We start from the raw sequence: 57,671 nt of genomic DNA on the forward strand, positions 1-57,671 counted from the left end.
GTTACCATCCTTTTTTATTGCCATCTGTCCGGGCCTGAATCGACGTGACGTTTTTATTACCCCTCGCGTGGTTTAAACGATTTCAGAACCGAGCGGATTTGAACTAACACAACGACAGCAAAGCAAGTTGCGAGCACCATTGAAACCGGACGTTCAACGAAGGCCATTGGATTCCCATCCGATTTAATCAGTGATGAAAGTAGATTTTTCTCTAGCATCGGCCCCAGAATCATTCCCAAGATAATCGGAGAGATCGGATACTGTGCCCGTTGTAGTAAATAGCCGACGACGCCCATACCCAACATCACCACAATTGAAGAGAGCGAGTTATTAATGGCAAAAGAACCAACGGTGCTAAAAATAATAATAATCGGATATAGAATCGCTTTATCAATAAATATCACCCGCTTGATAAAGTTAACCACAATGGTCGCTAATGGGAGCAGCATCAAGTTCGCAATGAAGAACAGTATAAATACCGCATAAAGTTTCTCAGGATGGAATAAGAACAAGGTTGGCCCGGGGTTCATATCCTTCATATACAAGACACCGATAATAATCGCGGCTGCGGAATCGCCCGGAATCCCAAAGACCAAAGATGGAATCCAGCTACCGGCTAAGCTCGCATTATTACTCGATGAGGCATCAATGATTGCTTCTTCAGATCCTTTACCGTACTTCTCTGGGTTTTTGGAAAACTTTTGTGACAGTGCATAAGCGATCCATGCAGCAATATCGGCACCAGCCCCCGGCAACGCGCCGATCAGCGTTCCCAAGATACTGCTACGACCGATATTCAACTTATAACGCCACATCGTTTTCGGTATGCCCTTAAACAGATTAAAACTCGACTGAGTCGGGATCACATCTTGTTTCTTACTGGTAATCCGACCGGCGTAATATTCAATCGCGCCGGAAATGGCAAACAGACCGATCATCGCAGGGATGAAACTGATGCCCTGCAACATACTCACCTGCCCGAACGTAAAGCGTGGCACACCGGTAATCTGATCGTAACCGACACAGGCGAGAAGCAAACCAAGGCATAACGTCATCATGCCTTTGACGGGTTGATTACCCACCACTAATGTTGCACAAGTCAGCCCCAACAGTGAGAGCCACGTATATTCATAAGAGCTAAATTTTAATGCGAACCGGGCTAAGGCCGGTGCTGCGAACATCAGGATAAATGCACCGATGACACCACCGATAACCGAACTGGTCAGGCCAATACCGAGCACTCGATTTAATTTACCCTGCTTCACCAGTTCATTTGAATCCGCGACATAAGCGGCTGAGGCCGGCGTCCCGGGAATTCTCAGCAATGCTCCCGGAATATCGCCTGCATAGATTGATGAGGCCCCGATAGAAATCATCAGTGCCAGTGCCGGGATCGGATCCATGAAAAAAGTAAATGGCACCATCAGCGCCACAGCCATAGTCGCGGTCAGCCCCGGAATTGATCCAACGATAAGACCGAACAACCCGGCAGCAATCACCGCGAGAATCGCGCTCATATCGATATACTGAAATGCTTCGACTAAAACAGACATATTCACTCCTATGACCAGAAACCTTCAGGCAATGCGACCATCAGGATATGCCCGAAAACATAATAAATAATTCCTGCCGACAACACAGAAAAGACTATATTCATTAATATTTTCTGAGGGTTACGTAAACTCATCAGGCCAAACAACAACCCTGTCGCACAAATCAGAAAACCCAGATAAGAAATTAAAAAGGTAAATAACCCAAGCGATACGATAACCAGCAGCAACGCGCGGATTTCTAAAGCAGTCAACCGCAATGGTTCTGGTCGCTGGCGAAGATGAATTACGGCATCCAGTACGGTAAACAGCAATAAAAAAGCACTGAGAATGGTTGGCATATATCCCGCGCCATAAGAGCCGATACCACCATATTGCTGGATACTGGTAATGAGTATAAGCAGTGAAAAAATCCCAAGAATAAATTGGGAAAGAGGTAATGAACGCATAAGATACCTACGTTTTTCTGAGAGCCTATATTGATTACACATCACAACAGGCTAAATTTCCGGGCGGAAACCGAAGCCTCCGCCCCTAGGTTATTTCAACTGATTGGGTTACTTCAGCTTATTGATGAGTTTTCCGTATTTCTCATCTTCTGATTTCATAAAGTTCCCCAAATCGTTACCGTACAATGGGTACACTTCAAACCCTTGCTTGGTCGCAAAGTTCTGGAGTTTCCCTTCTTTAAATACGGTTTTCATCGTGGCAATGAGCTTTTCCTGAACATCGTGAGGAATACCGGCCGGAGCCACTAAAGCATTCCACGTCGAAAAACTGTATTTATACGGTGTGGCCTGCTGGAAGACCGGGATATCTTTGTACAATCCGGTATTCGTTTCAGCCATGGTGGCTAAGTTTTTGACCATGCCGGCTTCAACCATACTTTTCGCTTCTCCCGGAGAAGAGGTCGTAAAGTCAATCCCGCCGGATACCAGTTCCATCAAAGCAGAACTTGAACCTTCGGAAGGCACATAGGTCACGGAGTCGGTCGGAACGCCCATAGCATCGAGCATCCCAATCAGATTCAAATGCCAACCTGAATTCAGCCCGCTCCCGGATGCTTTCAATTTGCCCGGATGTTGCTTGATGTAATCCGTCAATTGATTCACATCTTTAAACTGGGAGTTGGTTGCCACCTGAATCCCCCCCAAGTTCACAGCCAGTCGCGTGATCGGTGTATAGTTCTGATAGTTCAGGTCGGTCATTCCCTGATGGTGCATCATGGCGATTTCAACGGTTGCCACACCTAGGGTGTAGCCGTCAGGCTTCGCCTTTGCCATTGCATCATGTCCGACAACACCGGCACCACCAGTGCGGTTCACAACGTTGACATTGACACCTAATTGCTCTTGCAATCCTTCCGCAACCAAACGGGCAACCGTATCGGTGTTACCACCGGCACCCCATGGAACGATAATTTTAATGGGTTTATCCGGCCACGCTGCCATGGCACTGGTTGAAGCCAATAGAGCAGCAGTAATCAGACTGAGTTGTAGGGGATGTTTCATGTTGGCGCTCCTGTAATATTATTTATTGGTCCACGTAAAGGTTCAGGTAAAAGTCGTTCTGTCAGACGACTTAATCGAATGTTTTCATCGTTGTCCGATATGCTTGTGCTGATGCCGCGATTTGATCAAGGATGACACCTAAGCCCCAATATTTCTCTAACACGTCATCATCCGTCACTCGGCTGTGTACTGAGCTGAATGTGCCGAGGCGCTGATGGAAGACTTTGGCATTTTTCGGATAACCCAGCGTTTCTGTCACGGCACTCAATGAAAGGAACCACGATAGCTGCTGCGCGAATTCAGGGGCTTGAGCTGCATGGTGATAAAGCCAGTGATACAGATCCGGATGGAAATTGGTAAAGACACCACTGAAACCTTTCGAACCATGCTGCATCGCTTCATAAGCAATCGCGGCGTTGGCATTAATAATTGCCAGCGGTGACGATTTGGTTAACTGCACCCGACGTTTTACCGTTTCCAGATCACAGCTCACATCTTTGAGCACCACAAAGCGGCCGGAATCCGCACAGAATTGAATTTCTTCATCGGTGAGTAACCGTCGATAAGGCGCGGGACATTCGTATAATCCCAATGGCATGTCCGCAGGAATGGCATCCATCAAAGTATTCAGATGATTCAGGAAGGCCTGAGTCCCTTGATTGTCCGGATCGAGACGATTGGTCACCAAAACCAAAGCATCGATACCCGTTGCAGCCATCGCTGTCAGCTCAGTGATTTGATCATCAATTTCAGGTGAAATATGGCCGGAAGAAATCACCGGAACACGTCCGTTGGTGTAATCCACCACAAACTGAGATAACGCCACACGTTCTTCAAGAGACAAAAACAGCATTTCACTTGACTGACAGACGGCAAAAAGCGCATCGGCACCATTGGCAATGTACCAGTCAATTAACTTTTCTAACCCTTGGTAATCAATTTCATTTTGGTCGGTAAATGGTGTCAACATTACCGGTACAATGCCTTCAATCTTTTTCATCTTCTATGTCCTAAAAACATTCTGTCCTAAAAACATTAAGTCGGTTCGCTAAATTGCGACAACTGCTACTTGCTGTTGAAGCATACGGGCTTCAACTAACGCATTATTCGGCATATTTGCAGCGCCTTCTCTCTCTACGGACAGGGAGGCAAAAGCAGTCGCATAATATGCTGCCTGAGTCAGGCTCTTTCCCTTCGCCATTGCGGCAGCCAATGCACCGTTAAATGCATCACCGGCCCCGGTCGTATCGACGACAACGGCACTGTAAGACGGGATATGGGAGCACTGTTGGCCATCAAAAAGCACCACACCTTGCTTACCCATCGTAATAATAATGTTCTGTACGCCCCGCTCATGAATAATTTGGGCCGCCTGTTTCGCGGATTCAACATCGGTAATTTCCACCCCGGATATTTGCGAAGCTTCCGTCTCATTTGGCGTAATAATGTCCGTATTCGCAAAAAACCGATCAACTTGGGGTAGATAAGGAGCAGGATTGAGAATCACCGTAACATTCAACCCTTTTGCCAGCTTCATCACCCCGTCAATGGCGTCAAAATTATTTTCTAACTGAACTAACAGCACTTTTGATTCGGTCAGATACGGAATCAGTTCCGCGACTTCTTCATCAGTGACCAGCAGATTTGCTCCCGGGCAAATCGCAATGAAGTTTTCACCGGCATCATTAACATAAATCACCGCACTTCCCGTCGCAGCCTGATCGGTCTCATAAATTGAAAAAGACTCCATCCCACAGGCATCAAAATGATTCTTGGCAAACTGACTGAACTGATCTTTGCCAACCTTGGTCGCAAAATGAACCCTGGCGCCTGCCGCATGTGCCGCAATGGCCTGATTTGCGCCTTTGCCACCCGGCCCGAATGTCGTATTTTTAGCAACCAGCGTTTCTCCGTTTTTAGGAAAGCGGTCAACCCGGGCAACGATATCGACGTTAAATGCCCCAAAAACGCAGACTTTACCGACCATATCTGCTGATAAATCTCGCTGAGGATTCACTGCACGATTGCGGTGATGGGTACGCATCAAATGGCTAATATCCAAACTTTTATCTTGTTGCAGCTCGTTTTGCAGCAGATGTTTTTTCAACGATGCGCCGCCATGATGCCTAATCAGTAACCCATCCTGCTGAAGCTTAGATAAATCCGTCCGAATCGTTTCTTTCGTTACCCCAAGATGTAAGGACAAAAATTCCACTGTCGCCTGCCCTTGTTGGCGCAACAGTTGAATAATCCTTTCTTGGCGTAGTTCTTTGTACATACACTGCCCCTCGTATTTAAAATTATTCTAGAAACATCGGAAATAAATGGTGGGATAGGATTCAAACAAAAAACAAGTAAACAAAAATAAACAAAAATATCGCGTCCCCAATTGTTTAAATGTGATCATTATCAATATAGGCATTTAAAGAATAGAGGGAAAATTACGAAAAAACGTACTGATTCAATCGCCAAACAGGAAATCAGCAATATAGAAATACGGAAAGATGAAAGATATGACCGATGAACCTAAACCGTCGATATGGCTGAATTGCCCGATACATCGTTCATTCGGCCTTTAATCATGCTGAATTTGATCACGACCAAGCGCTTTGGCTCGATAAAGGAGTCGATCAGCTCGTTGTACAATGGTTTCCGGATTATCATGCGATGCCATTTCCGTCACTCCGATACTCAAAGTGAGTTTTAAGCCACTATATTTTTCTGACAGGTCACTTCGTCTCAGGCCATCCATCAACCGGTTTAAAGCAATGAGAACCCCTGCCATATTGGTATCAGGGAAAAGCACCATAAACTCTTCTCCCCCCCAGCGACCATAAAAATCACCTTTACGCCCCATCACAGAGACCAGCTCACCGAAACACGCCAGAACTTCATCTCCCACATGATGACCAAACCGATCGTTAATCGATTTGAAGTGATCAAAATCCATGATCGCAACCGTCAGATTTTTGCCATATTTCAGTGCGAATGTAACTTGATCCTGTAACGCACTTTCAATACAACTCCGACTGGCAAGCCCGGTCAGAGAATCGGTATTTGCGAGCACTTCCATCTGGTCATGCGCTATTTCTAACACTTTGAAATCATGCTCCCGGGCAACTTCATGCCCGACCCACTCGGCCAGCAAGCGTAAAATCTCGATATCTTGACGAATAAAATTCCTTGTCGGGCAGATACTGGAAAAGTTCAGGGTGCCGTAGCGCTCCCCATCGACAAAAACCGGGGCACCAAAGTAAGCTTCAAGGCCGAAGTTTTCAAAACAAGGATGGGTGACGAGCTGGCTCTCTGACACATGCGAGAAGCCCTGTACATCATCAGCCTGATAAACAAGACTGCAATACGTGATGCCCAGATCAAATGTCATCCCCGGCTCTAAAACTTCGTCCGGATGAACCACTTGCTGAATCACATATTGTTCACCGGATATTTTACTGAAAATACCGATGGGTAAGCCAAAATGGGCCGTGCCCAACTCTAAGATCGCCTGAATTCGCTCTTGAAAGGTTAACTGTCTGGATGAGGTGATCGTATGCAATCGGTTGAGCGTTTCTTCAGCAGCAAGTCGCGCAGAATCATCCTGAATGATTGCCACAAAAAAGATTGGTTTGCCTTGGGCATTTTTGATCAGCCCCCCGGACGTCTGCCCCTGAAAAGACTCACCGGCAGCATCAACATAACGGACAACATAAGGCTCATTGGTATCGCTGGCATGGGTGTTGAAACGTTCCTGCCCCAGCCGGGTAAAGTCATCTTTATCCGCATAGAGCAGTACCGTGCTCTGATTATAAATCTCTTCATTTGAGTACCGGAACAATGCTCTGGCGGCAGCATTCATACAAACAACTTTCCGTTCGAGAGTTGCAACCACCACGGCCATATCGATATGCTCGAAAACATGTGCAAGCGTCTGGGTATCTAATCCTGATAATATTTCGTTAGCCATGTCTGCGCATCACCTCATCGGGGGACTGAAAAATAACATCCTCTCAACAAGTATTGTTGATATAAGAAAAATGTCTATGACCACCATGACAAGCGCCACCTCATCCTCCGCAAAGCTCAGAGAATGAGGCCTGACTCCGGTCAATTATCAAGATGATGCCGAACTCGTTTCCATGGCTCGCCCGGCATGCCACCAGCGTAATGCATCAATCACCACAAAAAACAGCAAGCTCATGCCCATCACTGGCATCGCCAACCCCAGCAAAACTGCAATGATAACCGTGAGAGTACGGTATAACACCGACATCGCCAGCCAAGTTTGCAACAACGTCTGGACAGGAGCACCGGCAGCAGGACGTCGTTTCCACCACATGCGATATCCCCAAACCACCATCATACATAACGTCAGACCAAACGCAGCCAGCAGCAGTTGATTCGGTAAACCAAACAAAACGCCCATATGGACATCAATCCCCCAGCGGATCAGTTTTGCAATCAACGGAAAATGAGCAAAATCAGCCCGACTGGTAACAATCATCCGCTGCGCATCGACGGCGACACTATCCACCTGTGTCGGCCAGGCGTGGTCAATTTCACGCACCAGCCATGCTTTAGTCGGTGTTCTCGCCGGTACAATTTCCAGCTTCGCCGCATCAATACCGGCCTGCCTTGCCGCCAGCAGGACACCATCGAATTGCGCATCAAGCGTATGATTCACATCTGTGGTATCTTGTGGTTTGGCATGATGCTCAGCATGGTCGTGATGCCCGCCGGACATCGCGCTTTCGTGTCCGGGTAAATCTCTGGAGACCGAAGGGGTTACCCATCCAATCGTCTGACGCCACTGTGCAATATGACTGCCGGCCCACTTTGACCATGTCAAGCCGGTTGCCGAGATAAAAAACAATCCTAAAGCAATCACTAATCCCGCCTGAATATGACGACGACGGTGTCTGACATAAATATTACGCTTGTTCTCACGCTGCTTTTGCCTATGCCGGGTCGTCCACCATAAAATCAAACCGCCTGACGCTGCAATCCACAACCATGATGCCGCCAGTTCACTGTAGACTCTTCCCCACTGCCCCAACATCATATTCTGGTGTAAATAATCCAGTTTGATGCGCAATGGCAAAATACCACTGGTGCCATAACTGGCCAGCTGGCCACGGACCGCTAGTGTCACCGGGTCAACAAACACGGTTTGTGACTCATAGCCATGCAAAGCTGGATCAATAAACATCACACGTGTGGTATACCCCTCCCCGGTCGAGGGACGAACAGCTTTCAGTTGTAAATCTTGGGGCAAACTTTCCCGCGCAGCGCGGATCTGTTCTGCCAGCGTATGAAATTCACCCCGATTTGGAGTCGTGAGCTCATGATGATATAACCGCTGCTCAATTTGGGGCGTCAATACATAGAACGTCCCCGTCAAAGCAGCAATAAAAATAAAAGGACCGACGAAAATCCCCACATAAAAGTGAAGTCGCGTAATAAAAGCCAGCAACTGAGTTGCCGGTGATTTTGAAGACTGAACGTTCATTTTAGTTCTCTTTGCCGGGATTCAGCACCGCCAAAACTCCGGTGATTTCTTAGATATCATTAAATCTCCCTAAACCATTCAGGTTCAGGGCATCAACTGTTTTGATTGACCAATGAGAACAACGCGGTTGGCGGGGCACGGGGAAGTTGGTTTTTACACCATTCGGAGCGTAATAGGAAAGGTTGAACCGTCACCCGAAGCCACATCAATACAGAACGGTGAGACGCTAATTGCAGTGATGTGTGCGTGAGACCACTCATATGCAACAATAGAGAACAGTAGCCACACCATGCATGGTGTAATGCATGAACATCCTGATGGGCCACCTTCGTCGGGTGCATCGCGGAATGTTCAGCCATCTGTCCATGATAACGATGTACTGACTCGGGCATCGCCATTGTTTTATCAATAACAATGGATCGAATAACAACGGGCTGAGCAATCACCATCGTTTGGGAGACTAACGGTGCCATGTAGATCATCAACATGGCAAATAATCCAAACCAAGCCACTGACCGTTGCCACTTGAGCGTCAGTCCTGAATGACTATCAGTATAAGAGCAACCCAATAAAATCACGACGTTTCATAAATGAGAATGAATCACAGTTCGGTATCTTAACACCCTTGTATGATCGACACCTCAAACTTTTTTGAACGGGTAGCAGTCGCGTCCTCACTGTTCGGTTTGTACTCCTGTGCCACCCTTGCAACCGTTGTCGGGGGATTGGTGGAAGTACCGGTGTGCTGTCCTTGGTCAGCTTACCATTCGAACCCGGCATTGGTTTGATTAAGCCGAGTTTGACAAAGACAAATTTGAATTAAGAGATGACTTGAACAAAAACATAAATTTGAATAAATATGAAACAGAGGCCACAATGTTAGAGTCTGTATTCTAAATTAAAGGTTTGTCCGCAACACGCTGCCATCATTGGGGGGAACGTTCAAAGAACGACAATCGATCAGCAGCGGTTGCGGACAATATTTTAACTCATATGCATTAAAACATCATGCTTAATAGCTCTTCTGAAGTCCGACGTCAAGTTTCAGGCAATTTTTACTGAGTCAAAAATCAATCCAACCCATGCAAAAATTACTGCGCCCACAAAGTGGGACTGCTAAAGTGGTCATCAAGTTCCCGACTGAACCAGCGACCATTAAGCACGTGCTGCAGCAAATAGACTTTACTTTCTTGACTAATCGTATGGTCATCTTCAATCATGGCTATCACATCTTTTACCGTGAAGGTCGGTTCACTACGATAGGCAATAGCTGCATTGTGGTTGGCATCCATCATATAAACGGTCTGCCCTTTATCTTCACGCTTCAGATTCCACGGGTTCCATCGCATCGTGTCAGAAAAACTCGTATGACCGGTTCGGATAAATGCCTCCAGATGACGCTTAAATAACACGCCTAAGGCTTTCGCGCCCGGAGAATCAAACGCCTTTCCTAAATATGGCTTACGAAAGTGATCATCCAACAGCGGCAGAAAAACCCCGTGAAATGCACCCAGATGTTTCATCTGGGATCCGACAACCGTCGGATCCGAACCATACTCAAATTCTCCCGCATAAATCGGTGCCCGGAAATGTGCCGCCATTTTTTGTGCAGACTCAGCAACATTAAATGACCGATACAACATGCCGCCATACCGATAGACAAATCCATATTCATTGACCATTTTCGGATCCGAAGCCCAATCTTCTTTCTGGCTGAAGTAAGGATCACCCAAAGCAAAGAAAGAGAACTCATCATGTCCCGTCAGCATCATGGTCGGGACTTCATTATAACGATGCGTTGCAAATCCCTCTTGCGGTAATACCGTGCCATCACGATAGAGATGCGGGAAGACACTCATCCGAATCCCCGCGTTTTGCATCAAACGGGCAATCCGATCCGCAGGAAGCTCCAGCAGATACTTTTTGACTGCCGGTGTCGGTTGCGCTAACCACGTTTCTGCTGACTGCTGATCCGGCTGAACCCCATCCTCGACCACCAACCGGGCAAACGCACGACGAAAAACTTTCTGACTTGCTTCAACCGGAGCTGTCGTCATCCCACCGCTAAACACAATCGCATGTTCGAATTTGCCGGCAAACAACGGCGAAATCAGCATCGCCATCACATCACGTCCGCCGGCTGAAAATCCGGAAACCGTGATATTGTCAGCCTGCCCGCCAAACTGACTGATATGATTGCGTATCCAGTCCAGTGCCCGTGCCTGATCAAGTAAGGTAAAGTTACCGGAAGCCTGAATCGCATCATCGGATTTCAGCACGTTCATGGGATTGAAACCAAGCGCTCCCAGACGGTAATTCAATGTCACAATGACAGCATTGATATCAACTGCCAACTGGCTCGGATCAAACTCATCAGCCCGGCCGCCCTGATTGTTGCCACCATGAATATAGAGCACAACCGGCAGTATTTTTTGCGAGTTCGGACGATAGATATTCAGGTTGAGACAGTCTTCATTGCCAATCACCTCTCCGGATGAGACCTGAGGACAAAGATTGCCTTGCTGATCGGCCTGAAAAGGTTCATCGCTCGCCTTTGGCGGCTGAGGCAGTTGCCAACGCAGCTCGCCAACCGGGGCCTGAGCATAAGGGACTCCCAGCCAACGGTTGGTGCCGGAATCTGAGTCCGTGACACCGGTGATAACGCCCTGCTTTAACGTCACTTGTTGTGTGTAAGCGAAGGCAGAAGTCCCGCCCAATGCCAATGAGAGAGAGAGTAAAAACGTTGTTAATTTACCAATAGATTGATTCATAGTATTCATTCTCATCCAGTGGTGATCACAGTCGATTGATTGCAAGCAGTTATGATGTTCAAATCAAAAAAACCGGCCGGCCTCAATCAGGAAGCTACGCCGGTTCTGCCTTCAGGAAGGAACTCTGAAGTGACAATCCATCAGACTCAACGACAATAATATAAATAGCAGATGTCGTCTATTTATCCGCTCATAATTTTGCACAAAGTGTTAAACATCTATAAAAATGTTTTTAAATCAATGAATAATGACAAATTCATCATCTATATGAATCATTTTGTCAGAATAGAAATCGAAGTTTATCTTTTACACACAAACAGACCCTTTCAGCCACTGTTGCCGTTGTGCTGCAGTCATAAATGTCCAGGCAATGAAACGACTGTTCTTCTGTCCTTGGCTCATTTCAACGATTTGGATCTCCTGCACACCGACCTTTTGCAGTTGTTTCTGCATCCAGCGCACATTCTCTTTTTTTGAAATCAAGGTGGTAAACCAGAGAACCTGCCCGGCAAATTCGCGGCTTTCCAGCGCCATATTTTTAATAAAAGCAGCTTCTCCTCCCGGACACCAGAGCTCGGCTTTTTGCCCGCCGAAATTGAGCGTCGGCTGAGAGGAGTGATGTTTACTGGCAGCATGGCCGCGCTTCATCCGGTTGGCATTCAGGTTATTCAACTTCCGCTGAGTGCCTTGTACCGCAGCTTGCAGTGACTGATGAAATGGCGGATTACAGGTGGTGATGTGATAACGCTCACCCGGCTGGATAATCCCTTTGAACAGACAGCGGCTGTCTGGCTGTAACCGACATTCAACCTTGCCCTGAAGTACAGGATTACTTGCAGCGATACGCTTGGCATTCTTGATGGAGACGGGGTCGATATCGCTGGCAGTATACTGCCAGCCATAGTCGCAGACACCGATAATCGGGTAGATACAGTTCGCACCGACACCGATATCGAGCGCCTTGACCTGAGCCAATACGAGATTCGGCTCATAGCTCAACAAGTCTGCGGCCCGGTGAATATAATCCGCCCGGCCGGGAATCGGCGGACAAAGGTATCCCGGCGGAATATCCCAGTCGGCCACTTGATAATACTGGCTCAACAACGCTTTATTCAGCTGTTTCACCGCCAGCGGATCAGCAAAATTGATCGTCTGTTCACCCTTTGGATTGCGCGTGACATGCTTTTTCAGTTCAGGTAATGCTTTGACCAGTTCGACAAAATTATAGCGCCCCTGATGCTTATTCCGCGGGTGTAGCCCTTTGGAAGCACCCACTTTCTTGACGCGAACATCAGATGATGGTTTCGTTGGCATCGGGGATTTGGCTTTCTTTGTCGGCTTGCTGTTTGGGCTCATGTGACTCATATTGGTTGGGAAAAACGCGTTATTGTCCCCTTTTTTCGCCCGTGTTTCCAGAATTGAACTATCGCCATATATCATGGGTAATGGTCACCCCCGGCAATGAAATAACCGGAGGGACAAGTCATGGAACCGAAACGTATTAAGTGTATGTTTTGATTCCAATCAACAGCAAATTACTGACAGTCACTTCTTGTGCTGTATCCGCCCATAGAAAACGACAGATGACTTTGCGTCTGTTGACCCAAAATAACCCTCGCGCCCATTGTTTCTGCGAATGGTTTCTGCGAATAGTTTGTGCGATAGCATGAATACGATGTAATTCATTTTCCGATTATTGATTAATCTTCGGGCAGCAACCGCTGATAAACTCTCACCTCTTCACTATTTAGCGGTGATTGGAGCGCTAAGTGTTGGAGCGCCTGATATTGTTCCGGCAAATAAACGCCGATACGATCTATCGTTAAACTCATATATGTGAATTGATCCGTTTCTTATATACAAAGATATAAAGGGAAGGAAGGATGAATAATGTCATCACTGATCCAACAACCATCCCTGTGACAATGACAATCCCCAATTCGTAACGAGACTGTTCAGCCGAACCGGTTGCAAGTAACAACGGCAAAGCCCCCAGCACCATTGTCAGGGTCGTCAGAATAATCGCCCTCAGCCGAGAAGCAGATGCACGGAGAATCACCAGATAAATATTAGAAAGTCCCCGTTCATGTAATGAGTTAGCAGCCTGCACAACCAGAATCCCTTGCTTACTGATCAATCCGACCAACGTCAGCATTCCTATTTGCGTAAATAAATCCAAAGGCAGGCCAAAAAATTTCAAAGCCGCTAATGAGCCCAATACAGAGAAAGGCACACTACCAAGCAGAACAATCAACGGATCCCAATGACTCGTCAGCTGTAGTGCCAATAAACAATAAATCCCCAGAATGGCAATCCCGAATGTAAAGAGTAGTTTCTGTCCTTCTTCCTCACTTTGCCGAGTTTCGCCAGACACATCGGATGTAACCCCCCGTGCTTTAAAGTCAGCGAGTAAATGTCGGGAGAACTGAGCCGCATCGGAAAGACCGACACCCGGCATCAGAACACCTTGCAAGGTTACAGACGCCTGCTTCTGGAATGTATTCAGCGTTTCAGGAACGACACGGAGTTCATCAGTCAGTAAACTCCCCAATCGAACCAATGTACCGTCTTTACTCCTCACCCGCAGATCCATCAGTGTCCGGATATCCGAGTCATCAGCACCTTTGAGAGAAACCATCACATCATAAGTACGTCCCTGATAGGTAAATGGCTGTAGTTTGGCATTGGCATAAGCCAGATTCAGGGTATAGCCGACATCCGATGCAGAGATCCCTGCTTTGAGCAATTGGTCCCGATCAAGGTGCATTCGAATTTGTGGTGCGTCATACCTCAGATCTTTCGTCACAAAAAGAAACATGCCGCTTTGACGCAAGCGTCTGAGCATTGCGTTACTGAGTGCATCCAATTTGGCGTAATCTTTTTCTTCATCTTTCAGAACAAACTGGAACGGTAACCCACCGCTGCCCGGAATCGACGACGGTAAAATAGCAACGGATTGTAAAGCCGGAATGGTTGTTAGCTTGTGTTGCAGTTCTGGTTGAATCTCTAATGCCGAGCGTTGTCTGTCTTGCCTGTCTTTCAATCGGGCAAACGATAGCAACTGATTATCTTTCGGCACACCAACGACATAATTGAAATTGTCAATCTCGGGAATTGAGCGGTAGATGCTTTCCAGCTTCGGAGTCTGCGCTTCAATATAATGGGCATCCATGGCACTTGTTCCCTGGGCGATCACCATCAGATTGCCCTGGTCTTCCTTCGGTGCCAGTTCATGAGGTAGGCTCCAGAATAAACTCACCACGCCGATCAATGAAAAAAACCATAGCCACAACGGTACACTGCCGAATTTCAAAATCGAAGCCAGTAAACGCTCATAGCGTTTTCTCACTTTCAAGAAAAATGACTCAACACGAATCACCATCGGTGCATGTTGATGATCTTGCGATAACATTCGTGAACACATAACCGGAGTCAGGCTCAAGGCGAAAATCCCTGAAATAATGACCGCCCCGGCCAAAGTCACCGCAAATTCAGAAAATAACTTACCAACGATGCCACCGATAAAAGCCAGTGGAATATAAGTAATCGCTAATGTCAGCGTCATCGTAATCAGAGACCATGCGATCTCCCGGACTCCCTTCAAAGTTGCTTGATAAGGCGATTCGCCAAGCCGTATTCGCTGAAGTGTTATATCCAGTACAACAATCGCATCATCGACAACCAACCCCGTCGCCAATACCATAGCAAGCAGCGTCAGCAAATTAATCGAAAATCCCAGCAAATAGATCAGCAGACACACACTGATCAACGATAAAGGAATAGCAATCACCGGAATTGTCACCGCTCGCAATGTGCCCGAGCCAAAGAAAATCGCCAGCGTCACAGCAACACAAGTCAGCAAAATAGTCAGAAATACTTCATACACGGCATCAGCAATGTATTGGCTACTATCAATAAGCAGATTTGCTTTCAAGTCATATGGAAAACTGTGAGAAAGTGCCGTGACCGCCTGTCGTACGGCATCACCTACGCGTAATGGATTGCTTTTCGACTGCCAGTATATGAAAACGGTCGTTGCTGGTTTGCCATTGTAGACAGACTTGATTTGAGGCTGATTCCCAGACAGTTCAATCTTGGCAATATCACTCAACCGAACCGAAGGCGCTCCCTCTTTGACCGAAATCGGCAAATTTTCAAAATCACGAACTGTCGATAAACCAGTATTCGGAATCAGTTGAAAACGCTGTTGTTCATGGTGCAACACACCTGCATTTAACTGGGAATTCTCCGCTTTCAGACTTTGGCTAATGTCCATAGCCGTCACACCATAGCGTTCCATCCGTTCAGGATCCAATTGCACCCGCATTGCATATTGGCTCCCCAGAATTTCAACGCGACCAACGCCTTTCAGAGATTCAAGCCTCGGTTTTAGCACCCGTTCAAGGTAATCTGAAACCTGAGCGGGTTTCATCGTCTCACTGGTAAATGTGAATGCCAGATCCGGTGCTCTATCCGGCTCTTTACGTAAAACTTGCGGTGGGTCCATATCAGCAGGAAAACGAGAGATGGCATTGACCCGCTCTAAGATATTGGTCAATGCTTTTTGTGGCTCACTACCAATATTCAAATGAACAATGACTTCACTTCTTCCTGCTTCGGATGTGCTGGTCACATAATTGACTTCGTCAATTCCCGAAATCGAAGAGAGAATTTCCGAAGTTACCCGTCCGTCCATTAATTCAGCCGACGCTCCGGGGTAGTAGGCAGTGATACGAATATCACTCACATCAACCTTCGGGTATAACCCCACGGGTAATTGTCCTAAGGCAAACAGACCAAAAATGAATAAAAGCGAACTCAGCGCAATCGCAATAATCGGGCGACGTAAACAAATATCCGTAATTCTCACTGAGATTCTCCAATTCGAACCGGTGCATTCGGATAAAGGCGGATCTGCCCCGTCGTCACCACAACATCTTTCTCTTTCAGCCCTTGTTTTATTTGGACGAGACCATCATAGCTATCGCCCGTAATCACCGAACGTAACTCTACATGGTTATTCTTAACCACAAATACGGACTGACCATAAGCACTGTAATTAATCGCCATGCGAGGAATCACAAGGCTCATTTTCGACTCACTTGACGGATAAGTGACACGAACACTGGCTCCATAGCGAAAGTTGCCGTTGTCAAGCACAGCTCTTAACGTCAGTGTTCTGCTTTCCGTATCGACTTCGGTTCCAATTAAAGAAATGGTTGCTTTCCCCACATAGCCACTCAGATTATCGCTGACCTGTACGACCATCCCCTGATGAAGAAAACGTACATCCTGTTCCGGAACACTGAATTCCACATACAAGTGGGCTGGGTCGTAGAAAGAAAACAGTTTCTGCCCCGAGAATACAGATTGCCCGACTTCCAAATCATGTAGGCTGACAAGCCCTGAAAATGGCGCATTGACCATCATTTTACGTAAGATATTACGAAGACCTTCAAGATCACTGACCGCTTTGGCAAAATCAACATGTGCTGATTGCTGATCCGCTTTCGAAACCGAATGGGTCGATGCAAGAGAGTCGGCTCTTGCCGCATTGAGCTGCGTTAATTTCAGATTGGCTTCTTTCTCTTTTAATTCAGCAAGTTCTGCTCTCGAATCCAGATGGAATAAAACCTCGCCGCTCACTACTTTCGAACCGGCGGGAGCAACTTGTGTAATCGTTCCGGACACTTCAGCCAACACATTGAGATAGTGTGCTGATTTTACCGTGGCCAAAACTTGTTTTTCACTGTTCCACGATGTGAGCCGAGCCCGAGTAACATCAACCAGTGCCGGAGGCGGCCCTTTATACATCATCGAAGGCTGTGTCGTCTCTTCATCAACCATGTCGCTTCGAGCAGTCGTCAAACTCAGACTGATACCGGCAAACATAACTGAAAGAATAACACCGAAAATAAATAGGACACGCCACATCTTCATACTGCATTTCCCTGAAGTTTTTCCTGATAGCGTTCACGAAGTTGGCGCTTATCAAATTTACCATTGGCGTTTTTCGGCAGATTTCTCATATGGAGGAACACTTGCGGAATTTGGTAATGCTCAAGAATGCCACCACAAAACCGTTTTAATTCAAACTCATTAATCGGCTGACCATCCTGCGTTGCATAAAAAGCGATGATATCGGATTCAGCTTCACCTTCCGATGTCCGAACAACGACAGCCGCTTCAAGAATGCCATCATGCAGATATAATGCTTTTTCTATCTCGCTAAAGATTACTTTTCGCTCACGAATAATTAACTGGCCGACAACACCTTCAGGGCAGGGCTGCCCATGTTCATCAATCACCATGATCTGCATATTCGGGATCGCAATCCCCACACTGTCAGGTTTACGTTCCAAATCTGCCGGTGGCAAGTAAGTACACCGTTTACATTCGGTTAAGCCATACATTGAGAAATATTCAGCTGCCGGAAACAGACGCTTTAGCATTTCAATATGTTGCCAACGTAATGCCATGCCAGTATTTGAAGCGAGCCGAACGCACCCCAGATCAAATAAACCACGTGAAGCATAGGTATCAAGTAATGCGTATAATGAAGAGAATCGAATATTCTTACTTAGGAGTAATAAAAGGCTTGATAAGAATAAATAGACACTACCTGTCACCGCTCCCCAAACTAAACTGTAGAGCCCCTGCTCCCACAAATTGGCGGCACAGTAGGTTACAGCAATATTAAGTAGGGTTCCTGAAATACCCAAGAAACTAGCCCACCGATTGAATCCGAGCCCAAAAAGGCACGACATTGTCAGAGATACAAAACCAATTATAATACCGACAGTCAGCATCAATAAAATAAAATTCTTGGCAAGATATTGCTGAGCAGGGATGACATGGAAAAATGTCTTAATGACGGCGTGCATTCCACACTCCAAAGGACGTTTATGTAAGCCGAGAATTGCGTCTTTTTGTACGGGAACCCGATCAAAATGGAGGTGACTCAAACCAGCTCCCTACAAAGCAGAAACAGGCAGCAGCTGTCGGTTAGCCCGAACATGATTCAGGATTTCCGGCGTTAATAAAATGATGGCAATACTGAAAGGTCCGGAATAAGAATGTTAATGTCGTCATTGAATCTAACCCAAGATCATCTCTCAAAGACGTTAATTCAGATAAACTATCGGCAGAATCAATATTGAAGTGATTTTTTAGAACTGACTTAATATTTTCAATGACGCTCTGTTCCATAATCATTTTTCCTATTCAATTTCAATTTTTACTGGGCTCTGGTTGAGTTTATACACCCCAACCATAATTAAAATCACAATGGTTGTTATTACTTAACATGTCTCTGTTCAAAAACACATATCAATAGAAAAGCATTGAAAACTGAGTTGGTACACTCAGATACAATCAATTTGGATAAAACACAATCAACTTGAATAAAACACATCAAAATTCTCATTTATGATAAAAATTAAAATAAATCAGAAGAATGTTTCCAAAATATACCGTTAAAGTCATTGGAGATAGAAAACCAATCGACACAGGATCGATTATAGACAGATAGCATGAACCAACTTTAATCAGTAAATAATATTTTTATATTTATTCAATTTTGGGTGATTCTACAAATAAGAAAAAAAATGTCAACAACTATGTTATTAAATATTTATTAATTGTTAAAATCAATAACAAACAAAGAAACTGTTAACGAGCGTAAAAACCATAAAAAATATGTTTAATTATCATAAACTTTTATTTACTTAAATGTTATTAATAGAAATGAAAGCATCTGGTAATATAGAAAAAACAATTATTATTAACTTTATTATAAATATAATGTGGATATACTGATATTCAGTTCTCATAATTATATCATGTGTCATATAAAATCATTGACTGACATAAACGAGTGAAAGTACAACATTTAATATATGATATGACATACTGTGATTCATAACGTCGCTGATGCAATCGACCGCTCTTTGTAAAAAATGAGTTTTTCGGTCAAGTCATACAATCTAGAGTACTCTCTCAACTATCATTCAAAAAAACATCCACTATAGTTTTCTGCAATCTTCCGTCACAGCGAATCTTACTGCTATGAGATGGGATACTGTAAAGCGGAATAAACAAACTATTCTTGTTGCTAATATTGATTCCCTGAACTAAATCGATATTGACTTTCGATGTCTCTTAACAGCAGGTGCTGTGAATCTCTTAAGCCGTTCTTAAGTTTACTGGCACATAATCAGCCGGGTTAAAGGCACAATTCATTAAGATGCAACAGGAGCATAAATAATGTCAAAAACAACGTTGATCCGTCTGGCTACTTTATTCGCGACAGCGACAGCTTCTTCTCTGGTTTTTGCTGACCCGCAGTGTACTCAACAGCCAGAATCATCCTGGATACCTTTTGAAACAGCCAAAGCACAGGTTGTTGAAATGGGATATCAGATTAAAAAATTTAAGAAAACCCACACCGGCTGTTATGAGCTCTACGGCTATGACTCCCACAAAAACCGAGTTGAGATTTACTACAACCCGGTTGATATGCGTGTCGTAAAAGAGGAAAAAGATGACTAAACAACCGTTCATTTGGGATATTGTCGTCCGAATCACGCACTGGACAACAGCAGCCCTGTTTTTATCCAATTACTTTCTGACAGAAGAAGGCAGTCAGTTACACCAGTGGGTTGGCTATACAGTCATCGCTGTCGTTGGTATTCGTCTGCTTTGGGGGCTGATAGTCCGTTCTCCGGCACGATTATCTGCGTTCAAGCCTTCGGTTCCTCAGGCATTGGAACACCTCAAAGAGGTACTGGTGACCAAAAAAGATGAGCATGTCGGTCATAATCCAGCCGGTGCGATTATGATCTGGCTAATGTGGTTGCTCATTCTGAGTACCGCCACAACGGGATGGTTATCTGAAACCGACTGGTTTTGGGGAGAAGATTGGATGATTGAGATCCATGAATTTTTTGCCAATGCCACGATGGGTGCGGTCACCATCCACGTGTGTGCCATCATCCTGATGAGTAAGCTGACACAATTTGCTTACGTCAGAACCATGTTGTGGCGCCACAAAGACTAGCAAACTATCATCGTATAAAGCCCCTCTATTTATAGGGGCTCTATTTATCTCGACAAGAACCCCGTCTGCATCACTCTGTCGCCAGCCATGAAACAACGATGATGTATTCACATCGCCAAGACCTCGCTTCAAGTTATCCTTATTTACAGTTATGATACGTTGACAGGAATATCACGATTGCCTGTCAACCCAGCTCACCTTCATCAAGGAGTCCTTGTGTCCACTGTATTTCATTTTCGCGCTTGTCTGTTCGATTTAGATGGTACTCTCATTGATTCAATCGCAGCCGTTCAGCGTGCCTGGACAGCATTTGCCACGCGTCAGGCACTTGATCCAGAACACATTCTGCATCATATTCACGGACGTCCTGCCAGCGAGTCAGTCGCCAAATTTATGGCGGGCCAATCTCATTCTGAGATAGAGAAAGAGATTGCTTGGTTAAAAGAGGCTGAATCACAAGATACCGCGGGGATCATCCCGATCACGGGAGCCATTGATTTTCTACATCAGTTGAACAATCTCCATGTACCATGGGCGATTGTCACTTCCGGTAATGAATCGGTAGCTCATGCCAGAATCAAAGCGGCCAATATACCCAAACCAGAAATCGTCATTACCGCCGATCAGATTACCCGTGGAAAACCGGATCCTGAACCTTACCAACTCGGTGCGCAGGCTCTCGGTTTGAAAGCAGAGGAATGTCTGGTGTTTGAAGATGCTGTTGCGGGAGTACAATCCGGGCTGGCAGCCGGATGTCCGGTCATCGGGTTACTCACACAGGTACAAGATGCACAAGTATTACTGGGCGTGAGCACCATTTCAGACTATACCCAACTGGCACTGGAACAAGATAGCGAAGGTTTTCGGCTACATCTGCCGTTGTAACAACTGCGAAAATCTAAGTCGATAAACGATTGATGGCAAGTCAATAGGACTTGCCATTATTTTATATCTAATTATTTGTTTTGATTAATTTTTATTGAGAAAACAGACTGTGAGCGAAACCTCAATCCAAAGATTTCTTAAACCGCATGGAGGCAACCACTAAGCCAAGCAGGGTAAATCCAATCATCCATAGTGTGTCGCGCCACAAATCGATCAGGTCTGCACCTCTGAGAACAATGCCCCGAATCATCCGCATAAAATGTGTCGCGGGTAAAACTTCGGCAATCCACTGCGCGAGCACAGGCATTCCCTCGTAAGGAAAGATGAACCCGGACAGCAAGATCGAAGGCAGTAAGATAAACACGGTCATCTGCATCGCCTGTAGTTGGGTTGTTGCAATCGTTGAAATCATCAATCCCAGCGTCAAACTGGCTGAAATAAATAATAACGTTCCCCACAGAATCTGACTGAATGCCCCGTGAATCGGCACATCAAAAATAACATGGCCCAATCCCAGAATAATACACACCTGAATCAGACCAATAAATATATAAGGAATAATTTTCGCGACCATCAATTCCATCGGGTGAACCGGTGTGGTGATCAATAGCTCCAGATTACCTCGTTCCCGCTCGCGAACAATCGCAGCACTGGTAAACAGAATCATGGTCATGGTGAGAATCACGCCGAGTAATCCGGGAACGATATTGACGGCCGAGCGTCGGCTCGGGTTGTAATAAAGTGCGACATTAAATGTCTGCGCTGGTGCCTGAGCACGATTATTCTGTAGGCCGAGCTCGCTCAATGACATATGCTGTAGTCCCATCACTGCCGAACTGATCATCGTATCGGAACCATCGACAATCCACTGACCCAACACCCGCCCCTGAACCCAACGCTGATCCAAATCTTTCGGCAGAATCATTGCCGCCCGGACAATCCCCCGGTGAATGGCTTGTTCCGCTTCTTTGGCTGTCGCATAGTGCTTGGTGATATCCACAACCTGAGTCACCCGCACCGCTTCAGTCAGCATTCTGCCGGTTACACTTTCACTTAGGTCCACCACCGCAACCGGAACATGACGAACATTGGTATTAATCGCAAAACCAAACAAAATCAATTGAATCAATGGGATCATCACAACCATGCCGAATGTAATCCGATCCCGAGAAAGTTGACGCAACTCTTTTACCATCACGGCTTTCATCCGGTATAAAGAATTCACTGCCGTTTATCCCCGGTAACACTGACAAATACGTCTTCCAGACAGGGGCGCACTACGGCAATTTCTGCATTCACCAATGTCGGCACCTGAGCTTTCAACCACTCGACCGGTGCTGCGACATCTTGTTGAATGAGCACGCGTAGTCGGATCCCTAATTGGGCGGCAGAACGGATTTGAGGCAGCGTCAGTAAATGTTCTTTCAATCCCCGGAGGTTCTCTGCCCGGACTTCCACCACACGCACACCCATGTCACGCATGAGTTGCTCCGGTTCACCGTCGGCGCGAATCCGGCCAGAATCCATAATCGCCAATCGATGACAACGTTCAGCTTCATCCATATAGTGGGATGTGACCAGAATGGTCGTCCCCAGCGCGGAGAGATCAAACAGTTGCTCCCAGAACTCTCGCCGGTTTTCCGGATCGACGGCTGACGTCGGTTCATCCAGAAATAGCAGTTCAGGGTGATGCATGGTTGCAGCGGCCAGAGATAAACGCTGTTTCTGCCCGCCACTCATCCCGCTGACCCGTTGCTTGCGACGCTGATCCAGCCCATAGGTCCGGAGCTGCTCAGTGAGACGCTGTCTGAGCTGCCGGTGACCCATACCGAAAATCTGCCCGATAAACTGCAAGTTTTCTTCGACAGTGAGGTCATCGTAGAGTGAGAATTTTTGTGTCATGTAACCGATTTTCAACCGCAGCCGTTCTGATTCCCGGGGAATATCCAGTCCCAGAACATTCACCTGCCCTGACGTAGGATGCAATAAACCAGTGAGAACCCGAATCGTGGTTGACTTGCCACAACCATTCGGTCCGAGAAAGCCATAAATCGAACCTTTCGGGATCCGTAACCGGACGTCCTCAATTGCAGTAAAATCGCCAAATCGCTTCACAACATTTTCCGCTTCAATTGCATACGTTGTCACGGTCTGAGCCCTTCGAGTTCAACCTGGGCCGGAATGCCGGAAGGCAGCGATTGCGCCGAATCATCCAAATCAATTTCAGCCAGATACATCAACCGAGAGCGTTCTTCCTCCGTTAAAGCGTAGTAAGGGGTAAAAGCGGGTTCATCCGATACGCGACGAACTTTTCCCCGAAAGACCTTTTCGACACCATCGACATGGACATTGACCATCAACCCGGCAGTCACCTGAGTTCGATATCGCGCTGGCACATAAACCCGGGCATAAGGCACCCGATCAGCTTCAATCACGGCAACCGCCTGATTGACCATCACCCGTTCTCCAAGTTGATAAGGCAGGCTATCCAGAACCCCGTCTCGTGTTGCGACAATCGTCAACTCATTCAGTTGGTGCTGTTGTAACATCACACCAGCGGTTGCGGCATCCAGTGCCGCTTTCGCCTGTTCGATATCTTCCAACCGGGAACCTGAGGTCAGTTTAGCAAATGCTTCTCTGGCAGCATTCAACTCAGCTTTGGCTGTATCTCGGTTAGCCAGCGCCCTATCTTTTTCCGACTGGCTGCTAAGTTTCTTTGCGACCAGCTCACGGGTACGCTGATAATTTTTTTCTGCTTCAATAAAACGTGCTTCAGCACGAACGACATCTGCTTGTGCAGTCGCAATGTCTTCCGGACGTTCTCCATTGGTGAGTTTCTGCAAATAGGCTTTTGCTTGCGCCTGTTCAGCGACGGCCAGTGCCAACTGCATCACCTGACGTTGCCGATCGAGTTGCACCAATACCTGCCCTTGGGTCACTGGCGCCCCTTCTCTCACCGGTAAGTCACGGATAATTTCGTTAGCCGTTGCAGTCAGAGTGACTCGATCACGTTCTAAAGTCCCCAAGGCAACGTTATCTTCATCAGTTTGACAAGCGGTAAGCAGAATCATCAGGATGGTATAGTAAATCAGTCGCTGCATTGATGCTTCTCCACAATTTAGATAAGCGTTTTGTCCGTCAGGTGAAAACTTTACAAGCCAGATGAGGGCTTCATCCGCTCAACCAATGCTGCTAAGGATGTTGGTTCGCCAATATAGTAGCCCTGAGCCATATGGCATCCTATCTGGTGTAACAGCTCCAATTGTTCTTTGGATTCTACACCTTCAGCTATGATCGACAAGTTGAGATGCTTTGCCATGGAAATCAACGTTGCAATCACATATCGATCCCGTTCTGAATTCACCAGCGCATGGGTAAATAGTTGATCAATTTTCAAACAACTGATCGGTAAATCTTTCAACCGTCTCAGACAAGAGTAACCAATCCCAAAATCATCAATAGCCACATGAATACCAAGATCTCTTAACTCAGTGATCTTCTGCCGGACATCGTCAAATATGTCACAGATTAATGCCGACTCGGTCAATTCTAAAACAAGCTGATGCGGGGAAAACTCATAGATCGATAATGCCCGCTGAATTTGATAAACAAAATCACTCATCCAAAAATGACGCGATGTGATATTCACCCCCAGCCGCTGATCCGATCGCAAAAAAGATTGCGCATCTTCAAGTGCCTGATATAACGCCCATAAACCGATTTCTTCGATATGACCGGTTTCTTCGGCAATCTGAATCAATTGAATGGTCGGGATCTGCTTTCCATTTAACTCCCAACGGATGAGCGCTTCGTATCCGATGATTTGTTCACTTTCCAGTGATAGCTGTGGCTGATACTCCATATAAAAAGTTTTATTTTGCAGTGCTGTTTTCAGATCAGATTCAAGCTGGTAACGGGCATATAACGTCTCAGCCATACCGGGTGTATAGAGCTCAATTTGTCCCCTTCTGGTGACTTTGGAATGATACATAGCGATATCAGAGGCTTTGAGTAAATCTGTTGTTGTATTACCGTCATAAGGATAAATCGCCACACCGGTACTAAAACGTAAAGACAGCTCATTTTCATCCAAACGATAAGATTCTTCTTGGATTGATTTAATTCGCTCCAGTATAGGCGCAAGCTCATCTTCATCTGCCAATTCGAGTAAAACTAGATATTCATCTCCGCCTAAACGCCCGACAATATCACTTTTACGGATCGAATGACGCAGCCGCTCACCGAATACTTGCAATAACAGATCGCCCTTCGCATGACCATAGGTATCATTGACCATTTTGAAATTATCCAGATCAATAAAGATAACGGCCACCCGACATCCCAACCGTTCGGCCCGGTGTAACATTTGTGTTAAACATTCCAGCGAATAGACTCGGTTTGGCAATTGGCTCACCTGATCGAAAAAAGCTTTATCCGACACTTCATGGAGAAGGTCGCGTAAATCCTGCATCCGACGATAAGCATAGAAAACCCCACCCAGACCAAACCATAAGACAATCAACGTAATCTCGTCCATTTCCCAATGTTCATGTTGGCGACTAAAAAAATAGAGCTGTTCAAACAGATCCACTTTGGTCATCAAAGAGATGAAAGACAATATCAGAGCAATAACACAGATATAGAAAAAGTCTCGTTTTGCACGTTGCCGAATTTCTTTTTCCAGACTGGTCTGCATGTATTTTTGTTTCATGGTGATTTATCATTTTGGAGGAGCACACCCACCTCAAGTGAATCCTGATACCCTTGAGAGACAAATTCGTTCAACACTGGTCAAACCAATGCCACCCTATGTAAAGCGTAGACCAGATTGCCACTTTATTGACAAGGTTATTGAGTAAAGAAAATACTATGCTATTCAAATATCCAGCAATAGTAGATAAAAATATCGTTGTCCTCCCATCAACAGGATCCCCCCCTAATAAGGCTTACCATATAAAATATTGATGAAATGGATTTCATGAAATTATTCCAGCCACCCTCTTTAATAAAAACCAAATAAAACACCATAATTAAAGTTTTAAAAAGGTTAAATTATTAATTCATCACCGACTAAATGGTAAATTCATCTAAAAGTTGCTAGGGTAACAGGATATTTGTAAAGTAGGCTGGGTGAATAAAGTCAGCTCGTCGAAGATCTCGAACCCTGTGTTTCTTTCATTCATTTGGGTATCTATATCATCGACATACGCTTTATAAATACGATCACGGATGTCATCACACAAAATCTGGAGTTTTACATGAATAAAAATAAGATTTCCCGAGCAATGGTACTGGGATTTGGCCTGACTTTGGCCGGCACAACATTACCATCCTATGCAGCACACGTTCCGGAAGGAACAAAACTTGCCCCAGTACAAGAATTGGTCCGGGGAAATGGATCAGAAATCGAAACACTGGATCCGCAGAAGGTGAATGGAGTTCCCGGTGCTAACGTTGACAGAGACTTGTTTGAAGGTTTGGTCAATGAAGATGGCTACGGTAATCTTGTCCCCGGTGTCGCCGACAAATGGGAAACCAAAGATAACAAAACATTTATCTTTCATCTGCGTAAAACCGCACGTTGGTCAAATGGTGACCCCGTCACAGCAGATGATTTCGTTTACGGATGGCAACGTCTTGTCGATCCGGCAATCGCTTCACCTTATGCTGAATATTTGCAGTTAGGCAATGTTGTCAATGCAGAAGATATCGTTGCCGGTAAGAAAGATAAATCGACGCTGGGTATTAAGGCGATCGATACACACACACTTGAAGTCCATCTCGATAAGCCCACCCCCTACTTTGTCAAAATGTTGGTTCACCAATCAACATTCCCGGCACCACGTAAGGTTATTGAACAATGGGGCAGTAAATGGACCCGCCCTGAACACTTTGTCGGCAATGGCGCCTACGTCCCTGAAAAGTGGGTCGTCAACGAGCGTTTAGTGCTCAAACGTAATCCGCTTTACTGGAATGACGCTGAAACCGTCATCAATAAAGTCACTTACCTGCCAATTGAAAGTCAAAACGCAGAAATGAACCGATTCCTCGCTGGTGAAATGGATTCTACCTACGAAATGCCGGTTGAACATTTTAAGCGACTCAAGAAAGAGCACCCGGAATCAGTTTCTGTCACCGGATATCTGTGTAACTACTACTACGATTTCAATATGCGGAAGAAGCCATTTGATGACGTTCGTGTCAGAAAGGCGCTCTCCTATGCAATTGACCGGGATATCATTACCAAGGCCATCATGGGGCAAGGACAGAAACCCGCTTACGCCTTTACACCAGATATTACTGCCGGTTTCACCCCACCGATGCCGGAATATGGTCAGTGGACGCAGAAAGAGCGCAATCAAAAAGCTCGTGAACTCTTAGCGGAAGTAGGTTATGACAAGAGTAACCCATTAACACTGACGCTGATTTACAACACGTCTGACAACCATAAAAAGGTTGCCACTGCGATTCAGTCGATGTGGAAGCAAACCTTGGGTGTGAATGTCAATCTGGAAAATCAGGAATGGAAAACATTCTTGGACAACCGTCGTCAGGGTAACTTCGAAGTCGCTCGCGACGCTTGGTGTGGTGATTATAACGAAGCATCCACCTTCCTCTCTCAAATGCTCTCCAATAACAGCGGTAACTATGCTCACTATCAAAGCAAAGCCTATGACGATGTCATGGAAAAAGCGATGCTGAGCACATCTGACGCTGAACGTGCCGACTACTATGCTCAGGCAGAGAAGTTGATTGCGCAGGATATGCCAGTTGCACCGACTTACCAATATGTGAAAGCGCACTTACTCGCGCCTTATGTCGGTGGCTATCCAATCCATAATGCGGGAGATATTACTTACACTCGGGATATGTATATCAAAGCCAAATAATTGATTCCGAGTCATCCATACAGGGCTGTATGACAGACGTCATACAGCCTTTCATTTCACAGTTGCAATTAAAAATACACAAGAGTGAGTTTATGCTTAAATTCATTGCTAAACGGATATTGGAAGCCATACCGACGCTACTGGTGCTGATCACAATATCGTTTTTTCTCATGCGCTTTGCGCCCGGCAGCCCGTTCTCTTCAGAGCGAGCTGTAGCACCCCAAGTCCTGGCAAATATCAATGCCGAGTATGGGCTGGATAAACCCATCATGGTTCAATACTTCACTTATCTGAAAAATATTTTGCATGGCGATTTTGGTCCGTCTTTTAAATATAAAGATTTCAGTGTCAATGAATTGGTTGGAAAAGCCTTGCCAGTTTCAGCAAAAATCGGGGTAACCGCCTTTGTCTTTACCATCATTCTCGGCGTGACGATTGGCACGATCGCAGCCCTGAAGCAAAACACTTGGCTGGACTATTCATTAATGGCAACAACCATGTTGGGTATCGTTATCCCCTCTTTCGTCTTTGCACCGATACTGATCTTTATCTTTGCCATTAATTTAGAGTGGTTACCGGCCGGGGGCTGGAATGACGGCTCGTTCCAATATATGGCACTGCCCGTTCTCGGTATGTCGTTGCTTTATATTGCAACGTTTGCCCGGATTACCCGAGGCTCAATGATTGAAACCCTCAACAGTAACTTTATCCGCACCGCGAAAGCCAAAGGCCTCAGCTATGGTTACATTGTTGTTCGTCATGCATTAAAGCCAGCGCTGTTACCGGTTGTTTCTTATATGGGCCCCGCTTTTGTCGGCATTATTACCGGTTCGGTGGTCATCGAAACAATCTTTGGCTTACCGGGAATCGGGAAGCTATTCGTGAACGCAGCCTTTAACCGGGATTATTCTCTGGTACTCGGGATTACTATCCTGATTGGATTCTTGTTTATTTTGTTCAACATGATCGTCGATATTCTCCTTGCTTATATCGATCCGAAGATCCGCTACTAGGAGACAAAGACATGATTGGAAATAAAGAGAACATCCAAGCGCTGGAACGATTTAGCGAGCAATTGGAAATTGAAGGAAGAAGCTTATGGCAAGACGCCAGAATGCGCTTTCTGCGCAACAAAGCAGCCATGGTCAGTCTGGTTATTCTGGTTTTAATTACCTTAGCGGTGCTGATTCTGCCTTATACGGCCACTTACAGTTTTGAGGATACCGATTGGTATGCGATGAACGCTGCCCCTTCGGCTGAACATGTGTTCGGCACGGATGCGCTGGGCCGGGATCTGTATGTCCGGACGTTGATTGGTGGTCAGATCTCGCTGGCAGTGGGGATTCTGGGTGCACTGGTTGCCGTGATTATCGGTACCCTCTATGGTGCAACTTCCGGGTATATCGGGGGGCGGGTAGACCGTGTGATGATGCGTCTGCTAGAAATTTTATACGCCATCCCATTTATGTTTTTCGTCATCGTTCTGGTGACCTTCTTTGGGCGTAACATCCTGCTCATCTTTGTGGCTATCGGTGCGATCTCATGGCTGGATATGGCACGGATTGTCCGGGGACAAACCCTGAGCTTACGCAGTAAAGAGTTTATTGAAGCCGCGCATGTTTGTGGTGTCAGCCAGTGGAATATTATCACTCGCCATATCGTTCCGAACGTGCTGGGCATTGTGGTCGTCTATTCGACGCTGCTCATCCCGACGATGATTCTGACTGAATCGTTCCTCTCTTTTCTTGGCCTGGGTGTTCAGGAGCCGCGGACAAGCTGGGGTGCCTTGCTGCAAGAAGGCGCAAATACGATGGATCTGGCAATCTGGCAGCTCGCGTTTCCTGCCGCATTTATGATTGTGACACTATTTTGTTTTAACTATGTTGGCGATGGATTGCGTGATGCACTCGATCCGAAAGACAGATAATCCGGGAGCACTGTATGAACTTACTTGATGTAAAAGATCTACGGGTTGAATTCTCGACACCGGATGGCACCGTAACGGCCGTCAACGATCTGAATTTTTCATTAACACAAGGCGAGACGCTGGGAATTGTCGGTGAATCCGGCTCCGGGAAATCTCAGACGGTGTTTGCCATGATGGGACTACTGGCGAAAAATGGTAAAGTTTCCGGCAGCGCCCGATTTGAAGGCAAAGAAATCCTGAATCTGCCAGAAAAGGCGCTCAACAAAATTCGCGCAGAGCAGATTGCCATGATATTTCAGGATCCGATGACTTCGCTGAATCCCTATATGAAAGTCAGCACACAGCTCATGGAAGTGCTGATGAAGCATAAAGGGATGGGAAAAGCAGAAGCATTTGAAGAATCAATTCGGATGCTGGACGCAGTTAAAATCCCGGAAGCGCGGAAACGTATCACCATGTACCCGCATGAGTTCTCCGGAGGAATGCGCCAACGGGTCATGATCGCCATGGCACTGCTGTGTCGTCCGAAACTGTTGATTGCAGATGAACCGACGACCGCGTTAGATGTGACGGTACAGGCGCAGATTATGGATCTGCTTAACGAACTGAAATCCGAGTTCAACACAGCCATTATCATGATTACCCACGATCTCGGTGTTGTCGCCGGTTCTTGTGAGAAAGTGTTGGTCATGTACGCGGGCAGAACCATGGAATACGGCAGCGTCAACGAGATTTTTTATCAGCCGAGTCACCCTTATGCAGAAGGGCTGCTTCGAGCCATTCCCCGTCTGGATACGGAAGGAGACGTCCTCCCCACCATTCCGGGCAACCCACCCAATCTACTCCGGCTTCCACCCGGCTGTCCTTATCAGGAACGATGCCATCGGGTCACAGAACGCTGTAAACATGAAACACCAGCCCTCACAACGTTTGGCAATCAACGTCAACGGGCCTGTTTTTCTGACTGGGAGACTTGGGAAAAATGAATCAGAAACCCTTACTACTTGATATCAAAGATCTGAAAGTTCATTTCCAGATCGCCTCAAAGTCGGCTTGGCCTTGGTCACCGCCCTCCACACTCAAAGCAGTTGATGGGGTGAATGCCCGCCTTTATGAAGGTGAAACACTGGGAGTGGTCGGTGAGTCCGGTTGCGGTAAATCAACTTTTGCCCGCGCAATTATCGGACTGGTAAATGCAACGGAAGGTGAAGTGCTCTGGCTCGGTCAAGATCTGACCCGGATGAAAGCCGTGCAAAGACGGGAAACCCGTAAAGATATTCAGATGATCTTTCAGGACCCATTGGCATCGCTCAATCCGCGGATGACGATTGGCGACATCATTGCCGAACCACTTCGGACATTTTATCCGGAACTCTCCTCTCTGGAAGTCAAAGATCGGGTCAAAGAGATGATGATGCGCGTCGGGTTACTGCCGAATGTCATTAACCGCTATCCGCATGAATTTTCCGGCGGGCAGTGTCAGCGGATTGGGATTGCCCGAGCCTTAATTCTACGGCCGAAAATGATCATCTGTGACGAGCCCGTTTCAGCCCTGGACGTCTCGATTCAGGCGCAAGTTGTTAACTTGCTCAAAGAGATCCAAAAAGAACTTGGGTTAAGTCTGGTATTTATTGCTCATGACTTATCAGTTGTGAAGCATATTTCTGACCGGGTCATGGTGATGTATCTGGGCAATGTGGTCGAGATTGGTGAAGCAGATAAGCTATTTGCAACCCCAAAGCATCCCTATACGACTGCTTTGATGACGGCGGTGCCGATTCCCGATCCAAATCTGGAACGGCAGAAAAAAATTCAGATGCTGGAAGGGGATCTCCCGTCACCAATCAATCCACCATCAGGCTGTGTGTTCCGCACCCGTTGCCCGAAAGCGCAACCGCAATGTGCTAAGAATAAACCCGTCCTGAGTGGCGACGAACACCATGCGGTAGCCTGCCCTATCGTGCTCTGATTCATCAACGAACACCTGAAGACGGAGAGTTCTCCATCATCGTCTTCAGGTTTCTGTTCACCCATAAAGATACCTCATCAAATCAGCACCACTGCCCTGCCAAATTCAGCAATTTTGTTCAAGTTTTCCTAAGTTGACTTTTCTATCATAAAATAAAAGTGATACGCAGCAAGTTAGGTATTCATATGCGAACAGGCAATCATTTCAAATTTGAAAACAGTACCGCGCTTCAAGGTGTCAAGATACTGACTGCCAGTATGAATGACTTCAGTTATGACAAACATGCGCATGAAGAATACTCTTTGGGTGTGACATTACAGGGCAGACAAGATTTCTTTTGCTGTCGCCGCTTCCATCAAAACCTTCCCGGTGGCGTCATGCTCTTCAATCCTGATGATGTTCATGATGGACACTCTGGCGGTGCAACGGATTTGTCATATGTGATGACTTATATCCACCCTCAGACATTTCATGAGCTTTTTCTCTCACTGGGTGTGAAGCCGAATCACATTGTCCGTGTGGAAGGTGTATTATTTGATGATCTGGTTCTCAAGCAACAGGTTCTGACCTTTGTCCGCATCGTCAACAGCGGTTGCCATTCGAAAATCGAACAGGAATTGGCTCTCTTTCGTTTAGCACATACGCTGGTCACAAAGTCGGGCGCATTACGTGAAGCAATACCGCAACGCCGTCAGGATATATTACTCAACCGGGCCAAATCATTCATTCACAGTCAGTACCAAAATGATTTAGTCATTGATGACATTGCTGCTGTCGCCAATATGTCAAAATACCATTTCATTCGCTTGTTTCGGGCACAGTTTGGAATTACACCTCATCAGTACGTACTCAACTGCCGTATCAACGGGGCACAAAAAGCGCTTGAGTCCGGTCTTCCAGCCTCGACGGTTGCGCAAATGTTTCGTTTTGCGGATGTCAGTCACATGAACCGCCGCTTCAAAAAACTCTATGGTATGACACCGAAACAGTATCAAACGCAACTCAGTCTGATGTCACAGCGCTAACCGACGATATCATCACCCTGATAACATAAAAAGGTCAGTAATCCTATGCTCGAAATATGGACTTATGCTTTGGGGATCATGTATTCCCCCGGCCCGGTGAATCTACTCAGCCTCAATGGCGGTATGCAGGGGCAAACACGCCGTCATTTTGGATTTTTCTGCGGTGTTGCCTGTGCGATGTTCATCCTATTTGTGAGTTTAAGTTATATTGGTAACACGCTCATCAATGATGACATTCTCCCCTACATTGCACTCTGCGGATGCAGTTACATTCTATATCTCGCCTGGCAACTGATGCGCTCGTCCGTGACGCTCAAACAACGCACCTCATTCACGCTCTCATTCAAAAACGGGCTTATAATGCAGCTATTCAACCCCAAAGGGCTAATTGCGACACTGCCAATTGCAACGATTCAATTTCCGGCACAAAACATGACGGGAGGACAGATCATATATTGGTCTGTCGCACTCGCACTGTTTGCCGGATGTGCTCCCGGGAGTTATTCGGTCATTGGCGGGATTGTCGGCAAACACCTTTTGAATGCGCTCTGGTTGCAGCGTGTACAACGACTATTGGCTTTACTCTTAGTTTATACAGCGTTCAGTATCGGGTATGAGCACATCTATAAAGTCTGGTAGACTGTTCTCAAAAACGTCCGAGGCACAAGACGTAATACCGCATATGAAGAATTTGTCGATAGCACCATGAAAAACAGGCTCAGGTGAGCCCGTTAAAAATAGAGATATTTGGCAGAATCTTATAACTCGACGATTAACTTACCTTGGTTATCACCACTAAATAGTAATTTAATCGCATCAGGCGCATTTTCAATACCATGAATTACATGGGTGCGATACTTCAGTTCTCCTTTCATCAGCATCCCGCCTAAAGCCTGACCATAATCAGCAAACCGATCAAAATGATCCGGCATCGTGAACCCCTGAATCGACAGACGGCGTTTAATAATATTCATCCAGCTTGGTCCCGGATCAGGCTGATCTTTATTGTATTCAGCAATCAGACCGCAAACAGCAATACGCCCATGCGCATTCATCCGGGCAAAAATAGGTGCCTGCGCAGTACCACCGGTATTTTCAAAAAACAGATCAATCCCATCCGGTGTGGCTGCTGCCAGTTGTTCAGCAAAGTCCGGATCGTGATAATTCAAGGCGGCATTAAACCCTAACTCTTCGGTAATCCATCGCCCTTTTTCGTCATTACCGACAACCCCGACGACTCGCAATCCAAGGTTCTTCGCCATTTGTCCGACGAGTGAACCAACCGAGCCGGCCGCTGCGGTAATGACTAGAGTTTGCCCTGGCTTTGGTTGTAAAACTTGATACAAACCATGATACGCAGTAACCCCCGGCAGCGAGATAACCGCCAGCACAGCTTCAGCCGGAATCTCTGCCGGGATTTTATTCAGCCCGGTTCCGTTGGAAATCAGGTATTCCTGCATTCCCGTCATCCCCAGCACTCTGGTGCCTTCAGGGTAATCAGGATGTTTGGAAGACACGACCTCCCCCATACCACTGGCACGCATGACCTCTCCCAGTTTTACCGGGGGAATATAACTATTTTCATCTGAACTCATCCAGCCACGCATCGCAGGATCAAGAGACAAATGCGTGACTTTCACCAAAAATTCACCCTCTTGTGGCGTTGGTATTGTTGCTGTTTCTGTTGAAAATAAATCCGCAGTAATCTCCTGCTGAGGTCTGTCAACCAAATGAACCGCCCGATATGTCTGCATATTTTCCTCTCTCATCGAATGCTTTGTTTTCATCATCACGACAACCTGTTCACGTCATATCTCATTGATTTTAGATAGGTCATGACTCAATATGGCATAAATTATGCGCTCTATGTCTTAATCGGCCATTATAATTTCAATAACATCCATTAAATATTATGAATATCTTATATTCAGATATTTAAGCAATGTAATAGTGATATATATGGTGACGAATCTAGCCATTTAAAGGGTGAGGGCATACCGAAAGATAAGAAATACATACATTCTAATTTATAAAGATAAACTGCCACCTGATGTCATCAATGATTCTCATCAGATAACAGTATTCTATTTTTCCTCAGTATTGAACTAATGAAGATTCCATGCATGGTTCAAGCTGAATCGATATAGCTTTGCCGTTGAGTGACGCATACTCAGTCCCCATAGGGGCGTCTCCCATTGAAAGCGATAACTCAATAGAGTCATCATGTTCGGATGTCACTGCAGGTATACCTTCTCCAAATTGTTCAGCTAAATCCTCATCCAGAAACGCAAATGTGATTAAATAGCTTTTTCCGATACAAATATCGCCTGGAACATGACCTAAAAAACATTGAACGATTGAACCATGAATATCAAAAGTGATCTCTTCTCGTGCTTCTGGATTAATATGAATGACTTTAGCTTTATATTTTTTCATGAAGTCTCCGTTATTATATTTTGATAAAACGTATTTAGCATAAGTAAACACTATTAAAAATGTTAAAACGTAGCGCTATACTCCAGATGAAGATAATTGATTATTATCACCATAACATGGAGATTAACTCTAATTTATTTGTTTTTATTCATATATATATGCAGATAAAACAATCAATAAAATTGAATAACCATCCTGATAATACGACGATTTCCCCCATAAGCATAATCGATTTACAGAAAGAGACAATTCATTCTTCCGGCGACACACCGAAATAAACGATGTCCTCACACCATTAAGGCTTTCGGCATCAACAGCCTTCTCTCCCCTCGTGTTACTACCTACTGTTTGAAGTCTATATTCCTTCTCTGACACCGCTGCCAGAGTAACGGCAGGCTCATGGCAGCTTCAGATGATAAAATATCAGTCGATTCAGCAAAAAAGTGGTGTCGACATCAACTTTCTGACAGTATTTGTTCAGTTTGTTGTGGATCAACACCATCCACTATTTGTTTATCGGCTTTGTGGTGTCGGTAGTAGCCCCGGAGGAGTAGCCTTTGGCTTGAAAAATGGCTTACTGGCGGCATGGTCTCTGGAGAACTAAAATGATGACCTATCTACAACCATCGTCCTTTTCAGGTTGATGAAGCAGATGACTTTCTGGCACCACGTTTGGCAAACGACTTTCTTGTCCGTGAGCGCTTTACCGGCTGAGGGAGTGAACGTAAAGAGTCCGGTGGCGGTGCAGTTTTCACTTGTCGCATCAAATGATCAATCTGTTGAGTAAGTGCGTTCATAAATGGCTGATAAGCCTGATTTTTCTCTGCCATATCCTGCAACTGATGTTCCCATTGAGCGGTCATATCCGGATATGTCGATTCTACGGGTAACGCATGAATCAGTCCTCGCCCCGCCGGCGTGCTGCGGATCTGTTTTCCTTCCCGCTGTATGAGTTGACGCTTGATCAGCGTATCAATAATACCGGCACGGGTTGCTTCCGTTCCGAGCCCGTCTGTTTCCCGTAATATTTTTTTCAGTGATTTATCTTCAACAAATCGGGCAATCCCCGTCATCGCGAGCAATAAAGTTGCTTCTGTAAAAGGTCGTGGCGGCTCAGTCTGATGGCTACCAATTTCACCTTCACGACATGTCAAAATAGTTCCTTTTGTCAGCGGAGGAACCGTTTCAAGACCATCTTGGTCATCATCACGAAACCCTGTGACAGTCTTCCAACCGGGCGAAACCATCTGTTTACCTTTGGCAATAAAGGTTCCGCCGGCAATCTCAAATACCAGTTGAGACTCGGCATAGCACGCGGGTGGGTAAAACTGGATCAAATACTGCTTGGCAATGAGTTGATAAACTTTCTGTTCATCGCCTGACAACATCGCAGTCTTCGTTTTCGGTGTCGGGATAATGGCATGGTGTGCATCAACCTTACTATCATTCCACGCTTTGGATTTCAAAGATAAATCTACACCATCAACCGCTTGCTGTAGCGCTGGCGCAATATTTGAGATTGCAGCAGTTACGGCAGCCGACGCCTGCCAATGTTCCGTGGGCAAATAGCGACAATCTGAACGGGGATAAGTGATCAACTTATGCTTTTCATACAGTCCCTGACAGATGTTCAGCACTTGCTGGGCACTCATCCCATATTTTTTCGCTGCATCAATTTGTAAAGCAGAGAGAGAATAAGGCAACGGAGCATTTTGGCGCGTTTGTTTCTGTTCTGAATCCGTGACAGTTGCGGGTTGCCCTTGAATTCGTCTCGCGACGTTTTCAACCAGTGGCCGATGAAGCACGCGCCCTTCATCATCCTGCCACGGGCGACAGGCTTCGCTGGGCTTCCAGCGTGCCCTAATATCAAAAGCTTGATCTGCTGTGTGGTATGGAATCAGGGCATGAAGGGTAAAGTAATCCCGGGGCACAAAGTTCTCAATCGTTTCATCTCGGCGAACCACTAACCCGAGTACCGGTGTCTGAACTCGTCCCACCGAGAGAACCCCTTGATAACCAGACTGTTGCCCTAACAGGGTATACGCTCTCGACATATTCATGCCATATAGCCAATCCGCCCGGGAGCGTGCCAATGCAGAGACAGAGAGCGGTATAAATTCTCGGTTGTGTCTGATTTGTTGTAATGCCCGTTTGACGGCAGACGGATTCAGATCGTTAATCAACAGACGTTCCGTGTCTGCCCGACGCTGTTGGCTGACCCGGCAATACTCCAACACTTCGTCCACCAAAAGCTGCCCCTCACGATCCGGGTCTCCGGCATGAACAATCTGTAGTGGGGATTTGAGCAATTTCTTAATGACGGCCAGTTGCCGTGAAGCAGATTTTCTAGGGCGAAGCTGCCATTGCTGCGGCACAATCGGTAAATCTTCCAGTCGCCATTTCTTATAGCGTTCATCGTAGGCTTCCGGTTCAACCTGTTCTAAAAGATGACCGATACACCATGTGACGATATCGCCATTACCACAACGAATGCACCCATCCTCCTTCTGGTGAGGACGAGGTAAAACCTCGGCAATCGCACGGCCGAGACTCGGTTTTTCAGCAATAAATAAACGAGGCATAAAATACTAAGGCCACAAAAATTTGTGGCCTTAACATAACAGGATCAACTGTAAATTTATACAGCTTACTCTTCTTTTTCTGCGCGCGCTGCAGCTTCTTTAATCAGAGGTTGCAGTTCACCTTTCTGGAACATTTCCAGAATGATGTCACAACCACCAACCAGTTCACCTTCTATCCATAGTTGAGGAAAAGTCGGCCACTGGGCATAAACTGGTAACTCTGCACGGATATCCGGATTCTGGAGAATATCCACATAAGCAAATTTTTCTCCACAAGCCATCAATGCCTGTGCTGCCTGAGATGAAAAACCACAACTAGGTAGCTTAGGTGAACCTTTCATATAAAGCAGAATTGGATTGTCAGAAATCTGCTTTTTAATTTTATCGATTGTTTCCATGATGTCCTCGTCAGAGCATTTAAAAATATCGGCTATTCTAAATCATTAACTGAGAATAAAAAGCCTATTATTAGTATGGTCTCTTTCGTTGAGGATACAACGCTGTCCTGTTATGTTGACAAATTAGTGCTTTAAATAAAGTAAAAACTTGCTAAAATAGAATCAAGTCAGTCGTTTTGACGAACATCAAAAGAAAATAACTCTGGAAGCTAACTGAAAGAGCATCCTCTTTCAAACACAATGGAGAACTGAGCAATGTCATTTGAACTACCCGCTCTTCCTTATGCAAAAGATGCATTGGAACCTCATATTTCAGCAGAAACACTCGACTACCATCATGGTAAACACCACAACACATATGTGGTTAAGCTGAATGGCCTGATCCCAGGTACTGAATTCGAAAACAAGTCACTTGAAGAGATCATCAAAACTTCATCTGGCGGCATTTTCAATAACGCGGCTCAGATTTGGAACCACACATTCTACTGGCACTGCCTGTCACCAAACGGTGGCGGTGAACCAACTGGCGCCGTTGCTGATGCAATCAATCAGGCGTTTGGTTCTTTCGAAGATTTCAAAGCAAAATTTACTGATTCTGCCATCAACAACTTTGGTTCATCATGGACTTGGTTGGTGAAAAAAGCCGACGGCTCTCTGGATATTGTCAATACATCCAACGCAGCAACACCACTGACTGAAGCTGGTGTAACACCGCTACTGACCGTTGACCTGTGGGAACACGCCTACTACATCGATTACCGTAATGTTCGTCCTGATTACATGAGTGCTTTCTGGGCATTGGTTAACTGGGAATTCGTTACTGAAAATCTGGCAAAATAATTCGGTTATCCCGAATCTTTCAGAATCGTGAAATCATCCCCTGTCTCGGCAGGGGATTTTTTTATATAAAATTCAACCAGAATGACATTAAAGTCGACGCTTTAACTGCCGATATGTAAGCATCAGACGGAGAAGATGATGCTACAGCAAACCACCGAAATCCAACATACACTGGATAAAGCAAACCTGATTAACGAACTGCAATGCGGACAGAGCGTGAATCAGGCAGTTGCACAAAATCGACGCGCCGATTTTGCATTGCTGCTTGCCATGCTCTCCAACGACATGCGTGAAAACACGGCAACAGAAGTGATTGATCCCATTCATCATACCGACGGTGAATTGCGCAAACACTTTGCTCTGGCATCACCGCAATCCTTACGATCCGATCAGCAAACCTATGCATCAGGGGCTCAAATCGCTTTACAATTTCATCAAGGGGGGATACGTTCGGCAAAACTTCAGCATTATCTACGCCCGGATGCTTTGTCTTATTTCCCCGAGCATACCCATCAACTGGAAGAATCGGTTTATCACAACCTCTCCGGTCACCAGCGTCGCCAGCTGGAAGGCAAAACACCACCACAATCTTTAAACTACGAACTTTATAATCAATTGGTTACTAACCGGAGATTGTCTCAAATTCAAGCTCAGGCCTAACTGTTTCTCTGCAATCACACAGTGACACCCCGATGGTTGTGTGAATTACCCCCCAAAACAGCCCACATACTACAGCTTAAAATATATTCTTTGACTCTTTTCACATCCTTACCTGATGGGTTCAACCATGCTAATCAGACATAAATAAAAATAATGACCCACAGGAAAACGCCAGTCATGCATATCAAGGATTCAATTATTCTCATCACTTCATCAGCAACTATGTTGGGGAGTGCATTAGCTGAGCGCTTCGCTCAACTGGGTGCGAAAATAGTCCTGACAGATACCCATCAACAAGAGCTGCTGATGACTTATACGAGAATCCGAGAGCTTTCAGCCAGTACCAGTTATTTCTTTCTACCGGATTACACACCCGGCTCAATCGAAGCATTACTGAATTTTATTGCCGAGAAATATCATGAAGGCCCGGACATATTAGTGAATCACTGGCCCAATACTCCATTACCCTCAGTGACTGATGAACAACCTCTGGAGATGTTTACCAACAACCTGACGATTATGGCTTCGACGATTTTTTCATTTGGCCAGATGAGTGCTGAACGTATGAGACGTGATAAAAAAGAAGGTGTCATCGTCAATATCATTTCGAATACCGATCAAGAGACGCTCAAAGGTTTTGAAAACTCGGCATCAATGGTCACTGGATTTACCCAAAGCTGGGCAAAAGAACTCACACCATTCAATATACGGGTCGGGGCGGTTATCCCCGTTTTAGAAGCAGCCGATGGCGAATCACGACCGACACCAGTGTTGTTAGATGAACTGATTCGAAATACAGAATATATTGTAGAAAACGAGTACTTTAGCGGAAGAACCATGTCGGCTTAAATCGGCCGACATCAGAATACAGACCAGATTATCGCGTTTATTCGCTTATATATTGGTCAAATAATTCTTCCTGCTCCGGATCGTAGGTCTCTTTTTTCTCAATTTCAGCTTTGAAATCCTGATGTTGCAAATAGATGTCTCGGGTCAACGCATAAGGATCTGGTGAATTTTCCAACATTGACTCCTGACTCACCAATGCGGCTCGGTTTTCCATCCCCTCAAAAATAAATTTTGAAACACTTCCCCAGAGATTCAAGTAAGAAAGCGGAGCATAGGTTTCATCGACTAAATCAGTCACAGCACGGGGTGTATAAGGTCCGACAGCTGGCACCATCAGATAAGGGCCATTCCCGACACCGTAATGACCTAGGGCATCCCCAAAACCTTTTTGATCGGCTTTGGTAATCCCGGCTTCAGATGCAATATCAATTAAACCGAACAATCCGAAAGTTGTATTCAACCAGAAGCGGTTAAAGTGATCCAACGCTTGATGCCCATTCCCCATGAGCAAGTTATTTACCATACTGGACGGTTCATCAAGGTTTGAGAAAAAATTCGCAATAGCACGACGAATCGGATTGGGTACATGGTCCACATAAGCGAGAGAAACGGGTCTGAGCACGTATGGATCAAGATAATCATAATTCAGAGTCCAGAAACTGCGATTAACACCTTCAAGCGGGTCATTTACCGATGCATTAGGGTTATTTGGATCATCGTGATCCGTTGTGCTACATCCAACCAAAACTAATATAATCAAACCTAGACAAAGCCGTTTGATACGGTCATTCATTTTATTTTTTCCGTTTTCTTTCTTGACTCAGATACGAGCGAACAATCCGGCAAAGCAAATGCACCTTATGACCGATCACTCAAAACCCGCTCAGTATATTCATATCGTTTATCAATAACAACTTCAACCGACGTACAAGATAGACCGATCCGTTTGTTGATAAAAAATATTTCGAATGTCACTACGTTACGCTCTGAATCAATTCGAATGATTCAGCATATCTCCGGAGAAATTTAGCACATTTTTGTCATCGGAACCGGAAAAGTTCGCACTAGGAATTCATAACAACAGCGGAAAAATCGTGTGTCCACTCACTGGCATTTGTACCTGAGCAGAAAGAATAAAAAATTCGATAGATCCCATTTTTCAGACAAATTTTTATGCTTGTCCATATTTTCAACCAAGAGTAAAAAGGAAGTCCGCAGACTTCCTTTTTATGATTGACTATACATTTTTCTTTTTCGGCGGAACCTTCCGCTTGACAGGCCCACCTTCTGGACGCGCCCCCAACGGTGGCACTTTTTCCTCTCCGGAAAGTTTTTTCTGTAGTGAAAGCATCAATTCTGCCTCAGCTTTAGGCAATTCGCACTCTTCTATCAATTCATTGATATCAGCGCCAAGCTGCACCATTTTAGAGGCTCGGGTGTAAAGCCGGGCATCGCTGTCTTGCTGTTCCAACTCTTTAATGCGCTCATCCTGATGCAGGATAATTTGCTCCTGCTCGGAGATTTTTTGCCCCAGACCGACGACCACAGAACGTAGTTCAACAAGCTGTTTATTCGCCTTTTGCAGCGACTTATCTAATAATCTTGACTCCTGACGACGCATCTCAGACTGCTTTAAAATTAGACGTCTTAAACGATATATTGTCAGGAGCAACAAGAAAACAACAAAAACAGCTCCCCCGAGCAATACGGGAAAGCTCAATAAAATGTCACGATACATTATAAGTGAGCCACTTCATCCCACTCGTCATCATTCAAAAGCTTATTCAGATCAACCAGAATCAACAGTTTGCCTTCCCGATTGCTGACACCTTGAATGAATTTAGAGCTTTCATCTGTTCCAACACTTGGTGTGGTGTCAATTTCAGAGGTTCGCAAATAAACGACTTCTGCGACACTATCAACCAAAATACCAATAACTTGACGTTCAGACTCAATCACAATAATCCGAGTATTGTCGGTCACTTCACCGTCGATCAAACCAAAACGAGAACGGGTATCAATAACCGTCACCACATTTCCCCGCAGGTTGATAATCCCCAGCACATAATCAGGTGCTCCGGGAACAGGGGCGATCTCAGTATAACGAAGGACTTCCCGAACTTGCATCACATTAATGCCGTAAGTTTCTTCCTCTAACTGGAACGTCACCCACTGAAGCACTTCATCATTAGACTTATCTTTTTTCACTTCTACTTCATTTGTATGAGACATACCTTATCCTCTCTAAGTCGAATCCGACACTAATGTTTTCGGTAAATCTAATCATTATCGAGTGCTTTAACATCTAATCCGGCCTTTAACATGGCGGTTAATGCTTCAACATGAATCAAAGCACACATTTTCTCTTTTACCATTCCGGCAAGCCAAGGGCGCTTTCCAGCCCGTTCACGCCAACGAACCTTTTCAGGATTCAATGATTCGGTTCCTCTCAATTGATCACACGCGAGCCCCCAAGAACTGTCACCAAGCATTACGATATATTGATAGGATTCCTTATAATCATCATTTTTTAACTTTTCTGCCATCACCCAACGGGCTGTATCGACCACATCCAATTGCTGATCACGATTGGTCTGTAAGCCGAGATACCATCGGGGCCTACCAATTAAATGGCTAACTTTTTCAAGACGATGGATACCACCTAATTCATCCAACGGCACAGCAAATAGAATTTCATTAACTTCAAAATACAACACCTGAAAATTTTCAGCCCGTTCGGTACTATGCCAGGTAATATCTCCAACCGTGCCGCCAACCTGAGTCTGAGGTTCAGGCTGAATGTCCGACTGCTGTTCAATATTTTCCTGAACATCTTCCACTTGAGCGGTCTGAACTATCATCTCAGGTTCAGGCTCAACAGTCAGAGGCTCACTGATAACTTCTACTGCCGCAATCTCATCTTCCAATACATCATCCGATGCGATTTCAACATCAGATGGTGTTGCAACTTCGATCACCTCTTCAGATTGAAGGTCAATATCCCAGTCCTGTATCTCATCTGCTTCGACACGTACGTCTTGGTAAGCAAAGATTTCCTGAGTATTTTTATCCAACAATGCTGCAATATCTTCAATTTCATCAACTGGATTTGATGATTCCAGCTGATTCAAGAGTCGCTGCACATCCTCAAGATTCGGAAACAGCGCTTCATCTTGATGAGTTTCAGAGGTTTCAGTAACACTAACACGCTGTGCCTGTAATTGTGGTACAACTTCAGATTCTTGCGAAACTTGTGCGTTTTTTTCTTGAACCAGCTCTAACTCCTCTGCCTCTTCGTCTAGCAAAGCAGCAAAGTAATCGTCTAGAGCTTGTTCACTCGATAACGCGACATCACGATTCATTAATCGCCAACCTCTCTAAGTAGATAAGCAATTGTTTGTATGCAAAGACCCCCCGACTCCCTTCAGCAAAGTGAGACGCAGGCAGACGTTTCAGACTCGCATCTCTGAACTTGGTATCAATCGGTACGGCAGACGTCCAGACTTGATCCGGATAATCTTTCTTCAATTGGGTTAATGTCTGCAGAGAGGCTCTTGTTCTTTTGTCATACATAGTCGGAACAATCGTTACTTTGAACTCCCGGCTTCGTGACTTTTGCATGATACTGAGCGTCCGCACCATTCGTTCCAAGCCTTTCATCGCCAGAAACTCAGTCTGAACCGGAATCAAAATTCGGTCGCTGGCCGCCAGAGCATTGACCATCATAACGCCCAAAATAGGCGGACAATCGATTAATACATAATCGTATTGATGACGAAGCGCCAGCAATGCTTTTTTTAGAATCAATCCCATCCCACTTCGGTTACCCATCACACGATCCAGCGTTGCCAGAGACATATGAGCCGGGATCAGATCCATGCCTTCAATATCGGTCTTAATCACCAGAGGACGTACTGAACTTTCGTCCAAAGATGGCAACTGGAACAGGTCGAATAAACTTGACTCAACATGATCAGAATCATAACCGAGATAAGTCGTCAGTGAAGCATGTGGGTCGGTATCCACCAGAAGCACCCGATGACCTTTTTTGCATAACAGACCCGCCAACGTAATGGTTGTCGTTGTTTTTCCTACTCCACCTTTCTGATTGGCAATACTCCAAACAATCATCGGTTTTCCTTATGCAAGACCCACTTCTACCAAAATACGCTCAGCGATACGTTCCAAAGGCAAACTTTCAGACGATATTCCCGCTTTAGCGACAGCCTGAGGCATACCATACACAACACAACTCTCTTCGTCTTGTGCCCAAATCGTTGCCCCAGCTTGCTTCAACATCCGCGCACCTTCCCGACCATCTGCCCCCATGCCGGTCAATACGATTGAAAGAACTTTATCTGCATAAACCTTTGATGCGGAACCAAATGTCACATCAACACAAGGTTTATAATTCATGCGTTCACCACCATCGAGAATACGAATTTTGGCAGCACCTGCCCGACCTTCCACCATCATCTGTTTACCACCGGGCGCCAAGTAAGCAACCCCTGGTTGTAATACATCACCATCAGCCGCTTCTTTAACCGATATCTGACACAAAGAGTCAAGGCGACTGGCAAAAGCAGCAGTAAATGTCGCTGGCATATGTTGGATCAACAAAATAGGATGGGGATAATTCGCTGGTAACTTCACCAGTATTTTTTGCAGAGCAACCGGACCTCCGGTTGATGTTCCGATGGCGGTCAATTGATATCGTTTACCACTGGCTTTAAAACGAACCGGTACCGAGCTGACACTGCCGCCCAAAGGACGAGTCACTCGCCCTGTCGGCGACGTCTGAGCCGGAGATGAATTGGTGGTATTCGAACGAGAAGAAAGCGGATATGTGCGACGAAGATAAGCTTTCTTCCGCGCAATCTCTAAAACACGCTGTTGCAATAACGTCACCGCTTCATCACGGTTACGGGCAATGTCCTCAAATTTCTTGGGCAGAAAATCCATCGCGCCAGCATCGAGTGCATCCAGCGTTGCTTTCGCACCATCATGAGTAAGGGAAGAGAACATCAATATTGGCGTCGGATTATCTGCCATTATTTCTCTCACAGCAGAGATACCATCTAACACTGGCATCTCAACATCCATCGTAATGACGTCTGGATTTAAGCTTTTTGCCTTTTCAACGGCTTCACGGCCATTGATTGCGACGTCAATGACTTCTAAACGCGATTCCGAGTTAATGATTTCACTAACACGACGTCTGAAAAAACTGGAGTCATCAACCACTAAAACTCTTATCGCCATATTTTCCCTTATTCAACCAATCAGTTAGATGCGAGATGCTGCCGCATAGTTTTTCAATAAATCAGGAACATCCAGTATTAATGCAATATGTCCATCACTGGTAATCGTTGCCCCTGCCATACCCGGCGTTCCTTGCAGCAAATTATCCAACGGCTTAATCACGACTTCTTCTTGTCCTATTAATGTATCCACAACGAAACCAACTCTTTGGTTCCCCAACTGTACAATGACAACATGCCCATGCCCTTTACGATGCTCAATGATGCCCTGACGAGGCGCAAGCCAATTTTGTAAATAGAACAAGGGGATGGATTTTTCGCGCACAATAATGGTCAACTGCCCGTCAACCACATTGGTCCGACTCAAATCCAGATGGAAAATCTCACTCACACTCGCCAGTGGTAACGCGAATGGACTTCCTGCGACACCAACCATCAGTGTAGGCAGAATTGCCAGTGTCAATGGAACTTTAATGGCAATTTTGGTGCCTTTCCCAATTTCGGAGTCAATGTCGATCGAACCATTCAGGGTGTTAATCGCCGTTTTGACCACGTCCATACCAACACCACGACCAGAGATGTCAGAGATCTGTTCTTTACTGGAGAAGCCCGGCATGAAGATGAGGTTAAAGCACTCTTTATTGGTCAAACGAGAAGCGGCATCTTCATCCATGAGTCCTTTCTTAACTGCAATACCTCTCAGTTTATCCGGATTCATACCTGCACCATCATCGATGATACAAAGTTCAATGTGGTCACCTTCTTGCGATGCAGATAACAGCACTTTCCCAGTTCGAGACTTACCGGATTTCACCCGTTCATCCGGCATTTCAATCCCGTGGTCGACAGAGTTGCGGACCAAGTGAATCAGTGGGTCTGCCAGCGCCTCAACAAGGTTTTTATCCAAATCGGTATCTTCACCGCGCATTTCCAGCACAATATCTTTATTCAGGCTTCTCGCCAAATCCCGAACGACACGAGGGAAACGACCAAACACTTTCTTGATCGGCTGCATCCTCGTTTTCATGACTGCGCCTTGCAGATCAGCAGTCACAACATCTAAATTCGATACAGCTTTTGACATTTCTTCATCATTGCTGTTCAAACCGAGACTGAGCAGACGATTTCGGACAAGTACCAACTCGCCGACCATATTCATGATGGTATCCAGTGTAGAAGTATCGACACGGACACTCGCTTCAGCCTGTGGTTTTTTCGCTGCGGCAACCTCCTTGGACTCCCGCGTCGCAACCTGTGTTTGAGCTTCAGGCTTCCCTTTAACCGGCGGGGTAACCGATGGTTTCGCTTGCGCGCTCGCTTTTGGTGCTGCCGTTGCTTTTTTCGGAGGTTCGGTTGCTTTTGCAACAGGTTCAAGATTTGCTGACGCCGGTCTGACCGCCATTTCCAGCTCTTCTATGGACGGCCCTTTGCCTGCACCATGTAACTCATCCAGCAATTTTTCGAACTCGTCATCGGTCATCAAATCACTGTCACTGCCATTTGAGGCAGATGCTGACGACTGAGCAGTTGAATCTGCTGCTGGCGTTTTCTTCGGTGGCGGTGGTGATGGCGCAGCAACCTGTTCTTTTCCTTCAACTGAAGGCCCCTTCCCGACACCATGCAGTTCATCGAGTAACTTCTCGAATTCATCATCGGTAATATCACCACTATCACTCGTGGTCTGCTGTGATGATGATTTAGATGCCTGAACTGATTCTTTTGGCGCAGGTTCTTTTGATGCAGACTGAGAGCCATGGGCCGGAGATTTTCCTTTGCCATGGAGCTCATCCAGCAGTTGCTCAAACTCATCTTGGGTAATTTCATCAATTGAGTTAGCGTTTGTCGTGTCAGAAATGGCTTTATTTTCTGGTTGAGGCGTCTCTTCAACAGATGCTGCTGGCTCTTCATCAAGCAATGATGTGTCATCATCTGATGATGTATCCGACGAGAGCAGGATATCCTCTGATTCGTCTTCATCTGCTGAGGCAGGTTGAGAAAGTCGATGTAACTCTTCCAATAAGGTTGGGTCTGCGGGTTCGAGAGGTTCACGATCTTGCACAGCTTGGAACTGTTCGTTCACAGTATCTAAAGCCCGTAACATCGTATCCATAAGGCCAGATGTTACTTTTCGCTGTCTGTTACGCAATATATCAAAGACATTTTCTGCACCGTGACAGGTTGCAACCAACTCAGTTAAAGCAAGGAAACCAGCGCCCCCTTTTACCGTATGGAACCCTCGAAAGATTGCATTTAAAAGGTCGTTATCTTCAGGATTATTTTCAAGCTCAACCAACTGCTCGGACAACAGCTCTAATATTTCACCTGCCTCAACTAAAAAATCCTGTAAAATATCTTCATCTAATTCGTAGCTCATACGGCACCTCTAAAAACCAAGACTCGATAACAAATCGTCAACTTCGTCTTGAGATGAAACAGCATCACTTCTTTCATGAGGATTCAAAATTGGCCCCTCAGGATCAGTAGACTGATGTTTTGTCTTATCTTCTTGTTGTTCTGATTGCTCTGTTCCAAACACGGTAAGAATATCAACCAATCGCTGCTCGACTTCATTAACCAGTGTGATAACCCGCCGAATAATCTGTCCTGTCAGGTCTTGGAAATCTTGAGCCATAAGAATGTCCATCAACTCACCACGTAATTCCGAACTATCACCTTCAATCTGGCTGAGTAGATCGTCAATTCTATGGCAGAGCGCTTTAAACTCATCTAATGCGATTCGGCCTTTCATGAGCTCATTCCATTGAGGACGAACATCCAATAGCGTCTGATGCAATTGATCAGCGATAGGCATACAGCGATCAACAGCATCCATCGTTTTGTTAGCAGCAACCTCAGTTTTGGAAATGACATACTGGAGGCGATCTTTTGCATCAGGAATTTCAGCCGTCGCAATCTCACTCATCCGTTCATCGATGGTGAATTCCTTTATCGATTCATGCAGTTCTCGGGTCAGCTCACCAATCTGCCGAAACATAGGATCAGCAGACTTAGCCTTATATATACTCACCAATAATGCATTAGCTTCTTCTTTTTTGCCGCTTTCCAATAAATGGACGAGCTGTTGTGCTTGTTCTAATTCAATCATCCTGAAGAGCCTTTATACGCGAATAAATGTTTCTCTTACCTGATCAGATACTCAGATCAAAGTTCAAGACTTATAAACGCTCAAAGATTTTATCCAACTTTTCCTTAAGCGTAGCCGCTGTAAATGGTTTGACAATATAGCCATTCACGCCTGCCTGAGCCGCTTCAATAATTTGCTCACGCTTCGCTTCGGCTGTGATCATCAACACAGGAAGGTGCTTCAGCTCCTCATCAGAACGAATGTGTTTCAGTAAATCAATCCCTTGCATTCCCGGCATATTCCAGTCGGTCACGACAAAGTCAAAATCACCTTTCTTAAGCATAGGCAAAGCCGTTAACCCGTCATCAGCTTCTTGAGTATTATTAAAACCCAAGTCGCGGAGCAGGTTTTTCACTATTCGGCGCATTGTTGAAAAATCGTCAACAATAAGGATTTTCATGTTTTTATTCAAAATTGCCTCCACTGAGTATGAGATCAGTGATATTTAGTCATTTTGTGTCCAAGAACGCAGCTTTGTTCTCAAACGCTGCATAGTTTGGCTTAATATTTGGCTTACGCGAGACTCACTTACACCAAGTACTTCACCAATTTCTTTTAAGTTTAGCTCTTCATCATAATAGAGCGAAAGTACCAAAGCTTCACGTTCAGGAAGCGATTTTATTGATTCAACCAATGCTTTACGAAATGATTCGTCAGCAACACCTTTAAATGGTGAGTTATCATCATCACTATCAAAAGGTGATATCGCGTCATCAGAAACCCCTAAATCTTCGATACCAACAATCCGAGAACTGTTTATATCAGTAACGACGCTATGATATTGATCTAACGACATTCCTAGATACTTAGCAACTTCTGTATCGGTCGGTGCGCGATTTAATTCACCTTCAAGTATCGAAATTGCTTGGCTGATCTCACGATTATATTTATGAACGGATCGAGGAACCCAGTCTCCACGACGAATATCATCCAGCATAGCCCCCCGAATACGGATCCCCGCATAAGTTTCAAAACTAGCACCTTTACTATTATCATAGTTTTTTTGCGCTTCGAGTAGTCCGATCATTCCCGCTTGAATTAAATCTTCGACCTGAACGCTCGGTGGCAACCGTCCGATCAAGTGGTGTGCGATACGCTTAACCAATACAGAATACTTTTCCAGAAAAGCCTGCTGATTATTGATATTTCCATATTGATCGTACGTCAGCGCCTTATTCACCAAAAGGTTCCCCTACTATTTCAGTTCGATTTAGCAACCGTTCAACAAAAAATTCCAAATGGCCGCTCGGTGTTTTGGGTATCGGCCATGTTAATGCTTTATTCGCCAAAGAGCTAATCGCAAGAGATGCCGGTGAACGTGGAAATGCATCAACAACGATTTTCTGTTTTTTCACAGCTTGACGTACATTATCGTCTAAAGGTATACATGCGACGAGTTCTATACCGACATTCAGGAACCGCTCTGTGACTAAGGTCAACTTCGCGAACAACTCACGCCCTTCCCGATAACTCCGCACCATGTTTGCAACAATCTTAAAACGCGGCACCTGATGCTCACGGCTCAGTAACTTAATTAAAGCATAAGCATCGGTAATTGACGTTGGTTCATCACACACAACGACAACAACATCCTGAGCTGCTCGGGCGAAGCTCACAACCATATCAGAAATACCGGCCGCCGTGTCAACCAACAGCACGTCCATTTCTTCTTCCAGACTGCCAAATGCCCGAATTAATCCGATATGCTGCGCATGAGATAATTCAACCATGGACTTAGTGCCCGAAGTCGCTGGGATAATTCTAATCCCATATGGCCCTTCAACGATAGCATCTTTTAGCTCACACTCACCAGCTAGGACATGCCCCAGATTTTTTTTGGGACGAATACCTAACATGACATCTACGTTTGCCAATCCCAGGTCAGCATCAAGTACCATCACCTTTTTGCCCTGACGAGCCATACTCATTGCCATACCCAAAGTTACGTTGGTTTTTCCAACGCCACCCTTTCCACCCGTCACTGCAATCACTTTCGTCAGTGTTGGTTGGCTTAAACGGCGCAGGCCGCTTGCTTGGTCGAAAATCATTTTATCTGTCATATCTATTCGCCGCCTAGATTCTCTCTGAGTCACTGCTCCAGTAGTGAGGCTCATTGTCAGCCGACTTCTCTAGCAATTCGTTCGCTTTCGCTACCATATATTTTGGCTGAGCAATCACAATATCTTCAGGGACACGCTGGCCATTCGCGATATAAGCGACTGGTAACGCATTTTCTACCACCACACTCACAAACTCTCCCAAACTCAGGGATTCATCTAATTTAGTCATGATGCATCCGGATAAGGGGATTCGTCTGAAGTGGTCAATGGTTTCCTGAAGTACCTTTCTTTGTGCTGTTGCTGGTAAAACTAAATAACTTTTGATCACACCACCGCGATCCTGCATTAAAGTGTCAAGTTGTTCAGACAAGCGCACATCTCGTTGGCCCATACCTGCTGTATCCACAAGAATCAGACGTCGATTTCGTAACTGTTGAACTACATCGGCTAACTCGTTGGAATCTTTAGCAACTTTTACAGGGCATCCCATAATTCTGCCATATATCGCTAACTGCTCGTGGGCACCAATACGATAAGTATCCGTTGTTACCAGCGCGACATTATCCGAACCGTATTCCATTGCTGCTCTGGCAGCCAATTTTGCAACGGTTGTCGTTTTCCCGACACCAGTCGGTCCGAGTAAGGCGACAATTCCGCCTCGCTTTAAAATATCCTGATTGACCACCGGAATTTGATCCGACACTAATCCAAGCAAAGCACGCCATGCTTTGGGTGGTGGTGTATCCTCCGGTATATAACACGCAAGCTGATCCGCCAGTTCCAGTGATAGCCCCATCCGAGACAATCGCTTGATTAACATGGCTCGGAGCGGCTCTCGACGCTCAACCTCCTGCCACATTAAACCGGAAACCTGATGTTCCAGAAGACGACGAATCGAATTGATATCTTCTTTCATCAACTCAAAATCCTGTGAATTCTGAACGTCTTCTTCACGTTTGTGGCGACGTTCATAACGAGAAGGATCCAATTGAGGCTTGTGAGGTTCTTCTCGCTCTTCCCATCGACTGACGGGCGAGTGAACCCCGTGGCGTGAAGAAGTATTGCTCGCTGAAACATTCTTTTCTTTTGCCTGACGCTGTAACAGAGATGATAACGAATCTTCACGAACCGGCTCTTCGTCTGACTGAGCTGGCGTGTACTGTTTCAGTAAATTGGCAAAACGGTTGGTCATGGAATCACGTTGACTTGACGGCTGTTGTTGCCGTTGTGGTTTCTGAAGCGTCGCCGCAGTACGCTGACCAAGTTGGACGCGGTCTTCTTCTAACTCACGTCGTCCTGATGAACCGACTGAAGGTGAAGGCGCATCCCGGTAACGCGGTTGAGAATTATAACCGTGAACTTGTGTTTTGGGAGCGACAGTGTCGCTGTCAACCGCAGCAACGATTTCTACCCCACCTGCAACTTTTTTATTAGACATGATCACCGCATCGACCCCAAGTTCTTCTTTCACTTGAAGTAATGCTGTTTTCATGTCTTTAGCAAAAAATCGTTTTATCTTCAAAGCAGCAACCCACCATCATGTTTATCTGCTAGTTACCGACAGCCTGCACAATTCGAATCTGTTTCTCATCAGGAATCTCTTGATAAGAAAGCACGCGCAAGTTGGGTATCGTATTTTTCACAAATTTAGCCAGTGTGGCACGCAGCACACCGGATGTGAGTAAAACAGCTGGCTCACCTTTCAACTCTTGTTCCTGAGTCGCCTGACTCAAAGAAGATTGAAGTCGTTCAGCGAGGCCGGGTTCAATCCCCGCAGACTCGCCACCTGACGCTTGCATAGTCTGATGCAATAATTGTTCCAATTCAGGAATCAACGTAATCACCGGCAATTCAGGATCTATACCATTGATTTCCTGAACAATTAGACGTCGCAGAGCAATCCGAACAGCAGCCGTCAAAATGTCAGGTTCTTGACTCTTCCCAGAATATTCTGCAAGGGTTTGAACAATGGTACGGATGTCGCGAATCGGGATCGCCTCATTTAATAAATTTTGCAGAACCTTGACCACCGTGCCCAATGGCAGTTGGTCCGGCACAAAATTTTCAACTAGTTTTGGAGCACTACGCGATAACATCTCCAACAAATTCTGAACCTCTTCGTGACCGATCAGCTGGGCAGCATTATTCGTCAGTAACTGACTCAAGTGGGTCGCTAATACCGTCGATGAATCGACTACGGTATAACCCAATGCCTGAGCGTGTTCCCGCTGATCCTCACGAATCCAAACCGCTTCTAAACCAAACGCAGGGTCAAAGGTCTGCTCGCCATCAATCAGTCCATAGACTTGCCCCGGATTGATCGCCAATTCCTGATCAGGCCGAATCTCTGCTTCCCCGACAGCAACCCCCATCAAAGTAATCCGGTAACTGTTCGGGGTTAACTCGAGATTATCCCGAATATGAACGGGCGGAATCAGAAAACCAAAATCTTGTGATAGTTTTTTTCTGACCCCTTTTACCCGCTCCAATAGTTCTCCGCCTTGATCACGATCCACCAACGGAATTAACCGATAGCCGACCTCCAAACCAATAATATCAACCGGCTGAACATCATCCCAAGACAGCTCTTTTAATCTCGGAGACTCAGTATCCATTTCTGCAGGTAATTTCTTGTCTTCAGCGGCTTTGTGTTGCTTTTTACGTAAGAGATAAGCCCCGCCACCAGCCAGAGAAGCCAGTAGCAAGAAAGAGAAATGAGGCATACCGGGCACAATTCCCATTACACCTAGAATTGCAGCCGTAATCATGAGTGCTTTCGGATTATCGAACAGCTGGAAGATCACTTGCTGCCCCATATCCTCATCGGTATTTTGACGCGTAACCATAATCGCGGCACCGATAGATAGGAGCAATGACGGAATTTGAGCAACCAGACCGTCACCAATGGTCAACAAGGTATATATCTGAATCGCCTCACCGAAATTCAGGTCATACTGAATCATCCCAATTGTCAATCCACCAACAATGTTGATGAATAGGATGAGAATTCCCGCAATCGCATCACCTTTCACAAACTTTGAAGCACCATCCATCGAACCGTAAAAGTCTGCTTCTTTGGTCACTTCAAACCGACGAAGACGTGCTTGTTCCTGATCAATCAACCCCGCATTCAAATCAGCATCAATGGCCATCTGTTTCCCGGGCAAAGCATCCAACGTAAAGCGAGCACTTACTTCAGAAATCCGTCCGGCCCCTTTGGTGACAACCATAAAGTTAATAATCATCAAAATCAGGAAAACCACCAGACCCACAGCATAGTTCCCACCAATCACCACACTACCGAATGCTTCGATCACACTACCGGCAGCTCCCGGGCCACCATGACCATACAATAAAACCACCCGAGTCGATGCAACGTTCAATGCCAAACGCAATAACGTTGCAATCAGCAGTACAGAAGGGAATGCAGCGAAGTCGAGTGGTCTGCGCGTATATACGGTCACCAGCAAGACGACCATCGACAAAGCAATGTTAAACGTAAAAAAGAGGTCCAACATAAATGCCGGGATCGGTAAAACCACCATCCCCAGCGTCGCAAGTACCATGACAGGAGCACCGATAGCAGGGATCGTTCTCCGTGGAATGGGGGGTAATTTGTCAGCAAATGGCAGCGTAAACTTCATAGATGACCGTTCATAATTCTCTGTTGGGAGTTGAAGTGCCTGAACATCAGGCCGTCGTTGGGAATTTCTGGATTTCTCGCTTCATGCAATAATTGCACCATAAACATGTCAAATTTATGGCTCGCAGATAAGGCCATAACTCGGGTCACTGTAGGTAATGATATCGATGAACCACAGAATAATATTGCCCAACAAAACGAATAGAGCACAGAAACTGCGCCATATCAGTCAGTCCGACGTGGGGTCATCAGAAGATACACAACAAAGATAGGGAATCAATTACTCAGGAAGCATGACATTGACGCCAGATCGGGTGGAACATACCGCATCAATGTCCCTCCCTTTCTGACAAAGGTCTGTAAACCCGTCTCGACCCACTATCAGCGGCAAACTATTTCGGCGCAAGACGCCATAATAATTCACCCTGCTGTGTCTCAGGTACGTAATCAAGACAAGCCAATCCGGATGTTGGGAACATCGGAGCCGGCATGTCTCTGACGAACTCACTGGTCAAGTAGCCGACCAAAGGTAAGTGGGAGACAAGAAAAAATGAATTGGCTCGTTCAATATCAGCCAAAGCCATCAAATAATCGAACACCCGATCTGATTTTCCGTAAGGCGTTATATCGTCACAAGTTTCGATACTGCGAGCCTCAACATAAGCAGCAATTTCTCGCCATGTTTCTTGCGCTCGAAGATAAGGGCTAATCAACACTTTATCGACGCTGATTTTCTGTATGTCATTCGCCTGTTTCATCACTGAAACCGACTCACTCTTCCCAAGTTCGGTCAAAGGCCGATCCGCATCACCTGTCGCGCAATATCCCGCTTCTCCATGACGCATAATAAAAATTTTCATATGATGGCTACCTTAAATACACCATTAAACTCACAGGTGAGTTCATACTCACTCAATATAGCCAAGTCCTGATTTTCGTCGTTAGAGAAACCTCAACTCTATATTGGCTGCTTCACTTGAATTGAGCAAATTAAAATAACATTTTATTCATAAAATTGTTATCTGAGGTTGGCGGCGTCAGTTTTCAACGTCATACTAATAATCGATTCCCTAGCCACGTCTGGAGGCATGTCTCGTGCATATCAGTCCAAATGATACAAATAGTTACCGATATATCACCTTACCAAACCAACTTCGGGTGCTATTGATTTGTGACCCCAATGCACCCAAAAGTGCAGCTGCTCTGGCAATCAACGTCGGACACTTTGATGACCCTACCGATCGTGAAGGTTTAGCACATTACCTAGAGCATATGCTATTTTTAGGCACGGAAAAATACCCCAACTCCGGCGAATTTCAAAATTTCATCAATCAACATGGTGGAACACACAATGCTTGGACAGGGACTGAGCATAGTTGTTTCTTTTTTGACGTTGCGACTTCAGCCTTTGAAAAGGCACTGGATCGCTTCGCTCAATTTTTTACTGCACCACTGTTTAATGAAGAATCTCTCGACAAAGAGCGCCAAGCCATTGAATCGGAATATAAACTCAAACTCAATGATGATATCCGCCGCCTTTATCAGGTGCACAAAGAAACGATTCATCCACAGCATCCTTTCACTAAGTTTTCTGTAGGGAACGAACAGACCCTGTCAGATCGTAATCAGGTCAGTATTCGTAAAGAAATCGTGCAGTTCCACCGTGAACACTATTCTGCTGATTTGATGACGTTGGCGGTCATCGCTCCCGAGCCACTCGATATACAGGAACTATGGGTCACACAACGATTTGCAAACGTCATGAATCAGCAACGTCGGGGGAAGACCGTTCAGGAGCCCTATGTCACACGCCAACACACCGGACTGCTGATTGAAGTAGAGCCCCTCAAAGACATCCGTAAACTGTTTTTGTCCTTTCCATTACCCTGCATGGATATTTATTATCAGCAAAAGCCGCTGTCTTATTTTGCACACTTACTCGGCTATGAAGGAAAAGACAGTCTCACCCAAGCGCTGAGAGACAAAGGATGGATCACGAGCCTTTCAGCCGGTGGTGGCACCAGCGGCAGTAACTACCGCGAATTTACCATCAGTATGTTGCTCACAGAAACAGGGATTACGTCCGTTGACGCGATTATTCAGGCCGTTTTCAGCTATATCAACCTGATCCGGGAACAAGGACTGCAAGCTTGGCGTTATGAAGAGAAAAAAGCGGTGCTTGAAGCAACGTTCCGTTATCAAGAAGTTCCTCGCCCGTTGGATATAGTCAGTCATCTGGTGATGAATATGCAGCATTACCAAGAAGAGGATACCATCTATGGCGATTATATGATGCAAGGCTATGATGAGACGCTGTTCAGAGGGATTATCGATCAGTTTGTGCCAGAAAATCTCAGAGCGACGCTATTGGCTCAGGGAGGCGATTACGACCAAACCGCAAATTGGTATTACACCCCATATTCAGTGACTCCTTTTACTGAAGCTCAATTCGCCTATTTTCATCAGACTCAGTCAGCACTCAGCATGACACTGCCCGGGCCCAATCCTTTCATCTGCCACGGATTACAGCCGAAATCGATCGAGTCTGATGATGATCAACCACAAATCATTCAGGAAAGTGACGGATTTCGCCTGTGGCATATGCAAGATCAGGAATTCTTAGTTCCCAAAGGCGTTATCTATGTCGCCATTGATAGCCCTTATGCTGTGCAGAGTCCTCGCAATATCGTCATGACCCGTTTGTG

Annotated in this window: 52 protein-coding genes (1 of these 52 running past the window's edge); 16 read left to right on the top strand and 36 right to left on the bottom strand. The window is 45.7% G+C overall.

Going from position 1 to position 57,671, the window contains the following annotated elements; translation table 11 throughout:
- Positions 1-56: 56 nt before the first annotated feature.
- The 8 genes from AC55NX_RS00005 to AC55NX_RS00040 form a co-directional block, all read right to left on the bottom strand.
- The gene (locus AC55NX_RS00005; RefSeq protein ID WP_496993903.1) at positions 57-1,553 is read right to left on the bottom strand and encodes a tripartite tricarboxylate transporter permease; all 1,497 of its coding nucleotides are present in this window, start codon (positions 1,551-1,553) and stop codon (positions 57-59) included.
- An 8-nt stretch (positions 1,554-1,561) separates the two neighbouring features.
- Complete coding sequence (locus tag AC55NX_RS00010) at positions 1,562-1,999, bottom strand: tripartite tricarboxylate transporter TctB family protein (RefSeq protein ID WP_496993904.1); 438 nt, start codon at positions 1,997-1,999, stop codon at positions 1,562-1,564.
- Between the two features lie 108 nt (positions 2,000-2,107).
- Complete coding sequence (locus tag AC55NX_RS00015; RefSeq protein WP_496993905.1) at positions 2,108-3,061, bottom strand: tripartite tricarboxylate transporter substrate binding protein; 954 nt, start codon at positions 3,059-3,061, stop codon at positions 2,108-2,110.
- 70 nt (positions 3,062-3,131) lie between these two features.
- Positions 3,132-4,061: a dihydrodipicolinate synthase family protein gene (locus tag AC55NX_RS00020; RefSeq protein WP_496993906.1), complete on the bottom strand. Its 930-nt coding sequence runs from the start codon at positions 4,059-4,061 to the stop codon at positions 3,132-3,134.
- A gap of 48 nt (positions 4,062-4,109) precedes the next feature.
- Positions 4,110-5,339, bottom strand: a complete 1,230-nt coding sequence (gene rbsK, locus AC55NX_RS00025) for a ribokinase (protein WP_496993907.1) — start codon at positions 5,337-5,339, stop codon at positions 4,110-4,112.
- Between the two features lie 297 nt (positions 5,340-5,636).
- Positions 5,637-7,025, bottom strand: a complete 1,389-nt coding sequence (locus tag AC55NX_RS00030) for a sensor domain-containing diguanylate cyclase (protein ID WP_496993908.1) — start codon at positions 7,023-7,025, stop codon at positions 5,637-5,639.
- 147 nt (positions 7,026-7,172) lie between these two features.
- Complete coding sequence (locus tag AC55NX_RS00035) at positions 7,173-8,567, bottom strand: PepSY-associated TM helix domain-containing protein (RefSeq protein ID WP_496993909.1); 1,395 nt, start codon at positions 8,565-8,567, stop codon at positions 7,173-7,175.
- 92 nt (positions 8,568-8,659) lie between these two features.
- Positions 8,660-9,145: a DUF2946 domain-containing protein gene (locus tag AC55NX_RS00040; protein WP_496993910.1), complete on the bottom strand. Its 486-nt coding sequence runs from the start codon at positions 9,143-9,145 to the stop codon at positions 8,660-8,662.
- Between the two features lie 51 nt (positions 9,146-9,196).
- On the opposite strand from AC55NX_RS00040, the gene AC55NX_RS00045 reads away from it, so the two are divergent.
- Positions 9,197-9,355 carry a hypothetical protein gene (locus tag AC55NX_RS00045; protein ID WP_496993911.1) on the top strand — a complete coding sequence of 53 codons (159 nt, stop codon included), beginning with the start codon at positions 9,197-9,199 and terminating at the stop codon, positions 9,353-9,355.
- 303 nt (positions 9,356-9,658) lie between these two features.
- Here AC55NX_RS00045 and AC55NX_RS00050 read toward each other — a convergent pair whose 3' ends face one another.
- From AC55NX_RS00050 to AC55NX_RS00075, 6 genes are all read right to left on the bottom strand, one after another.
- The gene (locus AC55NX_RS00050) at positions 9,659-11,338 is read right to left on the bottom strand and encodes a carboxylesterase family protein (protein ID WP_496993912.1); all 1,680 of its coding nucleotides are present in this window, start codon (positions 11,336-11,338) and stop codon (positions 9,659-9,661) included.
- Between the two features lie 306 nt (positions 11,339-11,644).
- Positions 11,645-12,694: a 23S rRNA (adenine(1618)-N(6))-methyltransferase RlmF gene (gene rlmF, locus AC55NX_RS00055; RefSeq protein ID WP_496994239.1), complete on the bottom strand. Its 1,050-nt coding sequence runs from the start codon at positions 12,692-12,694 to the stop codon at positions 11,645-11,647.
- Between the two features lie 344 nt (positions 12,695-13,038).
- Positions 13,039-13,170 carry a hypothetical protein gene (locus AC55NX_RS00060; protein ID WP_496993913.1) on the bottom strand — a complete coding sequence of 44 codons (132 nt, stop codon included), beginning with the start codon at positions 13,168-13,170 and terminating at the stop codon, positions 13,039-13,041.
- On the bottom strand, positions 13,167-16,208 hold the full coding sequence (locus AC55NX_RS00065; RefSeq protein WP_496993914.1) for an efflux RND transporter permease subunit: 3,042 nt from the start codon (positions 16,206-16,208) through the stop codon (positions 13,167-13,169). Before AC55NX_RS00065 ends, AC55NX_RS00060 begins: the two co-directional genes overlap by 4 nt.
- Positions 16,205-17,278, bottom strand: coding sequence for an efflux RND transporter periplasmic adaptor subunit (locus AC55NX_RS00070; RefSeq protein WP_496993915.1), 1,074 nt, complete (start codon positions 17,276-17,278; stop codon positions 16,205-16,207). Before AC55NX_RS00070 ends, AC55NX_RS00065 begins: the two co-directional genes overlap by 4 nt.
- Positions 17,275-18,303, bottom strand: a complete 1,029-nt coding sequence (locus tag AC55NX_RS00075) for an AMP-binding protein (protein ID WP_496993916.1) — start codon at positions 18,301-18,303, stop codon at positions 17,275-17,277. Before AC55NX_RS00075 ends, AC55NX_RS00070 begins: the two co-directional genes overlap by 4 nt.
- 1,300 nt (positions 18,304-19,603) lie before the next feature.
- Here AC55NX_RS00075 and AC55NX_RS00080 point away from each other — a divergent pair.
- The 3 genes from AC55NX_RS00080 (at position 19,604) to AC55NX_RS00090 (ending at position 21,281) form a co-directional block, all read left to right on the top strand.
- Complete coding sequence (locus AC55NX_RS00080; protein WP_496993917.1) at positions 19,604-19,888, top strand: PepSY domain-containing protein; 285 nt, start codon at positions 19,604-19,606, stop codon at positions 19,886-19,888.
- On the top strand, positions 19,881-20,396 hold the full coding sequence (locus tag AC55NX_RS00085) for a cytochrome b/b6 domain-containing protein (protein WP_496993918.1): 516 nt from the start codon (positions 19,881-19,883) through the stop codon (positions 20,394-20,396). The genes AC55NX_RS00080 and AC55NX_RS00085 overlap by 8 nt, the downstream gene beginning before the upstream one ends.
- 216 nt (positions 20,397-20,612) lie before the next feature.
- On the top strand, positions 20,613-21,281 hold the full coding sequence (locus AC55NX_RS00090) for an HAD-IA family hydrolase (RefSeq protein WP_496993919.1): 669 nt from the start codon (positions 20,613-20,615) through the stop codon (positions 21,279-21,281).
- A gap of 121 nt (positions 21,282-21,402) precedes the next feature.
- Here AC55NX_RS00090 and AC55NX_RS00095 read toward each other — a convergent pair whose 3' ends face one another.
- Genes AC55NX_RS00095 through AC55NX_RS00110 form a run of 4 tightly spaced genes read right to left on the bottom strand, consistent with a single transcriptional unit; the run spans position 21,403 to position 25,992 of the window.
- The gene (locus tag AC55NX_RS00095) at positions 21,403-22,506 is read right to left on the bottom strand and encodes an ABC transporter permease (protein WP_496993920.1); all 1,104 of its coding nucleotides are present in this window, start codon (positions 22,504-22,506) and stop codon (positions 21,403-21,405) included.
- Positions 22,503-23,429, bottom strand: a complete 927-nt coding sequence (locus AC55NX_RS00100) for an ABC transporter ATP-binding protein (protein WP_496993921.1) — start codon at positions 23,427-23,429, stop codon at positions 22,503-22,505. Before AC55NX_RS00100 ends, AC55NX_RS00095 begins: the two co-directional genes overlap by 4 nt.
- Positions 23,426-24,382, bottom strand: a complete 957-nt coding sequence (locus AC55NX_RS00105; RefSeq protein WP_496993922.1) for an HlyD family secretion protein — start codon at positions 24,380-24,382, stop codon at positions 23,426-23,428. Before AC55NX_RS00105 ends, AC55NX_RS00100 begins: the two co-directional genes overlap by 4 nt.
- Positions 24,383-24,432: 50 nt before the next feature.
- Positions 24,433-25,992, bottom strand: coding sequence for a putative bifunctional diguanylate cyclase/phosphodiesterase (locus AC55NX_RS00110; RefSeq protein WP_496993923.1), 1,560 nt, complete (start codon positions 25,990-25,992; stop codon positions 24,433-24,435).
- A 547-nt stretch (positions 25,993-26,539) separates the two neighbouring features.
- On the opposite strand from AC55NX_RS00110, the gene AC55NX_RS00115 reads away from it, so the two are divergent.
- The 7 genes from AC55NX_RS00115 to AC55NX_RS00145 all read left to right on the top strand — a co-directional run bounded on the left by AC55NX_RS00115 (position 26,540) and on the right by AC55NX_RS00145 (position 33,731).
- Positions 26,540-28,171 (top strand): ABC transporter substrate-binding protein, encoded by a 1,632-nt coding sequence (locus AC55NX_RS00115; protein WP_496993924.1) that lies wholly within the window; start codon positions 26,540-26,542, stop codon positions 28,169-28,171.
- A gap of 92 nt (positions 28,172-28,263) precedes the next feature.
- On the top strand, positions 28,264-29,184 hold the full coding sequence (gene oppB, locus AC55NX_RS00120) for an oligopeptide ABC transporter permease OppB (RefSeq protein WP_059121225.1): 921 nt from the start codon (positions 28,264-28,266) through the stop codon (positions 29,182-29,184).
- A gap of 11 nt (positions 29,185-29,195) precedes the next feature.
- Positions 29,196-30,098, top strand: coding sequence for an oligopeptide ABC transporter permease OppC (gene oppC, locus AC55NX_RS00125; RefSeq protein WP_496993925.1), 903 nt, complete (start codon positions 29,196-29,198; stop codon positions 30,096-30,098).
- A gap of 14 nt (positions 30,099-30,112) precedes the next feature.
- Positions 30,113-31,084 carry an ABC transporter ATP-binding protein gene (locus tag AC55NX_RS00130; RefSeq protein ID WP_496993926.1) on the top strand — a complete coding sequence of 324 codons (972 nt, stop codon included), beginning with the start codon at positions 30,113-30,115 and terminating at the stop codon, positions 31,082-31,084.
- Complete coding sequence (gene oppF / locus AC55NX_RS00135; protein ID WP_496993927.1) at positions 31,081-32,067, top strand: murein tripeptide/oligopeptide ABC transporter ATP binding protein OppF; 987 nt, start codon at positions 31,081-31,083, stop codon at positions 32,065-32,067. The genes AC55NX_RS00130 and oppF overlap by 4 nt, the downstream gene beginning before the upstream one ends.
- A gap of 185 nt (positions 32,068-32,252) precedes the next feature.
- On the top strand, positions 32,253-33,092 hold the full coding sequence (locus AC55NX_RS00140; RefSeq protein ID WP_496993928.1) for an AraC family transcriptional regulator: 840 nt from the start codon (positions 32,253-32,255) through the stop codon (positions 33,090-33,092).
- Positions 33,093-33,137: 45 nt separating this feature from the next.
- Complete coding sequence (locus tag AC55NX_RS00145) at positions 33,138-33,731, top strand: LysE family translocator (RefSeq protein WP_496993929.1); 594 nt, start codon at positions 33,138-33,140, stop codon at positions 33,729-33,731.
- Between the two features lie 119 nt (positions 33,732-33,850).
- Here the strand turns inward: AC55NX_RS00145 and AC55NX_RS00150 are convergent, their stop codons facing one another.
- Positions 33,851-34,882: an NADP-dependent oxidoreductase gene (locus AC55NX_RS00150; RefSeq protein WP_496993930.1), complete on the bottom strand. Its 1,032-nt coding sequence runs from the start codon at positions 34,880-34,882 to the stop codon at positions 33,851-33,853.
- A gap of 304 nt (positions 34,883-35,186) precedes the next feature.
- A complete protein-coding gene (locus tag AC55NX_RS00155; RefSeq protein ID WP_496993931.1) occupies positions 35,187-35,528 on the bottom strand; it encodes a UCP019853 family protein in 342 nt (113 codons plus the stop codon).
- A gap of 412 nt (positions 35,529-35,940) precedes the next feature.
- Here AC55NX_RS00155 and AC55NX_RS00160 point away from each other — a divergent pair, with 412 nt between their 5' ends.
- The gene (locus tag AC55NX_RS00160) at positions 35,941-36,132 is read left to right on the top strand and encodes a hypothetical protein (RefSeq protein WP_496994256.1); all 192 of its coding nucleotides are present in this window, start codon (positions 35,941-35,943) and stop codon (positions 36,130-36,132) included.
- Between the two features lie 31 nt (positions 36,133-36,163).
- Here the strand turns inward: AC55NX_RS00160 and AC55NX_RS00165 are convergent, their stop codons facing one another.
- Both AC55NX_RS00165 and AC55NX_RS00170 read right to left on the bottom strand, forming a co-directional pair.
- Positions 36,164-38,110, bottom strand: coding sequence for a DNA topoisomerase III (locus AC55NX_RS00165; RefSeq protein ID WP_496993932.1), 1,947 nt, complete (start codon positions 38,108-38,110; stop codon positions 36,164-36,166).
- A gap of 65 nt (positions 38,111-38,175) precedes the next feature.
- A complete protein-coding gene (locus AC55NX_RS00170) occupies positions 38,176-38,508 on the bottom strand; it encodes a Grx4 family monothiol glutaredoxin (RefSeq protein ID WP_077333778.1) in 333 nt (110 codons plus the stop codon).
- Positions 38,509-38,763: 255 nt separating this feature from the next.
- Here AC55NX_RS00170 and sodB point away from each other — a divergent pair, with 255 nt between their 5' ends.
- The 3 genes from sodB (at position 38,764) to AC55NX_RS00185 (ending at position 40,857) form a co-directional block, all read left to right on the top strand.
- On the top strand, positions 38,764-39,348 hold the full coding sequence (gene sodB, locus AC55NX_RS00175; protein ID WP_496993933.1) for a superoxide dismutase [Fe]: 585 nt from the start codon (positions 38,764-38,766) through the stop codon (positions 39,346-39,348).
- Between the two features lie 135 nt (positions 39,349-39,483).
- Positions 39,484-40,008 (top strand): VC2046/SO_2500 family protein, encoded by a 525-nt coding sequence (locus AC55NX_RS00180; protein ID WP_496993934.1) that lies wholly within the window; start codon positions 39,484-39,486, stop codon positions 40,006-40,008.
- A 177-nt stretch (positions 40,009-40,185) separates the two neighbouring features.
- Positions 40,186-40,857: an SDR family oxidoreductase gene (locus AC55NX_RS00185; RefSeq protein WP_496993935.1), complete on the top strand. Its 672-nt coding sequence runs from the start codon at positions 40,186-40,188 to the stop codon at positions 40,855-40,857.
- A 37-nt stretch (positions 40,858-40,894) separates the two neighbouring features.
- Here the strand turns inward: AC55NX_RS00185 and AC55NX_RS00190 are convergent, their stop codons facing one another.
- From AC55NX_RS00190 to sixA, 14 genes are all read right to left on the bottom strand, one after another.
- Positions 40,895-41,650: an MlaA family lipoprotein gene (locus AC55NX_RS00190; RefSeq protein WP_496993936.1), complete on the bottom strand. Its 756-nt coding sequence runs from the start codon at positions 41,648-41,650 to the stop codon at positions 40,895-40,897.
- A 444-nt stretch (positions 41,651-42,094) separates the two neighbouring features.
- A complete protein-coding gene (locus AC55NX_RS00195) occupies positions 42,095-42,595 on the bottom strand; it encodes a DUF2802 domain-containing protein (protein WP_496993937.1) in 501 nt (166 codons plus the stop codon).
- Entirely contained in the window at positions 42,595-43,089 is a 495-nt protein-coding gene (locus tag AC55NX_RS00200; protein ID WP_021018794.1) for a chemotaxis protein CheW, read from the bottom strand. The genes AC55NX_RS00195 and AC55NX_RS00200 overlap by 1 nt, the downstream gene beginning before the upstream one ends.
- Positions 43,090-43,136: 47 nt before the next feature.
- On the bottom strand, positions 43,137-44,219 hold the full coding sequence (locus tag AC55NX_RS00205) for a chemotaxis protein CheW (RefSeq protein ID WP_496993938.1): 1,083 nt from the start codon (positions 44,217-44,219) through the stop codon (positions 43,137-43,139).
- A complete protein-coding gene (locus tag AC55NX_RS00210; protein WP_496993939.1) occupies positions 44,209-44,988 on the bottom strand; it encodes a ParA family protein in 780 nt (259 codons plus the stop codon). The genes AC55NX_RS00205 and AC55NX_RS00210 overlap by 11 nt, the downstream gene beginning before the upstream one ends.
- A gap of 9 nt (positions 44,989-44,997) precedes the next feature.
- Positions 44,998-46,119 carry a protein-glutamate methylesterase/protein-glutamine glutaminase gene (locus AC55NX_RS00215; RefSeq protein ID WP_496993940.1) on the bottom strand — a complete coding sequence of 374 codons (1,122 nt, stop codon included), beginning with the start codon at positions 46,117-46,119 and terminating at the stop codon, positions 44,998-45,000.
- A 24-nt stretch (positions 46,120-46,143) separates the two neighbouring features.
- Positions 46,144-48,492 (bottom strand): chemotaxis protein CheA, encoded by a 2,349-nt coding sequence (locus AC55NX_RS00220; RefSeq protein ID WP_496993941.1) that lies wholly within the window; start codon positions 48,490-48,492, stop codon positions 46,144-46,146.
- 9 nt (positions 48,493-48,501) lie between these two features.
- Complete coding sequence (locus AC55NX_RS00225) at positions 48,502-49,224, bottom strand: protein phosphatase CheZ (protein WP_038179954.1); 723 nt, start codon at positions 49,222-49,224, stop codon at positions 48,502-48,504.
- Positions 49,225-49,294: 70 nt separating this feature from the next.
- The gene (cheY, locus tag AC55NX_RS00230) at positions 49,295-49,663 is read right to left on the bottom strand and encodes a chemotaxis response regulator CheY (RefSeq protein WP_038179952.1); all 369 of its coding nucleotides are present in this window, start codon (positions 49,661-49,663) and stop codon (positions 49,295-49,297) included.
- A 45-nt stretch (positions 49,664-49,708) separates the two neighbouring features.
- Positions 49,709-50,443 (bottom strand): RNA polymerase sigma factor FliA, encoded by a 735-nt coding sequence (locus AC55NX_RS00235; RefSeq protein ID WP_496993942.1) that lies wholly within the window; start codon positions 50,441-50,443, stop codon positions 49,709-49,711.
- Positions 50,436-51,323 carry a MinD/ParA family protein gene (locus AC55NX_RS00240; protein WP_038179946.1) on the bottom strand — a complete coding sequence of 296 codons (888 nt, stop codon included), beginning with the start codon at positions 51,321-51,323 and terminating at the stop codon, positions 50,436-50,438. Before AC55NX_RS00240 ends, AC55NX_RS00235 begins: the two co-directional genes overlap by 8 nt.
- A 13-nt stretch (positions 51,324-51,336) precedes the next feature.
- Positions 51,337-52,845, bottom strand: coding sequence for a flagellar biosynthesis GTPase FlhF (flhF, locus tag AC55NX_RS00245; RefSeq protein ID WP_496993943.1), 1,509 nt, complete (start codon positions 52,843-52,845; stop codon positions 51,337-51,339).
- 28 nt (positions 52,846-52,873) lie between these two features.
- On the bottom strand, positions 52,874-54,967 hold the full coding sequence (gene flhA / locus AC55NX_RS00250) for a flagellar biosynthesis protein FlhA (protein WP_496993944.1): 2,094 nt from the start codon (positions 54,965-54,967) through the stop codon (positions 52,874-52,876).
- 391 nt (positions 54,968-55,358) lie between these two features.
- Positions 55,359-55,826 carry a phosphohistidine phosphatase SixA gene (sixA, locus tag AC55NX_RS00255; RefSeq protein ID WP_496993945.1) on the bottom strand — a complete coding sequence of 156 codons (468 nt, stop codon included), beginning with the start codon at positions 55,824-55,826 and terminating at the stop codon, positions 55,359-55,361.
- Positions 55,827-56,061: 235 nt separating this feature from the next.
- On the opposite strand from sixA, the gene AC55NX_RS00260 reads away from it, so the two are divergent.
- On the top strand, positions 56,062-57,671 hold the 5' portion of the coding sequence (locus AC55NX_RS00260) for an insulinase family protein (RefSeq protein WP_496993946.1). Its footprint extends 1,168 nt past the window's final position; only the first 1,610 of its 2,778 coding nucleotides appear in the window; its start codon is at positions 56,062-56,064; its stop codon lies beyond the right edge, outside the window.

The organism is Vibrio rubrogenes (genome assembly GCF_059641415.1).

Bases quoted from the DNA above. Each gene is read 5' to 3' on its own strand.
- AC55NX_RS00155 (WP_496993931.1), bottom strand. From the start codon at position 35,528: ATGAAAAAATATAAAGCTAAAGTCATTCATATTAATCCAGAAGCACGA.
- AC55NX_RS00195 (WP_496993937.1), bottom strand. From the start codon at position 42,595: ATGTATCGTGACATTTTATTGAGCTTTCCCGTATTGCTCGGGGGAGCT.
- AC55NX_RS00205 (WP_496993938.1), bottom strand. From the start codon at position 44,219: ATGAATCGTGATGTCGCGTTATCGAGTGAACAAGCTCTAGACGATTAC.
- AC55NX_RS00160 (WP_496994256.1), top strand. From the start codon at position 35,941: ATGATAAAATATCAGTCGATTCAGCAAAAAAGTGGTGTCGACATCAAC.
- cheY (WP_038179952.1), bottom strand. From the start codon at position 49,663: ATGAAAATCCTTATTGTTGACGATTTTTCAACAATGCGCCGAATAGTG.
- AC55NX_RS00030 (WP_496993908.1), bottom strand. From the start codon at position 7,025: ATGGCTAACGAAATATTATCAGGATTAGATACCCAGACGCTTGCACAT.
- AC55NX_RS00105 (WP_496993922.1), bottom strand. From the start codon at position 24,382: ATGCAGCGACTGATTTACTATACCATCCTGATGATTCTGCTTACCGCT.
- AC55NX_RS00080 (WP_496993917.1), top strand. From the start codon at position 19,604: ATGTCAAAAACAACGTTGATCCGTCTGGCTACTTTATTCGCGACAGCG.
- sodB (WP_496993933.1), top strand. From the start codon at position 38,764: ATGTCATTTGAACTACCCGCTCTTCCTTATGCAAAAGATGCATTGGAA.
- rbsK (WP_496993907.1), bottom strand. From the start codon at position 5,339: ATGTACAAAGAACTACGCCAAGAAAGGATTATTCAACTGTTGCGCCAA.
- AC55NX_RS00210 (WP_496993939.1), bottom strand. From the start codon at position 44,988: ATGATTGTTTGGAGTATTGCCAATCAGAAAGGTGGAGTAGGAAAAACA.
- AC55NX_RS00225 (WP_038179954.1), bottom strand. From the start codon at position 49,224: ATGATTGAATTAGAACAAGCACAACAGCTCGTCCATTTATTGGAAAGC.
- AC55NX_RS00005 (WP_496993903.1), bottom strand. From the start codon at position 1,553: ATGTCTGTTTTAGTCGAAGCATTTCAGTATATCGATATGAGCGCGATT.
- AC55NX_RS00220 (WP_496993941.1), bottom strand. From the start codon at position 48,492: ATGAGCTACGAATTAGATGAAGATATTTTACAGGATTTTTTAGTTGAG.
- AC55NX_RS00170 (WP_077333778.1), bottom strand. From the start codon at position 38,508: ATGGAAACAATCGATAAAATTAAAAAGCAGATTTCTGACAATCCAATT.
- AC55NX_RS00200 (WP_021018794.1), bottom strand. From the start codon at position 43,089: ATGTCTCATACAAATGAAGTAGAAGTGAAAAAAGATAAGTCTAATGAT.
- AC55NX_RS00240 (WP_038179946.1), bottom strand. From the start codon at position 51,323: ATGACAGATAAAATGATTTTCGACCAAGCAAGCGGCCTGCGCCGTTTA.
- sixA (WP_496993945.1), bottom strand. From the start codon at position 55,826: ATGAAAATTTTTATTATGCGTCATGGAGAAGCGGGATATTGCGCGACA.
- AC55NX_RS00070 (WP_496993915.1), bottom strand. From the start codon at position 17,278: ATGAAGATGTGGCGTGTCCTATTTATTTTCGGTGTTATTCTTTCAGTT.
- AC55NX_RS00140 (WP_496993928.1), top strand. From the start codon at position 32,253: ATGCGAACAGGCAATCATTTCAAATTTGAAAACAGTACCGCGCTTCAA.
- AC55NX_RS00165 (WP_496993932.1), bottom strand. From the start codon at position 38,110: ATGCCTCGTTTATTTATTGCTGAAAAACCGAGTCTCGGCCGTGCGATT.
- AC55NX_RS00130 (WP_496993926.1), top strand. From the start codon at position 30,113: ATGAACTTACTTGATGTAAAAGATCTACGGGTTGAATTCTCGACACCG.
- oppF (WP_496993927.1), top strand. From the start codon at position 31,081: ATGAATCAGAAACCCTTACTACTTGATATCAAAGATCTGAAAGTTCAT.
- AC55NX_RS00020 (WP_496993906.1), bottom strand. From the start codon at position 4,061: ATGAAAAAGATTGAAGGCATTGTACCGGTAATGTTGACACCATTTACC.
- AC55NX_RS00050 (WP_496993912.1), bottom strand. From the start codon at position 11,338: ATGAATCAATCTATTGGTAAATTAACAACGTTTTTACTCTCTCTCTCA.
- AC55NX_RS00180 (WP_496993934.1), top strand. From the start codon at position 39,484: ATGATGCTACAGCAAACCACCGAAATCCAACATACACTGGATAAAGCA.
- AC55NX_RS00110 (WP_496993923.1), bottom strand. From the start codon at position 25,992: ATGAAACAAAAATACATGCAGACCAGTCTGGAAAAAGAAATTCGGCAA.
- AC55NX_RS00045 (WP_496993911.1), top strand. From the start codon at position 9,197: ATGATCGACACCTCAAACTTTTTTGAACGGGTAGCAGTCGCGTCCTCA.
- AC55NX_RS00035 (WP_496993909.1), bottom strand. From the start codon at position 8,567: ATGAACGTTCAGTCTTCAAAATCACCGGCAACTCAGTTGCTGGCTTTT.
- oppC (WP_496993925.1), top strand. From the start codon at position 29,196: ATGATTGGAAATAAAGAGAACATCCAAGCGCTGGAACGATTTAGCGAG.
- AC55NX_RS00085 (WP_496993918.1), top strand. From the start codon at position 19,881: ATGACTAAACAACCGTTCATTTGGGATATTGTCGTCCGAATCACGCAC.
- AC55NX_RS00060 (WP_496993913.1), bottom strand. From the start codon at position 13,170: ATGAGTTTAACGATAGATCGTATCGGCGTTTATTTGCCGGAACAATAT.
- AC55NX_RS00185 (WP_496993935.1), top strand. From the start codon at position 40,186: ATGCATATCAAGGATTCAATTATTCTCATCACTTCATCAGCAACTATG.
- AC55NX_RS00190 (WP_496993936.1), bottom strand. From the start codon at position 41,650: ATGAATGACCGTATCAAACGGCTTTGTCTAGGTTTGATTATATTAGTT.
- AC55NX_RS00215 (WP_496993940.1), bottom strand. From the start codon at position 46,119: ATGGCGATAAGAGTTTTAGTGGTTGATGACTCCAGTTTTTTCAGACGT.
- AC55NX_RS00150 (WP_496993930.1), bottom strand. From the start codon at position 34,882: ATGATGAAAACAAAGCATTCGATGAGAGAGGAAAATATGCAGACATAT.
- AC55NX_RS00015 (WP_496993905.1), bottom strand. From the start codon at position 3,061: ATGAAACATCCCCTACAACTCAGTCTGATTACTGCTGCTCTATTGGCT.
- flhA (WP_496993944.1), bottom strand. From the start codon at position 54,967: ATGAAGTTTACGCTGCCATTTGCTGACAAATTACCCCCCATTCCACGG.
- AC55NX_RS00115 (WP_496993924.1), top strand. From the start codon at position 26,540: ATGAATAAAAATAAGATTTCCCGAGCAATGGTACTGGGATTTGGCCTG.
- rlmF (WP_496994239.1), bottom strand. From the start codon at position 12,694: ATGAGCCCAAACAGCAAGCCGACAAAGAAAGCCAAATCCCCGATGCCA.
- AC55NX_RS00010 (WP_496993904.1), bottom strand. From the start codon at position 1,999: ATGCGTTCATTACCTCTTTCCCAATTTATTCTTGGGATTTTTTCACTG.
- oppB (WP_059121225.1), top strand. From the start codon at position 28,264: ATGCTTAAATTCATTGCTAAACGGATATTGGAAGCCATACCGACGCTA.
- AC55NX_RS00145 (WP_496993929.1), top strand. From the start codon at position 33,138: ATGCTCGAAATATGGACTTATGCTTTGGGGATCATGTATTCCCCCGGC.